The organism is Flavobacterium chuncheonense (genome assembly GCF_042686145.1).
In the GTDB taxonomy this organism is placed as follows: Bacteria; Bacteroidota; Bacteroidia; order Flavobacteriales; family Flavobacteriaceae; genus Flavobacterium; species Flavobacterium chuncheonense.
This window is the reverse complement of sequence record NZ_JBHUPC010000012.1, coordinates 691,524-749,194: the sequence shown is the minus strand read 5'-3', so window position 1 is coordinate 749,194 and position 57,671 is coordinate 691,524. Positions and strand designations below refer to the sequence as shown.

49 protein-coding genes and 2 tRNA genes (2 of these 51 cut by a window edge) are annotated in these 57,671 nt (G+C 33.7%); 22 read left to right on the top strand and 29 right to left on the bottom strand.

The annotated features are described in order from the left end of the window. Positions 1-676, bottom strand: partial view of a GH3 auxin-responsive promoter family protein gene (locus ACFS5J_RS07465; RefSeq protein WP_379811450.1) — the beginning only. It extends 848 nt beyond the left edge of the window; only the first 676 of its 1,524 coding nucleotides appear in the window; the start codon lies at positions 674-676; the stop codon falls past the left edge of the window. Between the two features lie 100 nt (positions 677-776). Between ACFS5J_RS07465 and ACFS5J_RS07460 the strand changes: the two genes are divergently transcribed. Next, a complete protein-coding gene (locus ACFS5J_RS07460) occupies positions 777-1,568 on the top strand; it encodes a DUF2797 domain-containing protein (RefSeq protein ID WP_379811449.1) in 792 nt (263 codons plus the stop codon). A gap of 47 nt (positions 1,569-1,615) precedes the next feature. Here ACFS5J_RS07460 and ACFS5J_RS07455 read toward each other — a convergent pair whose 3' ends face one another. The 3 genes from ACFS5J_RS07455 to sppA all read right to left on the bottom strand — a co-directional run bounded on the left by ACFS5J_RS07455 (position 1,616) and on the right by sppA (position 6,869). Further along, a complete protein-coding gene (locus tag ACFS5J_RS07455; protein WP_379811448.1) occupies positions 1,616-4,210 on the bottom strand; it encodes an AsmA-like C-terminal region-containing protein in 2,595 nt (864 codons plus the stop codon). Between the two features lie 87 nt (positions 4,211-4,297). Then, positions 4,298-5,005: a queuosine precursor transporter gene (locus tag ACFS5J_RS07450; protein ID WP_379811447.1), complete on the bottom strand. Its 708-nt coding sequence runs from the start codon at positions 5,003-5,005 to the stop codon at positions 4,298-4,300. 97 nt (positions 5,006-5,102) lie between these two features. After that, positions 5,103-6,869, bottom strand: a complete 1,767-nt coding sequence (gene sppA, locus ACFS5J_RS07445; protein WP_379811446.1) for a signal peptide peptidase SppA — start codon at positions 6,867-6,869, stop codon at positions 5,103-5,105. 116 nt (positions 6,870-6,985) lie between these two features. Here sppA and folK point away from each other — a divergent pair, with 116 nt between their 5' ends. Continuing rightward, positions 6,986-8,116, top strand: coding sequence for a 2-amino-4-hydroxy-6-hydroxymethyldihydropteridine diphosphokinase (gene folK / locus ACFS5J_RS07440; RefSeq protein WP_379811445.1), 1,131 nt, complete (start codon positions 6,986-6,988; stop codon positions 8,114-8,116). On the opposite strand, the gene ACFS5J_RS07435 is transcribed toward folK, so the two are convergent. Continuing rightward, positions 8,113-8,286 (bottom strand): hypothetical protein, encoded by a 174-nt coding sequence (locus tag ACFS5J_RS07435; protein ID WP_379811444.1) that lies wholly within the window; start codon positions 8,284-8,286, stop codon positions 8,113-8,115. The two genes, folK and ACFS5J_RS07435, sit on opposite strands and share 4 nt — an antisense overlap. Continuing rightward, on the bottom strand, positions 8,287-8,814 hold the full coding sequence (locus ACFS5J_RS07430; RefSeq protein ID WP_379811443.1) for an RNA methyltransferase: 528 nt from the start codon (positions 8,812-8,814) through the stop codon (positions 8,287-8,289). A 159-nt stretch (positions 8,815-8,973) separates the two neighbouring features. Between ACFS5J_RS07430 and mutS the strand changes: the two genes are divergently transcribed. The 4 genes from mutS (at position 8,974) to ACFS5J_RS07410 (ending at position 12,375) form a co-directional block, all read left to right on the top strand. Beyond that, positions 8,974-11,541: a DNA mismatch repair protein MutS gene (gene mutS, locus ACFS5J_RS07425; protein WP_379811478.1), complete on the top strand. Its 2,568-nt coding sequence runs from the start codon at positions 8,974-8,976 to the stop codon at positions 11,539-11,541. 156 nt (positions 11,542-11,697) lie between these two features. Beyond that, positions 11,698-11,770, top strand: a tRNA-Gly gene (locus tag ACFS5J_RS07420). A gap of 21 nt (positions 11,771-11,791) precedes the next feature. After that, positions 11,792-11,877, top strand: a tRNA-Leu gene (locus ACFS5J_RS07415). 126 nt (positions 11,878-12,003) lie between these two features. After that, positions 12,004-12,375: a DUF1508 domain-containing protein gene (locus ACFS5J_RS07410; RefSeq protein WP_379811442.1), complete on the top strand. Its 372-nt coding sequence runs from the start codon at positions 12,004-12,006 to the stop codon at positions 12,373-12,375. Between the two features lie 70 nt (positions 12,376-12,445). On the opposite strand, the gene ACFS5J_RS07405 is transcribed toward ACFS5J_RS07410, so the two are convergent. The 3 genes from ACFS5J_RS07405 to ACFS5J_RS07395 form a co-directional block, all read right to left on the bottom strand. Continuing rightward, positions 12,446-12,667: a hypothetical protein gene (locus ACFS5J_RS07405; protein WP_379811441.1), complete on the bottom strand. Its 222-nt coding sequence runs from the start codon at positions 12,665-12,667 to the stop codon at positions 12,446-12,448. A gap of 152 nt (positions 12,668-12,819) precedes the next feature. Then, entirely contained in the window at positions 12,820-14,952 is a 2,133-nt protein-coding gene (locus ACFS5J_RS07400; protein ID WP_379811440.1) for a S46 family peptidase, read from the bottom strand. Between the two features lie 58 nt (positions 14,953-15,010). Continuing rightward, positions 15,011-16,246: a 3-deoxy-D-manno-octulosonic acid transferase gene (locus tag ACFS5J_RS07395; RefSeq protein ID WP_379811439.1), complete on the bottom strand. Its 1,236-nt coding sequence runs from the start codon at positions 16,244-16,246 to the stop codon at positions 15,011-15,013. 96 nt (positions 16,247-16,342) lie between these two features. Between ACFS5J_RS07395 and ACFS5J_RS07390 the strand changes: the two genes are divergently transcribed. Both ACFS5J_RS07390 and galE read left to right on the top strand, forming a co-directional pair. Next, a complete protein-coding gene (locus ACFS5J_RS07390; protein WP_379811438.1) occupies positions 16,343-17,470 on the top strand; it encodes a DegT/DnrJ/EryC1/StrS family aminotransferase in 1,128 nt (375 codons plus the stop codon). Positions 17,471-17,480: 10 nt separating this feature from the next. Then, complete coding sequence (gene galE / locus ACFS5J_RS07385) at positions 17,481-18,500, top strand: UDP-glucose 4-epimerase GalE (RefSeq protein ID WP_379811437.1); 1,020 nt, start codon at positions 17,481-17,483, stop codon at positions 18,498-18,500. Positions 18,501-18,511: 11 nt separating this feature from the next. Here galE and ACFS5J_RS07380 read toward each other — a convergent pair whose 3' ends face one another. The 6 genes from ACFS5J_RS07380 to ACFS5J_RS07355 form a co-directional block, all read right to left on the bottom strand. Further along, a complete protein-coding gene (locus tag ACFS5J_RS07380) occupies positions 18,512-18,892 on the bottom strand; it encodes a DUF3037 domain-containing protein (protein WP_379811436.1) in 381 nt (126 codons plus the stop codon). Continuing rightward, positions 18,870-19,658, bottom strand: a complete 789-nt coding sequence (locus ACFS5J_RS07375) for a HipA family kinase (protein ID WP_379811435.1) — start codon at positions 19,656-19,658, stop codon at positions 18,870-18,872. The genes ACFS5J_RS07380 and ACFS5J_RS07375 overlap by 23 nt, the downstream gene beginning before the upstream one ends. Before the next feature lie 74 nt (positions 19,659-19,732). Next, positions 19,733-20,605: an ACP S-malonyltransferase gene (gene fabD / locus ACFS5J_RS07370; protein WP_379811434.1), complete on the bottom strand. Its 873-nt coding sequence runs from the start codon at positions 20,603-20,605 to the stop codon at positions 19,733-19,735. Positions 20,606-21,427: 822 nt separating this feature from the next. Beyond that, the gene (gene purT, locus ACFS5J_RS07365; protein WP_379811433.1) at positions 21,428-22,591 is read right to left on the bottom strand and encodes a formate-dependent phosphoribosylglycinamide formyltransferase; all 1,164 of its coding nucleotides are present in this window, start codon (positions 22,589-22,591) and stop codon (positions 21,428-21,430) included. A gap of 118 nt (positions 22,592-22,709) precedes the next feature. After that, positions 22,710-23,894, bottom strand: a complete 1,185-nt coding sequence (locus ACFS5J_RS07360) for a pyridoxal phosphate-dependent aminotransferase (RefSeq protein ID WP_379811432.1) — start codon at positions 23,892-23,894, stop codon at positions 22,710-22,712. A 23-nt stretch (positions 23,895-23,917) separates the two neighbouring features. After that, positions 23,918-25,012 carry a fatty acid desaturase family protein gene (locus tag ACFS5J_RS07355; RefSeq protein WP_379811431.1) on the bottom strand — a complete coding sequence of 365 codons (1,095 nt, stop codon included), beginning with the start codon at positions 25,010-25,012 and terminating at the stop codon, positions 23,918-23,920. Positions 25,013-25,121: 109 nt separating this feature from the next. Between ACFS5J_RS07355 and rsmG the strand changes: the two genes are divergently transcribed. Then, a complete protein-coding gene (rsmG, locus tag ACFS5J_RS07350) occupies positions 25,122-25,751 on the top strand; it encodes a 16S rRNA (guanine(527)-N(7))-methyltransferase RsmG (RefSeq protein ID WP_379811430.1) in 630 nt (209 codons plus the stop codon). Between the two features lie 41 nt (positions 25,752-25,792). On the opposite strand, the gene pruA is transcribed toward rsmG, so the two are convergent. The 4 genes from pruA to ACFS5J_RS07330 form a co-directional block, all read right to left on the bottom strand. Next, positions 25,793-27,418 carry an L-glutamate gamma-semialdehyde dehydrogenase gene (gene pruA, locus ACFS5J_RS07345; protein WP_379811429.1) on the bottom strand — a complete coding sequence of 542 codons (1,626 nt, stop codon included), beginning with the start codon at positions 27,416-27,418 and terminating at the stop codon, positions 25,793-25,795. Positions 27,419-27,518: 100 nt separating this feature from the next. Beyond that, positions 27,519-27,905 (bottom strand): Co2+/Mg2+ efflux protein ApaG, encoded by a 387-nt coding sequence (gene apaG / locus ACFS5J_RS07340; RefSeq protein ID WP_379811428.1) that lies wholly within the window; start codon positions 27,903-27,905, stop codon positions 27,519-27,521. Next, a complete protein-coding gene (locus ACFS5J_RS07335) occupies positions 27,905-28,900 on the bottom strand; it encodes a DUF3667 domain-containing protein (protein ID WP_379811427.1) in 996 nt (331 codons plus the stop codon). Before ACFS5J_RS07335 ends, apaG begins: the two co-directional genes overlap by 1 nt. Positions 28,901-28,902: 2 nt before the next feature. Continuing rightward, positions 28,903-30,150, bottom strand: coding sequence for a type IX secretion system plug protein (locus ACFS5J_RS07330; protein WP_379811426.1), 1,248 nt, complete (start codon positions 30,148-30,150; stop codon positions 28,903-28,905). A gap of 198 nt (positions 30,151-30,348) precedes the next feature. Between ACFS5J_RS07330 and ACFS5J_RS07325 the strand changes: the two genes are divergently transcribed. The 10 genes from ACFS5J_RS07325 (at position 30,349) to ACFS5J_RS07280 (ending at position 41,652) form a co-directional block, all read left to right on the top strand. Continuing rightward, positions 30,349-31,695: a Na(+)-translocating NADH-quinone reductase subunit A gene (locus tag ACFS5J_RS07325; RefSeq protein ID WP_379811425.1), complete on the top strand. Its 1,347-nt coding sequence runs from the start codon at positions 30,349-30,351 to the stop codon at positions 31,693-31,695. Between the two features lie 28 nt (positions 31,696-31,723). Continuing rightward, positions 31,724-32,938, top strand: a complete 1,215-nt coding sequence (locus ACFS5J_RS07320) for an NADH:ubiquinone reductase (Na(+)-transporting) subunit B (RefSeq protein ID WP_379811424.1) — start codon at positions 31,724-31,726, stop codon at positions 32,936-32,938. A 2-nt stretch (positions 32,939-32,940) separates the two neighbouring features. After that, a complete protein-coding gene (gene nqrC, locus ACFS5J_RS07315) occupies positions 32,941-33,666 on the top strand; it encodes an NADH:ubiquinone reductase (Na(+)-transporting) subunit C (protein ID WP_379811423.1) in 726 nt (241 codons plus the stop codon). Positions 33,667-33,670: 4 nt separating this feature from the next. Next, positions 33,671-34,342: an NADH:ubiquinone reductase (Na(+)-transporting) subunit D gene (locus tag ACFS5J_RS07310; RefSeq protein ID WP_379811422.1), complete on the top strand. Its 672-nt coding sequence runs from the start codon at positions 33,671-33,673 to the stop codon at positions 34,340-34,342. Between the two features lie 3 nt (positions 34,343-34,345). Next, on the top strand, positions 34,346-35,104 hold the full coding sequence (nqrE, locus tag ACFS5J_RS07305; protein WP_379811421.1) for an NADH:ubiquinone reductase (Na(+)-transporting) subunit E: 759 nt from the start codon (positions 34,346-34,348) through the stop codon (positions 35,102-35,104). A 2-nt stretch (positions 35,105-35,106) separates the two neighbouring features. Beyond that, the gene (gene nqrF, locus ACFS5J_RS07300; protein WP_379811420.1) at positions 35,107-36,420 is read left to right on the top strand and encodes an NADH:ubiquinone reductase (Na(+)-transporting) subunit F; all 1,314 of its coding nucleotides are present in this window, start codon (positions 35,107-35,109) and stop codon (positions 36,418-36,420) included. 87 nt (positions 36,421-36,507) lie between these two features. Beyond that, the gene (locus tag ACFS5J_RS07295) at positions 36,508-37,380 is read left to right on the top strand and encodes a hypothetical protein (RefSeq protein ID WP_379811419.1); all 873 of its coding nucleotides are present in this window, start codon (positions 36,508-36,510) and stop codon (positions 37,378-37,380) included. A 34-nt stretch (positions 37,381-37,414) separates the two neighbouring features. Further along, complete coding sequence (locus tag ACFS5J_RS07290; RefSeq protein ID WP_379811418.1) at positions 37,415-37,777, top strand: Na(+)-translocating NADH-quinone reductase subunit F; 363 nt, start codon at positions 37,415-37,417, stop codon at positions 37,775-37,777. A gap of 40 nt (positions 37,778-37,817) precedes the next feature. After that, the gene (locus ACFS5J_RS07285; RefSeq protein ID WP_379811417.1) at positions 37,818-38,771 is read left to right on the top strand and encodes an FAD:protein FMN transferase; all 954 of its coding nucleotides are present in this window, start codon (positions 37,818-37,820) and stop codon (positions 38,769-38,771) included. 73 nt (positions 38,772-38,844) lie between these two features. Then, a complete protein-coding gene (locus ACFS5J_RS07280) occupies positions 38,845-41,652 on the top strand; it encodes a M16 family metallopeptidase (RefSeq protein ID WP_379811416.1) in 2,808 nt (935 codons plus the stop codon). A gap of 28 nt (positions 41,653-41,680) precedes the next feature. On the opposite strand, the gene ACFS5J_RS07275 is transcribed toward ACFS5J_RS07280, so the two are convergent. Further along, positions 41,681-42,454 (bottom strand): class I SAM-dependent methyltransferase, encoded by a 774-nt coding sequence (locus tag ACFS5J_RS07275; RefSeq protein ID WP_379811415.1) that lies wholly within the window; start codon positions 42,452-42,454, stop codon positions 41,681-41,683. Then, a complete protein-coding gene (gene map, locus ACFS5J_RS07270) occupies positions 42,454-43,272 on the bottom strand; it encodes a type I methionyl aminopeptidase (RefSeq protein ID WP_379811414.1) in 819 nt (272 codons plus the stop codon). Before map ends, ACFS5J_RS07275 begins: the two co-directional genes overlap by 1 nt. Positions 43,273-43,406: 134 nt before the next feature. Between map and ACFS5J_RS07265 the strand changes: the two genes are divergently transcribed. After that, on the top strand, positions 43,407-44,666 hold the full coding sequence (locus ACFS5J_RS07265; RefSeq protein ID WP_379811413.1) for an acetyl-CoA hydrolase/transferase family protein: 1,260 nt from the start codon (positions 43,407-43,409) through the stop codon (positions 44,664-44,666). Positions 44,667-44,795: 129 nt separating this feature from the next. Further along, entirely contained in the window at positions 44,796-45,131 is a 336-nt protein-coding gene (locus ACFS5J_RS07260) for an RNA recognition motif domain-containing protein (protein ID WP_379811412.1), read from the top strand. Between the two features lie 48 nt (positions 45,132-45,179). On the opposite strand, the gene ACFS5J_RS07255 is transcribed toward ACFS5J_RS07260, so the two are convergent. The 7 genes from ACFS5J_RS07255 to ACFS5J_RS07225 all read right to left on the bottom strand — a co-directional run bounded on the left by ACFS5J_RS07255 (position 45,180) and on the right by ACFS5J_RS07225 (position 56,551). Then, a complete protein-coding gene (locus ACFS5J_RS07255) occupies positions 45,180-46,559 on the bottom strand; it encodes a TolC family protein (protein ID WP_379811411.1) in 1,380 nt (459 codons plus the stop codon). A gap of 5 nt (positions 46,560-46,564) precedes the next feature. Continuing rightward, positions 46,565-47,917, bottom strand: a complete 1,353-nt coding sequence (locus tag ACFS5J_RS07250; protein WP_379811410.1) for an HlyD family secretion protein — start codon at positions 47,915-47,917, stop codon at positions 46,565-46,567. A gap of 2 nt (positions 47,918-47,919) precedes the next feature. Next, on the bottom strand, positions 47,920-49,581 hold the full coding sequence (locus tag ACFS5J_RS07245) for a peptidase domain-containing ABC transporter (RefSeq protein ID WP_379811409.1): 1,662 nt from the start codon (positions 49,579-49,581) through the stop codon (positions 47,920-47,922). Next, positions 49,578-50,249, bottom strand: coding sequence for a TetR/AcrR family transcriptional regulator (locus ACFS5J_RS07240; RefSeq protein WP_379811408.1), 672 nt, complete (start codon positions 50,247-50,249; stop codon positions 49,578-49,580). The genes ACFS5J_RS07245 and ACFS5J_RS07240 overlap by 4 nt, the downstream gene beginning before the upstream one ends. A 112-nt stretch (positions 50,250-50,361) precedes the next feature. Then, the gene (locus tag ACFS5J_RS07235) at positions 50,362-52,551 is read right to left on the bottom strand and encodes a T9SS type B sorting domain-containing protein (RefSeq protein WP_379811407.1); all 2,190 of its coding nucleotides are present in this window, start codon (positions 52,549-52,551) and stop codon (positions 50,362-50,364) included. Between the two features lie 11 nt (positions 52,552-52,562). Next, positions 52,563-54,080, bottom strand: a complete 1,518-nt coding sequence (gpmI, locus tag ACFS5J_RS07230) for a 2,3-bisphosphoglycerate-independent phosphoglycerate mutase (RefSeq protein WP_379811406.1) — start codon at positions 54,078-54,080, stop codon at positions 52,563-52,565. 53 nt (positions 54,081-54,133) lie between these two features. Then, positions 54,134-56,551 (bottom strand): DUF5916 domain-containing protein, encoded by a 2,418-nt coding sequence (locus ACFS5J_RS07225; protein WP_379811405.1) that lies wholly within the window; start codon positions 56,549-56,551, stop codon positions 54,134-54,136. 197 nt (positions 56,552-56,748) lie between these two features. Between ACFS5J_RS07225 and ACFS5J_RS07220 the strand changes: the two genes are divergently transcribed. Further along, on the top strand, positions 56,749-57,486 hold the full coding sequence (locus ACFS5J_RS07220) for a murein L,D-transpeptidase catalytic domain family protein (RefSeq protein WP_379811404.1): 738 nt from the start codon (positions 56,749-56,751) through the stop codon (positions 57,484-57,486). Here ACFS5J_RS07220 and ACFS5J_RS07215 read toward each other — a convergent pair. Beyond that, positions 57,475-57,671, bottom strand: partial view of a L,D-transpeptidase family protein gene (locus ACFS5J_RS07215; protein ID WP_379811403.1) — the end only. It continues 1,396 nt past the right edge of the window; 197 of the gene's 1,593 nt are visible here — the last part of the coding sequence; its start codon lies beyond the right edge, outside the window; its stop codon occupies positions 57,475-57,477. The two genes, ACFS5J_RS07220 and ACFS5J_RS07215, sit on opposite strands and share 12 nt — an antisense overlap.

The following is a 57,671-nucleotide window of genomic DNA, read 5'->3' as shown; positions in this document are numbered from 1 at the left end:
AAAGTACCATCATCCAACTTGGTACTCCAGCCAAACTTGTAACGTTTTCGTGTATTGTTTCGTTTATGATAGCTGGGAGTTTTGTTTCCCAATCACTCATAAGTGATATTTTATTACTAGGTGTTGAACTAAACTCTGCCCATATAGGCATGTTGTCAATCAGGATGGCAGATAAATCGCCAAAAAAAGTGTTGTTGTTTTCGTAAAGTTGTTTGCTACCACCCAAACGTAAACTTTTACCAGTGAACAATTGTGAATTTTCATTGTTGTTCAAATACAAGCAAAGCAAGTCCTTACTCGCTTTGTAATGGCAGTTTTCTAAAGCATCATTACTTACCGGTATAAATTTACTTTTCGCATTGGTTGTACCACTTGATTTTGCAAACCATTTGATTGGGGTATTCCAAAACACATTTTGAATACCCTGGCGCGTTTTCATAAGCATAGGTTCCAATTCCTCATAGGTTGAAATAGGAACACGCTCTGAAAAAGTAGCGTAATTTTTAATGTCTGAAAAACCATATTTTTTGCCTATGTCAGTATTTTCAGCTGCTTTTAATAAGTTGAAAAGTAGCTCTTCCTGAACTTCATGAGGATATTTTAAAAACAGCTCCATTTGATGAATGCGTTTTTTTAAAATCCAAGAGGCAATTGAGTTTAATATTGGTAAAGCCATTTTTTAGAATAGTAAATTATGAATTCCAAATAAGGAATGATAACTTTACCAAAAATAACATTTTTTTTAAATTTTTACTTATAAAAATTACATTTAGTATATGACGTATCAAGGTGTACTCCAAAAGATGCAGACAGAGTTTTTGAGTCCTATTCAATATTATCTCGTTTTTAAAGATAGCTTTTTGAATGTTAATCAATTGCTTGGGAAACAAGTTGAAATTTCATTCCAAGGATATGAATGTTTGAATTGCGAGAAGCAAAAGAAAATTTTCAGACAAGGCTTTTGTTACGATTGTTTTATGAGTAGTCCAGCTGTTGGTGATTGGATTATGAAGCCAGAGTTAAGTACGGCACATTTGGATATTGAAGATAGGGATTTAGCCTATGAAAAGCGAGTACAATTGCAACCACACGTCGTATATTTGGCACTTTCTAGTGAGGTTAAAGTGGGAGTAACGCGAAAGACACAAGTACCGACTAGGTGGATTGACCAAGGAGCAGTTCAAGCAATTCCTATTGTAGAAGTTCCAAATCGTTATTTAGCAGGTATTACTGAAGTTGCATTGAAATCACATTATACGGATAAAACAAGTTGGCAAAAAATGTTGAAGAACGAGGTTTTACAAGCCGATTTAGTTGCTGAACGTTCGAAGACGTATGATTGGTTACCAGATGAAGTGAAACAACATTATGCTTCAGATTCAACTTTATATAATTTAGACTTTCCTGTTTTGAATTATCCTAAAAAAGTTAGTAGTTTAAATTTGGATAAAACACCAAATTATAGTGGTACTGTTACTGGTATAAAAGGGCAGTATTTGATTTTTGAAGACGGTACTGTTTTTAATATTCGAACCTATGAAGGTTATGTTGTTAAAATAAGTTTATAAAAAAATCCCAATTCATTGAATTGGGATTTTTTTGTGTTTAGAAATGATTAATTCTTTTTACCAAAAATATTTTTGATTGTACTCTTAACACCTTCTTCTACTTGTTCTTTTGTAGATTGCTGTGTTGTTTTTGTACTGTCTTTTGGTGTACTAGAAGTAGTATTACCACTAATCATGTTGGTGATAGAACTAGTACCTTGATTAATCAAATTGTTTTTTTGCATTTGAACAATTTGGTTTGTCAAGTTTGTTGTAGTTTGCTTCATGTCTGTCTTAACAGTCGGGCTTGTAAAACTCCCAGTCAAATTAGCGGTAACTGGCACACTCTTAATTTTTTGTTGATCTGCTGGGGATAATTTAGCAATCAATGAATTTACTTCATTTCCTAAATATTTAACAGGAACATCAAATTTCACATTGTAATCCATTTTTTGGTCAAAACCATGCGTTCCGCCAATTTCAATTCCGATATCTTGATATTTTAAAGTAGTTGGTTTTAAAGCTACTTTTCCATCTTTGAATGATAAAGCAGCTTTCACATCATTCAAGTTTAATTTACTAGCGTCAAAAAAGGCAACATTTGAAGATAGACTTGACAATAGTTTTGAGTTTTGGGTATTAACCGAAGGTGATAATAATTGTCCAATTAAATCTCCTGAAATAGTGGCTAAGTCAGGGGTCATGTCATTGGTTAAATCACCCGATAATTTGATAGTTGAGTTAAGTTTTCCGTTAATAGTATTTGCAATAGGTGCGATACTTTGTAACATTTCAAGTTGTGTAAACGATTCTGCAATATTTACAGCATTTAAACCTAAATCCATATCAAATGTAGGTTGCTTCCCTTTTGTAGAAACAGTACCCGTTAATCCGATACTTCCGCCAAAAACATCCATTTTTAAATTGCTTAAAGTAACAGCTTCATCTTTGATTACTAAGTTTCCTGTTACGTTTTTAAGATTTAAATTGTCGTATACTACAGTATTAGCGCGCGCTGTTAAGCTACAATCTAAGAAAGAAGGAATTTTTACTGCTTCAGTAGTAGTTGTTTTGTTTTCTTCAGTAGTCGTTGTAGTGGTTGGTTCCATAAAATCAGAAACTACTAACCTATTTGAAGTTAAATTAAAGCTTCCTTTCAATACCTGATTTTTAAACATAAAACCATAAAAATTATCCAATGCACCGTTAATGTTAATATCACTACTACCTGTTTTGGCATCAAATTCGTTCAAGCGAATTTGGTTTGGATTAAATGTAATCGAAGTTTGATTGATTTGGAAAGGTTTTGCCATTTCAGGACCTTCATATTTGAAACCGCTCAAACTTACAGTTCCGGCATTTTGAATGTTTTGATATTGACTTTTCTCAACCGAATTCATGTCAAATTTAGTGCTAACATCTGCTTTCAAAATTCCAGAAAGTGGTTTGTCTAGTTGTACAGGATATGCTTTTGTAACATTGGCTAAATTAATTATACCTTTTAATTCAGCAGCAACAATAGGGTTTTGCGTTAAATTTCTAATATTCGCTTTTGCGCTAAATACATCTTGATCGATAGCAAATGATAATTGATCTAAATTTACATAAGTATCATTCATCAAACCAGTTTCATTTACAATATGCGTGTCAATCACAATATTTTTAACCGATTTTGGTAAATCTGGATATTGGAAAGAGGCATTGTTTGAAGCCAATTCAATATTGAATTTTGGAACCGTATTATCAGAAAGTTTACCATCAACTTTACCCGATACTTTAAATTCTCCTGTAGTTTTTACTTGGTTGATATTTCCAGCGTAGGCTTCTGGAATTAAACCTAAGAAGTTTTTAAAGTCCGATGTAGGTGTTTTAAAGTCTAGTTTATACAATTGTCCGTCTTCAACAATTTGAATGAAACCGTCAAATTCTAAAGGTAACTGATTGATTAAAGCTTTGTTTTCTTTAAACTCGTATTTGCTGTTTTCTAAATCAATTCCTAATACAGCATCAAGTGAAAGTGCAACATTTTTCATATAATTGTTGCCTTCCATTTCAAAAGATAATTTTGTAGTGGTTTTGGTGTCTAAGTCAAGTTTTTGAGCAGCAAAATCACCTTTTCCAACGTGGTTTAAACTGTCTAAAACCATTTTCATATTAGAAGCTTGATCCCAATATACCAATCTGAAATTTTCTAGTTCGTAATTTTGAATGCTTAAGTTAAAAGGAGCACTTTCCGATTCTTCTTCTGGTTTGTCATCTTTCAAAGCAATATCAAAATTTCCAATACCATCTTTGTTGAAAATAATATTAGCCACAGTGTTTTTACTACTGAAGCTTTTTAAGACCATTGCTTCATTTTCACCTTTGAAAAGTTCCTTGATACTCATTTGAACATTCAATTCGCCTGAATAAAAAAGCGTATCTCCTTCAAAAGGAGCTTTGTTAATGATGCCAAGTTGGTCAATGGTTACACTTGCATTTGGGAAGTTTTTTAAAAGACTTAAATCCACATCTGCAAACGAAGCAGTTGCATCAATATTTTCATTGATTGATTTTAAGACCAATGCTTTGATTTTGTCTTTAAACAAAAAAGGCACTGCTGCAAGAGCTATAACAGTAAGAAGTAAAAAAATACCGAGGCCTTTTAGAACTTTTTTTAACATAAATTTTATAGTTTTAGGGTGAGTTACTAATAACAAAAATAAAGCCAATTATTTTAAAAATAATTAACTATACGTTAAACTTTTTTATTAATCAATAATTAATTCATCATTTAGTTTTAGATTAAACTTTCTTCTGAAAAAGTACACAAACAAATAGAGTAAAGGAGTATCCAATAAAGCAATTAATAATTTAAAGGCAAATCCACTTATAAATAGTTTTCCAAATAGAGCCCAAGGCAATATGTTGAACGAACAAAGTAAAAATAAAACGGAAAAAGTATCTACAGCTTGAGACGTTATCGTTGAAAAGTTGTTGCGTAGCCATAGCATTTTACCTTTTGTAAGTTTCTTCCAGAAATGATAAACTTGAATATCGATATATTGTGCTGCTAAATAAGCAATCATTGAAGCCAGTACTGCCAGTGCTGTTTGACCAAATACTTTGGTAAATAAAGCATCGTCCACAGGCGAATGTTCAATAGCGGGTAAATGATTTGCAATATAAATAATAGCTAATGAAAATACGGAAGCAAATATTCCAGTTGTAACCACTTGATTGGCCTTTTTCTTGCCATATATTTCCGAAATGATATCGGTAATTAAAAAGGTAATAGGGTAAGGGATTATACCGACTGAAATTTCAAATAACTTAGCGCCAAATAATTCAAAATCGCCAAATGGATACCAATAGAAAAATTTTTGAAAAATTAAATTGGAAACGACTAATGAGCAGATAAAAAGTCCGCTAAGAGTAAAATAGATGCGCTGTGCTAAGAGTTTGTCTTTTATATTCATTCTGTATGAAATAGAATACAAAGATATTGAAACAAAGTGTTTAAAAATAAAAGGCTACTTTAAATTAAGTAGCCTTTTTTTAGGGGTTGTATTCTGATTATTTGATTTTTAATTCAAATGGCATTAACGCTTGAACGCCTCGAAGCTGGTTTGCTCTTTTAATTTGTTCCAATAATTGATAGTTTTCTTCGCCTATTTGTTCTTTCAATAAAGCTTCTTTAGTTTGGAACATTGCAAAGCCTGTAAATTGTGCAATTAAATCTTCAAAGCTCTTTTCATACTCAGGATAATTTTCCGTTCTATAAGAGTCTGTTTTGCCTAATTTAGCAGCATAAGCAATAGCATCATTTAAACCGCCAATTTCATCCACTAAACCGTTTTGTAAAGCATCAGTTCCAGTCCATACACGGCCTTGTGCAATAGCATCTACTTGTTCCGTTGTCATTTTTCTACCGTCAGCAACTCTTTTCAAGAAAACAGTATAAATGTTTTCAATTCCTTCTAACGTGACGTTTTTGAAGTTTTCATCTAATGGTTCAAAAAGGCTGTACCCAGAAGCATTTTCATGTGTCTTTACTTGTTCTGCATTGATACCAATATTTTGTGCCAATTGTGTCATGTTTGGAAGCATTCCAAAAACACCAATCGAACCTGTAATTGTACTTGGTTCTGCGAAAATTTTATTAGCATTACATGCAATATAATATCCGCCAGAAGCGGCATAATTACCCATAGAAACCACAACAGGCTTTACTTTTTTAGTGATTTCGATTTCACGCCAGATTAATTCTGAAGTTAAGGCACTACCTCCAGGACTGTTCACACGTAAAACAATTGCTTTCACATCGTCATCATTACGAGCTTCTTCTAATGAACGTTTTATTGAACCTTCTCCGATAGTGTTGATGTCGCCTTCACCGCCTTGAATTTCACCCTGAGCGTAAATCACAGCAATAATATCTTTTTTGTCAAAATTAAATGCAGTAGTCGCTACATTTTTAGCATAATCTAAAATGCTGATTTTATTGTAATCTTTCTTTGAATCTACATTTAGCTTTTTCTTAATACTATTGTGGTATTCGTCTTCATACGCGACGCGATCTACCAAGTTTTTAGCCAAAGCTAATTCAGGAGTTCTTGCGCCTAAAGAATTTGCAATTGAGTTTAAACTGTCTACTGAAATTTTTCTGCTTTGTGAAATATCAGTTACAATTGTATTCCACATCGAATTTAATAATACCGTCATTTGCTCTCTATTAGCCTCACTCATTTCTTGTGCTAAGAAAGGTTCAACAGCGCTTTTGTATTTACCATGACGTAATACTTCCATCTTAACCCCTGTTTTTTCTTGTAACTCCTTCATGTAAATAATTTCAGAAGCCAAACCTTTGAAGTCTAATTCTCCAACAGGATTAAGGTAAACCGTGTCGGCAACAGAGTTTAAGTAGTAGTCTTTTTGTGTTAGATAGTTGGAATATGCCACTACAAATTTTCCTGATTTTTTAAAGCTTTCCAATTCGTCACGCAAAGCTTTGCTTTGCGCTAAACCTAAATTTGAAAAATTGTTTAAAATGGATATTCCTTTTATTTTATCGTCTGTTTTTGCGGCATCGATAGCATTTAAAACATCAACTAAACCATTATGGTTGGTTTCAAAATAATTGAATTCTTTAAAGTTAACTTTTCCTGCATAATCAAGGTTTACTTTGGATAAATCCAACTCTATTACCGCATTTTCTTTTACTTTTACATGGTCTCCATCACCACCTGCTATTACGCCAATAATAAGAATCCCAAAAAAAGAAATCATGCAAAAAATAAAGATTCCCACAATAGTGGCTAATACGTTTCCTAAAAATTTCATTTTGTATCATTTTTTATGTCTTGATATGTCTTGCTAAATGTTAAAATGTTACATGTTTGTAAAAAAATAAAATTCCGTAAACGAATGTTTAAAATAGTTCGTTAATTTGTTTGCGTATGAAGGTTCAAAACAAAATTATAGTTTCAATAGGAAGCAATCAAGGCAATCGATTAACAAACTTGCAGAGGTCAGTTAATTTGATTCACGAGCGAATAGGTACTGTTATTCAAGTTTCATCGGTTTATGAAACGGCAGCTTGGGGTTTTGACAGTAGTCCTTTTTTGAACGGAGCGTTAGAACTGCATTCATTCAATAATGCAGAAGATGTACTTACACAATTATTGACTATTGAAGTGGAATTGGGCAGAGTACGTTCTGAAGGAGCTGGTTATCAAGCTCGGATTATTGATTTGGACATTGTAGCTTTTAATGAAACGATAGTTGATACGGAAAGTTTGAAAATACCGCATCCGCAAATTCAAAACCGCAAGTTTGTATTAGAACCTCTTCAAGAAATTAAGCCCGAGTGGATGCATCCTGTTTTAAAGCAATCCGTTTCAGATTTATTAGCTTCTACGGCTGATGACAGCAATTGCGTTGTAGTAGGGCAATTGGAGAATCCATTAGAAAGTTTTGGTTTAAAGCAGTTTAATTATATTGCCATTGAAGGGAATATAGGAGTAGGTAAGACTACGCTGGCAAAAAGAATCGCGGAAGACTTTAATGCGAAATTGGTATTAGAGCGTTTTGCAGATAATCCATTTTTGCCGAAATTTTACAAAGATCAAAATCGTTATGCTTTCCCGCTTGAGATGTCTTTTTTAGCGGAACGTTACCAACAGTTATCGGATGATTTGGCACAATACGATTTGTTTAAAGATTTTATTGTTACGGATTATCACGCTTTCAAATCGTTGGTTTTTGCAAAGATTACTTTGAACGAAGAGGAATATCAATTGTATAAAACGATGTTTGATATCGTACACAAGGAAATGCCGAAACCTGATTTGTATGTGTACTTGTATCAGAATACAGACCGACTGCTTGAGAATATAAAAACGAGAGGAAGAAGTTACGAGCAAGAAATTCAAGCAACGTATTTGGATAAAATCAACAGCGGTTATTTGGAGTTCATTAAAAATAGAACTGATTTAAACGTTTTAATTGTTGATGTTTCGGAATTGGATTTTGTAAACAAACAATCCGATTATATTCACTTGTTACGAACAATCAATGGTGAACTTTAATTTTTGTTATTGTCTCTTCTTACAATTAAGCGTGATAAAATGATAAATTGCAAAGCAGCAATAATTTTATAATCTTGAAGTGGATTGTTTGGAATCCAATCCAGAATGGTTACCAACATTATTCCAAATGAAATAAGTAATAGTAGTATGGCAAGCGGTCCGATTTTCATTTATTGCATTTTTTGAAATAAATCCCAAATTACAATACCAGCACTTACCGAAATGTTTAATGAGTGTTTGCTTCCTAATTGTGGAATCTCAATAACGCCATCGCTTAAGTTGATTGCTTGTTGTTGTACGCCTTTCACTTCGTTGCCGAAAATTAAAGCGTATTTTTCATTAGTGTTTACTTGGAAGTCATTCAACATGGTAGCGTTTTCGGTTTGTTCTACCGAGAAAACTTTGATGTTGTCTTCTTTTAATTTTTGAATAACTTCAATAACATCTTTTACGTATTCCCAAGTAACCGTTTCCGTAGCGCCTAAAGCAGTTTTGTGGATTTCTTTATTAGGTGGAACAGCTGTTATTCCGCACAAATAGATTTTTTCAATCAAGAAAGCATCGGCAGTTCTGAAAACAGATCCAATATTGTGTAAACTTCTGATGTCGTCCAAAACAACAATAATGGGTGTTTTTTCGGCATCTTTGAATTCTTCAATGTTTTTACGGTCTAGTTCGGCGTTTGCTAATTTTCTCATACTGCAAAGATATTTTTTTGTTACGAAGTTTCAAAGGATTGTTTTAAACACAATTATTGCTATTGCCACCGATTTTACTACCTTCGCAAATAGTACTTAAAATTTAAAATTGTGGCGAAGAAAGCAGCAGCAACCAAAGAGAAGAAAGAGACTCCTTTAATGAAACAATACAACGAGATTAAGAATAAATATCCCGATGCGTGTTTGTTGTTTCGAGTAGGTGATTTTTATGAAACTTTTGGAGAAGATGCTGTTCGTGCCGCAGGGATTTTAGGAATTACACTTACTAAAAGAGGTGCGGGTTCTGACAGCGAAACGGCTTTGGCTGGTTTTCCACATCATTCGTTGAATACGTATTTACCAAAGTTGGTGAAGGCGGGTCTTCGCGTTGCTATTTGTGACCAATTGGAAGATCCAAAAATGACTAAAACCATTGTGAAGCGTGGTGTTACCGAATTGGTTACTCCAGGGCTTTCCATGAATGATGAGGTGTTGCATTCCAAATCGAATAATTTTTTGGCTTCGGTTCATTTTGGAAAGAAAACATTGGGTGTAGCCTTTCTTGATGTTTCTACGGGAGAGTTTTTGACAGCTCAAGGTAATGAAGAGTATATTGATAAATTATTACAGAATTTTAGTCCAAGCGAGGTGTTGGTTCCGAAACAAAATAAAAATCAGTTTCGTGAAATTTTTGGTGATGATTTTCATACGTTTTACTTGGAAGATTGGGTTTATAAAGATGATTATGCTATTGAAACCCTAACCAAACATTTTCAAACAAATTCGCTAAAAGGTTTTGGAATTGAAGAATTACAAGAAGGGATAGTCGCTTCGGGGGCAGTTTTATATTATTTATCAGAAACACAGCATAACAAAATCCAGCATATTACCAATATTCAGCGCATAGCAGAAGACGCTTATGTGTGGATGGATCGATTTACGATTCGCAATTTGGAGTTGTATCATTCAACAAATTTGAATGCTGTTACTTTACTCGATGTTATTGACAAAACGCTTTCGCCAATGGGAGCGCGTTTGCTAAAACGTTGGTTGGCACTTCCACTTAAAGATGCTGAAAAAATTAAGAGTCGCCATGAAGTAGTGGCTTATTTTAAAGAAAATCAAGAAGTGCTTCATGCGATTCAGTATCAAATCAGACAGATTTCGGACTTAGAACGCTTGATTTCTAAAGTTGCTACGGGTAAAGTGTCGCCACGTGAAGTAATTTATTTGAATGATTCATTAAATGCTATAATTCCAATTAAAGAATTGGCGTTAAAAAGTAAGAATGAAGCTTTAAAAGTTATCGGAGATAGTTTACATGCTTGTGAATTGCTTCGTGAGAAAATACAGGCTACTTTGAATCAAGATGCGCCAGTACATGTAAATAAAGGAAATGCTATCGCTACTGGGGTAAATGAGGAATTGGATGAGTTACGTGCTATTTCTTCAAAAGGAAAAGGATATCTAGAAGACTTAGAGAAAAGAGAAAGTGATAGAACGGGAATACCATCTTTAAAAGTTTCTTTCAATAATGTTTTCGGTTATTATATCGAAGTTCGTAACACACATAAAGATAAAGTTCCTGCTGAGTGGATTCGTAAGCAAACATTGGTGAGTGCAGAACGCTATATTACGGAAGAATTAAAAGAATATGAGGCGAAAATATTAGGAGCTGAAGATAAAATTCAGCAATTGGAAAGTCAATTGTTTGAGCAATTGGTGAATTGGATGGCGACTTATATTAAGCCGGTACAGCACAATGCAAATTTAATTGCACAGTTGGATTGTTTGAATTCGTTTACGCAATTGGCTATTGAAAATAATTACACGCAACCAATACTTGATGATAGTTTTGATTTAGAGATTAAAGAAGGACGTCACCCTGTAATTGAAAAGCAATTGCCAATAGGAGTTCCTTATATTTCAAATGATGTTTTTTTAGATCGTGAAAACCAGCAAATCATAATGATCACTGGTCCTAATATGTCGGGTAAGTCGGCTATATTGCGACAAACCGCTTTAATAGTATTATTGGCTCAAATGGGGAGTTTTGTGCCAGCCGAAAGTGTTAGAATGGGTGTAGTTGATAAAATATTTACTAGAGTAGGGGCAAGTGATAATATTTCGATGGGTGAATCTACTTTTATGGTGGAGATGAATGAAACGGCTTCTATTTTGAATAATATATCCGAAAGGAGTTTAGTATTGTTGGATGAAATTGGGAGAGGGACGTCAACCTATGATGGAATTTCAATTGCTTGGGCAATATCGGAGTATTTGCACGAACATCCTAACAAGCCAAAAACGCTTTTTGCAACACATTATCATGAGTTGAATGAAATGGAAGTGTTGTTTGAACGCATTCAAAACTTTAATGTTTCAGTAAAAGAGCTGAAGGATACTGTTTTGTTTATTCGTAAATTAGTAAAAGGTGGAAGCGCGCACAGTTTTGGTATTCATGTTGCCAAAATGGCTGGGATGCCACAAACTGTAATTCAAAAGGCGCAAAAAATATTAAAGAAATTAGAAAAAGATCATTCGAGTGAAGAGTTGAGCGGTATTAAGGCGGTCGATGATGAAATGCAATTGAGTTTTTTCAATCTCGACGATCCTTTATTGGAGGAAATTAAAGAAGAAATTGTTAATATTGACATCAATACTTTAACTCCTGTTGAGGCTCTAATGAAGCTTAATGAGATAAAAAGAATGTTGGTAAAAAAATAATTTTACTTTTTTTAAAATAAATTATTCGTTATCAAATGGTTATAAAAAAGTTTGATTTTTTTTAAAAAAAGTACTTGCGGAGAATAAAATATGTTTTATATTTGCACCGCAATCAACAAGAATGAGGGTTGCGATGTTCTTAAAAAAGACACGAATGCGAAAATAGCTCAGTTGGTAGAGCGCAACCTTGCCAAGGTTGAGGTCGCGGGTTCGAACCCCGTTTTTCGCTCAAACTACCATAAAAATATTTGCTCGAGTGGTGGAATTGGTAGACACGCTGGACTTAAAATCCAGTGGGCAGTAATGTCCGTGCGGGTTCAAGTCCCGCCTTGAGTACAAGAAGCTTCAAACTTTAGTTTGGAGCTTTTTTTGTTTAGTCAGGTAACTGAACTTCTTGTAAGTTTTATTTTTAAAACTTTTTGCAAAATCTTAATTTGCAAATTAAATTCTAGAATCTATAGCATGGCAACTTTTGTAATTAGCAAACGCTTAAGCGGGGTTTATAAATACGAATTGACTTCTCGTAAAGGAAAAACAATTTTTACCAGTAACAACTTTGAGTTAAGGTTTGAGTGTGAAGAGCACATTGAATATTTGAAAAAAGGTTTGGACCGAATGATTTTTATGCGATTCAAGTCGGGTAATGGTAAGTTTTTCTTCAGAATGGTGCTTGATGAAAAAGAAGTGGCTGTGAGTAGACGCTATACCACTCAATTGTTACTTCAGAAAGGAATAGATGAAATTATGCGATCTGCTGCTGAGGCAGAGGTGCTTGATTTTTCATCTGGCTCAGATATTTTTCCAGATATTTTTGGTGAGGAAGCAGAAAGTTAATTGTTCTTTAATGTATAGATATAAAAAAAGCTCCACTTAGTGGAGCTTTGTTTTTTCTGTCAGCTAAATATTAGTGAGCAGCTTCAACAGTTTCAGTAACTTCAGTAGCAGCAGCTTCAGTAGCAGCAGCAGCAGAGTCAGCAGCAACTTCTACGTTCTCGATAACTTCTTCTGTAGTAGCTTCAACAGCTTCAACAGTTTCTTCAGTTACAGCTTCTGTATTTTCAGCAGCTTCTTTACAAGATACGAACATCATAGCAACTAATGCTAAGCTTAAAACAACTTTTTTCATCTTACTAAATTATAAAAGGTTAATTATTAATTCGTAGCAAAGATATAAATTTTTTGACTTGACAAAATAAATTTAGATTTTTTTTTCAATTTTTTTTTCTAGAGATTTTTCCTTCAAAATCAGCGTGTTAAATTGATGTGAAATAAGTAAAATTATTTTTTTGGATGAACCAGTTTCATTTCGTCAATTAAATGTGACGCGTCCGCGTATTTATCGATTACAAATAATACATATCGGATGTCAACCATAATATTTCTACAGATTTCTGGATCATAATGTATGTCACTCATTGTACCTTCCCAAACACGGTCAAAGTTCAATCCGATTAGGTTTCCATGCGCGTCAATTGCAGGGCTTCCAGAATTTCCTCCTGTTGTGTGATTAGTAGCAATAAAACAAACTGGCATTTTTCCGTTTTCAGCATATTGACCATAATCTTTATTCTTAATAAGGTCTAATAATTTACTTGGAACATCAAATTCGTAATCCCCTGGAATGTATTTTTCCATTACACCTTCTAAGTGTGTTACGGGTTGGTAATACACTGCGTCATTAGGACTGTATCCTTTTACTTGGCCATAAGTAATACGTAAAGTGCTGTTTGCATCTGGGAAGAAGCGACCGTCAGGGAATAAATCCAATTGCGCTTTCATATAATTACGTTGTAATGCGCCAATTTCTAAATTGATTCTATCGTAAGTAGGTGCAATGTTGTTGAAATAGTTTTCTGCTAATTTCTTTACCAATACATATCCTTTGTCTTTGTTTAGTGCTTTAAAGTTAGCTGCTGCATCTCCTTTGAATAATGATTTTACACCTTCGTAAGAAGTAAGCTTTGATGATTTGTAAATGTCAGCAGTTGTTTTCTCATAATTCATAGTTTTAAACTCCTCTGGAATAAGTGGAGACTTTTGGCCATAAAGTGTGATAAGTTTTTCAAAAACTTTTTCATCAACATTAACGTTAAAATCTTTGTAGAATCCTTGAAGACTATTAATTGTATTTGTTTTTCTATCGTCAAAAGCTTGTTCTCCTTTTGTTTTGTAAACTTGTTCCAATTGATACAATTTGAAACCAACACTTAATAACTCTGTATTTCGTAAAACAACTTCAATAAAATAATCACGAGCTAAAGTATATTCATTGATAGCTTTGTAATTCTTTTCGAAATCAGCAAGTATGTTTCCATATTCTGCAGACTTTCCTTTTTGAGCAATACGTTTTTGGAATTCCGCTTCAAAATCTTTTTTCAACTGAATAGCGTTGGATTTTTTTAAACCTTGGCTTTCGCCAATCCATTTCTTCCAGTAATTTGCAACACTAGCATATTTTGAAGCATATTGAATTTTAATTGCTTGGTCTTTACGCATGAAACCATCTTGTACTTTTAAAGCATTGTCTCTGATTTCAATTTTTGCTGGATTTAAAGTGTTTACAATTTGCTCTACAGCAAATGATGGTAAGTATTCTTGTGTTCTTCCAGGGAAACCAAAAACCATAGTGAAGTCACCTTCGCTAATACCGTCTAAAGAAACTGGTAAAAAGTGTTTTGGTGTGTAAGGAACGTTATCTTTTGAATATTCCGCTGGTTTGTTGTCTTTACCTGCATAAATACGGAACATTGAAAAGTCTCCTGTATGACGTGGCCAAACCCAGTTGTCTGTGTCTGAACCGAATTTTCCTATTGAACTTGGTGGCGCACCAACTAAACGGATGTCTTTGTATGTTTCAGTAACAAATAAAATGTACTGATTACCTTCGTAAAAAGTTTTGATTTTATTTTCTTGCCATGTTTCTTTTGGGAAAGTAGTTTGAACACGGTTGATGTTCTCTTGAATTCTTTTTTGTTTATCAGCTTCTGTGTTCAATGATGCAACACCCTCTAAAACGGTATTGGTAACATCGTGTATGCTTACGATGAATGTTACAACCATTCCAGGATTTGGTAATTCTGAAGCCATGTCTTTTGCCCAAAATCCATCCTGAAGGTAATCGTGTTCAACTGTTGAGTGACTTTGAATTTCACCATATCCACAGTGGTGATTGGTTAATAACAATCCTTTTGGTGAAATTACTTCTGCAGTACAGCCTCCGTCAAAATGAACGATGGCATCTTTTAAGCTTGATTTGTTGACATCATAAATGTCTTCAGCTGTCATTTTCATTCCTAAACTTTGCATTTCACTTTCGTTCATGCCTTTTAACATACTTGGAATCCACATTCCTCCTTGCTGTGCAAAGATTGGGAACGTAACCAATACAAGTAATAATCTTAAAAACTTCATAATTAATTAATTTTACGCGTGCAATTTACGGAAATTAAAATTTCCGATTTGGGTTATTTTATTTATTGTTGATGTACTGTAGAATAGTGTTGGTTGCGCCTTTGTTCATTTGAACAAAAGTTTCACAAATATGTCCTTTTTCATGGCGTTCGTCTTCATTGTTGAGCAATAAGTCGAATGCTTCGTATAGTTCAATTTGATTTTGAATGGTAATACATCCTTCAGCATGGACTAGAGCTGTTGCTTCTGCAAAATGACTGAAATTTGGTCCGATAATAATTGGAATGCCAAAAGTTGCAGGCTCTAAAATGTTATGCACCCCAGGATTTCCAAAACCACCACCTACATAAGCTATGTCAGCATAACTGTAAATTTTAGTTAGGATGCCAATAGTGTCAATGATAAAAACTTGAAAATCGGCAAGGTTTTTATTTTCTTTTTCTGAAAATAAAACGGTAGATTTTTGAACACTATATTTTAAACTCTCAATTTGTTCCTTTTTGATATTATGTGGAGCAATGATAAATTTTACATCAGAACTTGAATTGTTGATGTAATTAATTAGTAAATCTTCATCTTTTGGCCATGAACTTCCAATAACAATGGTTGTTTTGTTTGCTTTGAACTCTTCAATAAAATCCAATTGGTTGTTACGGTCTAAAATGGTTACGACTCTATCAAAGCGGGTGTCTCCAGAAACGGTTATATTATTGAATCCTAGCTTTTGTATCAGTTTTTTTGAAGAATCGTTTTGTACAAAAAAGTGATTAAAAGTATTCAAAGCATTTCTGTAAAAACCTCCATACCATTTGAAAAAAGCTTGCTGTTCTCTGAAAATTCCTGAAATTAAATAGGTAGGGATTTTTCTAGCTTTTAATTCGTTTAAATAATTCGGCCAGAATTCATATTTAATAAAAAACACCATTTCTGGTTGTGCTGCTTCTATGAATTTTGTAGCATTACTTTTAGTGTCCAACAGTAAATAAACAGTTGCATCTGCTACAGTGTTGTTTTTTCGTACTTCGTAACCCGAAGGAGAAAAGAAACTAACTACTATTTTGTGATTAGGATAACTTGTTTTTACTTTTTCGATTACTGGAAGTCCTTGTTCGTATTCGCCAAGTGATGCTGCATGGAACCAAATGGTTTTATCACTTGCGTTAATCTTTGAGTTAAGCGTCTCAATTACAGTTTTTCTTCCTGCTACAAAGAGCTTTAATTTTGGGCTAAAAAGAGCGAGCAATTTTAAAAAAATGCCAGCAATATGAACTACTATATTGTACAGAAATAGCATACTATTTTTTTGATTCGCTAAAATACGTTTCTTTTTGGTTATCTTAAAAACGTAGCTTAGAATTTCTTACTTTTGTGACACTTAATTTTATTTCAGATGAAAAAATTACAAATGGTTGACTTGAAAAGTCAATATGAAAAAATAAAAGAAGAAGTCAATAATTCAATACAAGAAGTTCTAGAAACTAACACTTATATTAATGGACCTTTGGTACATCAATTTCAAGCAGATTTGGAACAATATTTAGGTGTAAAACACGTAATTCCATGTGCAAATGGTACGGATGCTTTACAAATAGCAATGATGGGATTGGGATTACAGCCTGGTGATGAAGTAATTACTGCCGATTTTACGTTTGCTGCGACAGTAGAAGTGATTGCTTTATTACAATTAACGCCAGTTTTAGTAGATGTGAACATGGATGATATGAACATTTCTATTGAAGCGATTAAAAAAGCAATTACTCCAAAAACTAAGGCAATTGTACCGGTACATTTGTTTGGACGTGCTGCCAATATGGATGCTATTATGGAAATTGCAGCAGCGCATAATTTATATGTAATTGAAGATAATGCTCAGGCAATTGGTGCAAATTATACTTGGAAGAGTGGGGCTAGTGAAAAAGTAGGTGGAATTGGACATGTAGGGGCTACTTCATTTTTCCCTTCAAAAAATTTAGGCTGTTATGGTGATGGTGGTGCAATTTTTACAAATGATGATGCTTTAGCACATACTTTGAGAGGAATTGTTAACCATGGTATGTATGAGCGTTACCACCACGACGTAGTAGGTGTAAATTCTCGTTTAGACAGTATTCAAGCGGGTGTTTTGAAAGCAAAATTACCACACTTGGACAGTTACAATCAAGCTAGAAGAACTGCTGCTAAAAAATACAATGAAATTTTATCGCAAAATGAAAATATAGTTGTTCCACAATTCGATTGGAATGGAAATGATCACGTTTTCCATCAATATGTTTTTAGAGTTACTAATGGTAAACGCGATGGATTATTAGCACATTTACAAGGGAAAGGTATCCCATGTGCCATTTATTATCCAATTCCATTACACAGTCAAAAGGCGTATGCGGACACTCGATATAATGAAGCAGATTTTGTGGTTACCAACCAATTGTGTAAAGAAGTAATTGCTTTGCCAATGCATACTGAATTAGAAGACGATCAAGTTAAGTTTATTACAGACGCTGTGTTAGAGTTTGTATAAAAAAAATGGGATGAGAATATTAGTTACTGGAGGATTAGGATTTATAGGTTCGCATACTGTAGTAGAATTGCAAAATGAGGGGTTGGATGTTGTCATTATTGATAATTTATCAAATTCTTCAATTGAAGTATTGGATGGAATTGAGCGTATAACGAATAAAAGACCTGTTTTTGAAAATATTGACTTACGAGATAAAAATGCAGTTCAAGATTTTTTTAACCGTTACTCAGATGTTCAAGGTGTAATACATTTTGCAGCAAGTAAAGCGGTTGGAGAAAGTGTTGAGAATCCGTTATTGTATTATGAAAACAACATTAATTCTTTAGTGTATTTGTTACAGCAACTTCAGGCAAAACCTGAGGCGCATTTTATTTTCAGTTCTTCTTGTACAGTTTATGGGCAAGCGGAACAAATGCCTATTACAGAAGAAGCTCCAGTACAACAAGCAATGTCACCTTATGGAAATACCAAGCAAATTGGAGAAGAAATTATTCAAGATGTTGCTAAAGTATCCAATATTAATGCCGTTTTATTACGCTATTTTAATCCTATTGGAGCTCATCCTTCAATAGAAATAGGGGAGTTGCCATTAGGAGTCCCTCAGAATTTGGTGCCGTTTATTACCCAAACAGCGGCAGGTTTACGAAAGGAACTTTCTGTTTTTGGAGAAGATTATCCTACTCCAGATGGAACAGCCATTCGTGATTATATTCATGTGGTAGATTTAGCAAAAGCTCATGTAGTAGCGTTACAGCGATTGATAGCGAAGACAAATAGGGAGAAAGTAGAAACGTTTAATATTGGTACAGGAAAAGGTAGTTCGGTATTAGAGGTAATACAAGCTTTTGAAAAAGTTGCCAACCAAAAATTACCGTATAAAATAGTTGGGCGTAGAGAAGGTGATATTACAGAAGCTTATGCCAATACTGACAAAGTTAACAATGAATTGGGCTGGAAGGCACACTTGAGTTTAGAACAAGCTCTTGATAGTGCTTGGAAATGGGAAAAAAAGATAAGAGGTAGCTTTTAAAGCTACCTTTTTTATAGGACTAATTCTATATATAATTTTTCAAAAGTAACATCTAAATCAGAAGTTAGACCTGTGTGTGGTCTTGAGGTTTGAATACTTGAGCTTTTTACGGCAGTAATCCATCGGAAGCGTTCAGCTAATTCAAAATGAGCAATGGGACCTCCATTTTTACCCTGACATATTTTAGAAAACGATTCTAAATTATGACGTAATTGTTCTACATCAAAATCTGGGCAAAACAAACTGATTTTCGTTTCTGGAATTTGATATTGTATGCGTAAATATTTTTGGCGTTTGCAAAACAGCATCAAGCCAATATTAATAAATTCTTCGCGTTCAACCCTAGGTACAACACGAATTACAGCATACTCATATAAGTGTTTTTCGTGCATCTTCGGCTTGTTTTAAAAATAATTCAGCATTTGCTAAACGTGAAGTTAAAAACTGTGTATACACCGACTTAATTTCTTCAGGTGTAATGTCTTGTTCTTCCCATTGTAACCAATCTTCTGGAATTTGATCTACAATTTTATGAAGAATATCATTATTTAATTTGGCTGTAAATTCTTGATGCGCTTTATCAAGTTTTGAAGCCTTTGGTAGTAAAACGTGGTCTTTTATTAATGCAAAAGGCGTTAATGCTGTGGTTTCCCAATTGTTCCAAGAATGATGGAAATAAAAGGCAGCTCCATGGTCTATTAACCAAAGTTCCTTTTTCCAAATCAAAAGATTGGTGTTTTTAAATGTTCGGTCCACATTTGTAATGTAAGCATCAAGCCAAACTATTTTTGAGGCTAGTAAAGCTTCACAATCGTTTGCTGCAGCATCATAAGTTATAGCCCCTGACAAATAATGTAAACCTAAATTCAAACCTTGACTAAATTTGAGTAAGTCTTGAATTTCCTCATCGCCCTCTGTTCTTCCAAAAGCTTCGTCAAGGGTTGCAAATACCAATTCGGGTACAGGTAATCCTAAATATTTGGCTATTTGGCCACCTAAAAATTCTGCAATTAAAGCTTTCACACCATGTCCTGCTCCTCTAAACTTTAATACATATTTAAAGTCATCATCGGCATCAGCCAAAGCAGGTAGAGAACCGCCTTCGCGAAGAGGGGTTATATAACGCGTAACATTTACCGTTCGCAAATCAAAATTCATAAAAAAGAGAATGTTTAAAACAAAGATAGCTAAAAAAAAACTCCGATTAATTTATCGGAGTTTTGAGTTATTATTTAAGCTGAAATTGTTTCGACTTCGTTGTTGATTTTTTTAACTAATCCAACGAGTACTTTACCTGGTCCAACTTCTGTGAAGCTAGTTGCTCCATCATGAATCATTTGGTTGACAGATTGCGTCCATTTAACAGCTCCTGTTAATTGCGCAATTAAGTTCTTTTTGATTTCTGCAGGATCTGAAATTGCACTTGCTGTTACGTTTTGATAAACGGGACAACTTGGAGTACTGAAAGTCGTTGCTTCAATAGCTGCCGCTAATTCTTCACGTGCAGGTTCCATCATTGGCGAGTGGAATGCACCTCCTACTGGTAAAATTAAAGCACGTTTTGCACCTGCTTCTTTCATTTTTTCACAAGCCGCTTCAACCGCTTTATACTCTCCTGAAATCACTAATTGTCCTGGGCAATTGTAATTTGCAGCAACAACTACACCATCAATAGAAGCACAGATGTCTTCCACAACTTTATCCTCTAGGTTTAAAACAGCAGCCATAGTTGAAGGTGTAATTTCACATGCTTTTTGCATCGCTAAAGCTCTTTTTGAAACTAATTTTAATCCATCTTCAAATGATAAAGCACCATTTGCGACTAAGGCCGAAAATTCACCTAATGAATGTCCTGCAACCATTTCTGGATTAAAATTTTCTAAGGTTTTGGCTAAAATTACAGAATGTAAGAAAACAGCTGGTTGTGTAACTTTCGTTTCTTTTAATTCATCTGCTGTACCTTCAAACATGATGTCGGTAATTCTAAACCCTAATATCTCGTTTGCTTTTTCGAATAATTCTTTTGCTAACGAAGAATTCTCATATAAGTCTTTTCCCATTCCAGTGAATTGGGCACCTTGACCTGGAAATACGTATGCTTTCATTTCAATTGGTTTTATTTGTGAGCGCAAAAATACGTTTTTTTTTAAAATACACTTTTTTTGAATGCGAATAGCTTATGTTAGCTTAAGTTTTGGTATATTAAGCATATGAAAATTTATACTTTTAAAATGTTGAGAAATGGGGGATTTTTGGTTAGTATTTGGAATTAGTTTCTTCGGTTTGTTTTTTTTAGTCTATAATGCGCTTAGAAGTGTTTCTTTTCGTAAAAAAATAGACTTAAACTCGTTTAAGTTTTTTTCGGTATACCTGGTAACAATGGCTATTATTGAAATAGGTTGTCATATTTTAGGAGTTTTAGAACCGGGATCAAATTTTTTTATTTCTCATTTTCAGTTTAATTTTCAATTTATAATCATTACCCTTTTTTTTCTGCAACTGTTTAAAGGCAATGGAAAGATACAAAGTGTTGTAGCCGTGTTTTCTAGTATTGTTTTACTTTTGATATTAATGTCGTATGTTATAAAACCCTCACTATTTTGGGAGTTTAATCTATTTGAAATTGGAATTACGTCTTCGACAATTTTAGTTTATGTGATTTTTTATTTCTATACTACTTTTGATAAAGTTAGAGTTGATTATCACTACTTTTTTGGAGGATTAAGTATTTATTTACTGAGTAGCAGCTTAATTTTTTTGACGGGAAATGTGGAGTGGGTCTTGTGGGATAGACCGTTTATTGATATCTGGGTTTTCAACTCTTTGTTTTATATATTGTTTCAGTTTTTTGTTATGAAAGAATTACAATTTTTAAAGAAGAAATACCTAATTAAAAAAGCCTTAGTTTAAACTAAGGCTTTTTTAATTTATTTGACATTAATTTTTTTGGCTGTTTCTTTCGCACGCTCTACAATTTCTTCAATAGGGGTAGTAGTTGTATCATATGATAAAACAACGCCCATTCTTCTGTAAGGTCTTGACGTTGGTTTCCCAAATAATCTGAAATCTGTTTTAGGTAAACCAGCAATATTTTCAACTCCTTCAAATGAAGGATTTGTTGAATTTTCTGAAGCTAAAATTACTGCACTAGCTCCAGCTCTCTCAAAGGTAATTTCGGCAATTGGTAAACTTAAGATGGCGCGTAAGTGTAACTCAAACTCGTTGAAATTTTGAGTACCTGCAAGCGTAACCATTCCTGTATCGTGTGGACGAGGTGATAATTCTGAAAAATAAACACCTTCATCTGTTAGGAAAAATTCAACACCGAAAATGCCAGCACCACCTAGAGCTTCGGTTACTTTTTTAGCCATGTCTTGCGCTTCAGCTAAATCTTTGTCTGTAACTCTTGCTGGTTGCCAACTTTCTTGATAATCGCCACGTTCTTGACGGTGTCCGATAGGAGAACAAAATAGCGTAGGGTTGTTGTTTTGGGTAACCGTCAGAAGAGTGATTTCCGAATGGAAATTAACAAATGCTTCTACAATGACCTCGATAACATCTCCACGAGAACCTTCAACGGCATAGTTCCAAGCCTTTGCGATGTCTTCTTGTGTTTTGATAGTCGATTGTCCTTTTCCAGAAGAACTCATCAGGGGTTTAACTACACAAGGCATTCCAACCGCTTCAACCGCTTTTTCCAATTCTTCAGCAGTAGTAGCGTAACGGTAGTTAGCAGTGCGTAAGCCCAAATCTTTAGCTGCTAAATCGCGAATTGCTTTACGATTCATGGTGAAGTTTGCAGCTTTAGCAGATGGTACTACAGTTATCCCTTGTTTTTCGTATTCGTAAAAACGTTCAGTACGAATAGCTTCAATTTCAGGGACAATAAAATCAGGTTGGTGTTTTGCAACAATACGATCCAATTCGGCACCGTCTAACATATTGATTACTTCAAATTCATGAGCAACTTGCATAGCAGGAGCATTTTCATAACTATCAACTGCAATTACGTGTTGTCCGATGCGTTGCGCTGCAATTACGAATTCTTTTCCTAATTCTCCCGAACCTAATAAAAGTATTTTTTTCTTCATTGTATAAAGTGTGATTGAGCGAGTAAGGGAGTTACTATAATTATAGATGCTCCCTTAGGTATTTCGCGTGATGTGATTTAATAAAAAAACCTCAAGAAATCTTGAGGCATTATAATGTTTAAGCTAATGCTTCTTTGATTCTGCGTAATGCTTCAATTAGAAGTTCTTCGCTAGTAGCGTAAGAGAATCTGATGCAGTTTGGATTTCCAAATGCTTCACCTGTCACAGTGGCAACATTAGCCTCTGATAGCAAGTACATAGAGAAATCACTTGCATTTTCAATTTTAGTTCCTTTTAATGTTTTTCCGAAAAAATCAGAAACATCAGGGAATACGTAGAAAGCTCCTTCTGGTACGTTAATTTTTAATCCTGGAATATCTTGGATTAATCCAACTACCAAATCACGTCTTTTGTGGAATGCTTCAACCATGTAGTTCAATACTTTTGGGTCTGCTTCAACTGCTGCTATAGTAGCACGTTGCGCAATAGAGTTTGCACCACTAGTTACTTGACCTTGAATTTTTGTACATGCTTTAGCGATGAATTCTGGAGCACCAATATAACCAATTCTCCAGCCTGTCATTGCAAATGCTTTTGCAACACCATTAACGGTAATGGTTTTTTCCAACATTCCTGGAATAGATCCGATACTGCAAAAAGTACCTGAAAAATTAATATGTTCGTAGATCTCATCTGAAACTACGTAAATATTTGGATATTTTTCTAAAACTTTAGCTAAAGCTGTTAGTTCATCTCTGCTGTAAACAGATCCACTTGGATTACAAGGAGAACTATACCAAATCATTTTAGTTTTTGGTGTAATAGCTTTTTCCAGTTGTTCTGGTGTGATTTTGAAATCGTTCTCGATAGAAGTTTCTACTTCAACCGGTACTCCACCTGAAAGTTTTACAATTTCGAAATAGCTTACCCAATAAGGAGCGGGAAGAATAACTTCGTCACCTTCGTTCAACATTACCTGTGCAATATTGTATAAGGACTGTTTTGCTCCAGTAGAAACAACAATGTTTGCGGGTTTATAATCTAAATCGTTATCTCTTTTGAATTTTTTACAAATAGCCTCCTTCAATTCAGCATAACCATCAACCGGAGTGTAGGTGCTGTAATTTTCGTCAATGGCTTTTTTTGCAGCTTCTTTGATAAAATCGGGAGTGTTAAAGTCAGGTTCTCCTAAACTTAAACTAATAATGTCTTTTCCTTGTGCTTTTAACTCTCTTGCAAGAGCTGCCATAGCAAGCGTTTGAGACGTAGATAAATTATTAATTCTATCTGATAACGGATTCATGATATATATGCTGATGTTAGTTATTATGCTAATTGCGGTTTTTTTCCTAATTCTTTAAGGTGTTTGAAGTGAGAAGCAATAGCTGCTCTAGTCGTTTCAAATTCGTAATAGGGTAAGTTACATTCTTTAGCAGTTTGCTTAACAATTTCAGCAATTTTACCATAGTGAATATGACTAATATTAGGGAAAATGTGATGTTCGATTTGATGATTCAATCCACCTGTATAATAGTTAACAATCCAGTTTTTAGGTGCAAAATTCGCTGTTGTAAACAATTGGTGTACTGCCCAAGTGTTCTCAATTTCTCCATTTTCGTTTGGCATTGGGTTGATGGTATCTTCAACAACGTGTGCCAATTGGAATACGACACTTAAAATTAAACCTGCGGTATAGTGCATTACTACAAATCCTAAAAGTACTTTCCACCAAATTACACCCACCATAATTGGTAGCACAATCCAAATAGAGAAGTATATGGCTTTAGTGATAATAAGTGTTGTCCATTGAAATGCAGGACTTTTAGCTTCTCCATATGATAATTGACGCTTCAAATAGCGTTTCATTTGAAGGAAGTCTGTTGTAATAGCCCAGTTAAAAGTTAATAATCCATATAAAAACACAGAGTAGTAGTGTTGGAATTTGTGGAAACTGTACCATTTTGCTGTTTTTGAAAAGCGTAAAATACGGCCCGCTTCTAAATCTTCATCATGACCTAAAATATTGGTGTACGTGTGGTGTAAAACATTATGCTGTACTTGCCAATTGTAAACATTTCCAGCTAAAATGTAAATACTTCCTCCCATTAATTTATTTACCCATGATTTGGTAGAATAAGCACCATGATTACCATCGTGCATTACGTTCATCCCTACACCCGCCATTCCTATACCGATTACTACATTAAGTAATAAGTATACCCAGAAAGGCATGTTCATAGCTAAAAGGAAAAAATAAGGAGTAAGAAAAAGAGCAAACATTACAATTGTTTTAAGGTGTAATTTCCAATTTCCAGTTTTGCTTAAATTTTTCTCTTTGAAGTATTCGTTAACTCTTTTGTTTAAAGTTCTAAAGAATTTAGTATCGTCGGTTTTTGAAAAAACAGGGGCATTTGTATTCATATTCATGTGTTTCAATATTGTTTTCAAAGGTAATAATTATCTTTTGTAAACGAAGATATTAAAAATAAATTGTTACTTTATTTCCGTATTTTTGCTCAAAATTAGTGAAATGGAAGTCTTGTTGAAATATTTTCCAAATTTGTCTGAGACGCAAATCAAGCAGTTTTCAATGCTAAAAGATTTGTATGAAGATTGGAATGCCAAAATAAATGTTGTCTCTCGAAAAGATATCGACGAATTGTACACGCGTCATGTTTTACATTCTTTAGGAATTGTAAAAGTATTAGAATTTAAACCAGGAAGTCAAATTATGGATGTTGGTACTGGTGGTGGTTTTCCAGGAATCCCGTTGGCGATTATGCATCCTGAAGTTGATTTTTATTTGATAGATGTAATTGCAAAAAAAATAAAAGTAGTTAACGAGGTGGCTTCTGCTATTGGATTGAAAAATTTAAAAGCAGAGCAAAAACGTGCAGAGTTGGTTAAAAATAGTTTTGATTTTATTGTGAGTCGAGCAGTTACCAATATGCCTGATTTTGTAAATTGGGTTGATGGTAAAATCAAAAAAGATTCCAAGCACGATTTGAAAAATGGAATTTTATATTTAAAAGGTGGTGATTTGACAGAAGAGTTGGCGAGTTTTCCAGCGGCAACATTATACGATTTGTCTAGTTTCTTTGATGAAGAATTTTTTGAAACTAAAAAAGTAGTACACTTGCCATTAAAATTTAAGAAATAAAAAAGTCCCGAATTTTTTCGGGACTTTTTGTTTTTATTGGATTATCCTAAAAATGGATAGCTATAATGTTCTGGAGTAACAAATGTTTCTTTTATTGTTCTTGGAGAAACCCAACGTAATAAGTTTAACATCGAACCTGCTTTATCATTTGTTCCTGAAGCTCTAGCGCCACCAAATGGTTGGTTGCCAACTACAGCTCCTGTTGGTTTGTCGTTGATGTAGAAGTTACCTGCAGCATTTTGTAAAGCAATAACTGCTTCTTCAACTGCATAACGGCATTGGCTGAATACAGCTCCTGTTAAAGCATATTCTGAAGTAGCGTCCACTAATTCTAAAGTTTCAGACCATTTTGCATCTTCGTAAACGTAAATCGTTACAACTGGACCGAATAATTCAGTTTCCATTGTAGTGTATTTAGGATTTGTAGTAACGATAACGGTTGGCTCAATAAAGTATCCCTTTGATTTATCGTAGTTACCACCTAAGATGATTTCTGCATCAGCATCTTTTTTAGCTTGGTCGATATATGATGCTAATTTGTCAAATGAGCCTTCATGAATCACAGCTGTGATGAAGTTTGACATATCTTCTGGAGATCCCATTTTCATTGAATTTACATCAATTTCCAATTGGTTTTTAACAGCAGGCCATAAACTTTGAGGAATGTAAACACGAGAAGCAGCACTACATTTTTGCCCTTGGAATTCAAAAGCGCCACGAGTAATTCCGGTTACTACTTGTTTAACATTTGCAGATGGGTGAGCAATAATGAAATCTTTACCACCAGTTTCTCCTACAATTCTTGGGTATGTTTTATAAGAATGAATGTTTGCACCAATCTTAGCCCAAATATCTTTGAATACATGAGTTGAACCTGTGAAGTGTACTCCAGCAAAATCAGGACTCGCTAAAACAGTTTCAGTAATCATGATAGGGTCACCGTATACTACGTTGATTACGCCGTCTGGCACACCTGCTTCTTTGAAAATGTCAATGATAACTTTTGCAGAGAAAATTTGACTGTCACTTGGTTTCCAAACGACTACATTACCCATCATAGCAGCACTTGCAGGCAAGTTTGCTGCGATAGCTGTAAAGTTAAATGGAGTAATAGCATATACAAAACCTTCTAATGGACGGTGTTCAACACGGTTCCAAGTTGAAGAGTCTGATTGTGGTTGTTCTTTATAAATTTGAGCCATGTATTCTACGTTAAAACGTAAGAAGTCAATCAATTCACAAGAAGCGTCAATTTCTGCTTGGTGAATAGTTTTAGATTGTGCAATCATAGTTGCAGCATTGATTTTTGCACGGTAAGGACCTGCAATTAATTCAGCAGCTTTTAAAAAGATTGCAGCACGGTTTTCCCATGACATTGCAGCCCATTTTTTTCTTGCTTCTAATGCTGTAGCGATAGCTTGATCAATATGTTTTTTTTCAGCTAAGTGATAAGTACCTACAATGTGTTGGTGATCGTGAGGAGCAGACATCGTTCTAGTGTTGCCTGTTCTTATTTCTTCAGCACCTATATATAAAGGAACATCAATTTGAGTATTCCACATTTCTTTATATGCTGCTAAAACGCGCTCTCTTTCCACAGATCCAGGAGCATACGCTTTAACTGGCTCATTTACTGCTTTCGGAACATTAAAGAATCCTTTAGTCATGATATTGTTTTTTAAGTAATTATAAATTTGAAAGCACAAATTTAGTAAAAAATAACCGAAAGAAGTGTTACTTTAATTACACAAAAAAGGAGAGTGGTTTTTAGTTTAATGCAAATGGAGCACTAAATTTGAAAGTAGGTATGATGACTTTAAAGCTTTTAGTTGAAGTAAAGTTAATCATATTGTAATGTCCTTTCATTGCACCTATTGGAGAAGAAAGTAAACACCCTGAAGTATAGGTGTGTTTCTCACCTGGTTTTAATACTGGTTTTTTGCCAACTACACCTTCGCCATCAACAATTTCTTTGTTGTTTAAAGCATCGTAAATTTCCCAATGACGAGAATTAAGTTGTACTGAATCTTTACTGTGGTTTTCAATAGTGATTTGGTAACTAAAGGCAAAGTTTATCTTGTAGTTTTTAAAGTAGGTGCCTTCAAAACTAGTAGAAACAGAAATTTTTATGCCTTTTGTTATTTGTGTTACCATCAGATACACATGAAAATGAAAAACGTTATAAAAAATAAAGTTGGTAGAGCAACGATTATAGTTACAATATTCAAAAGTACAAATTTATAAATTGTTTTCCATCTACTAAAATTATAAAATTTTCTTAAAGACTTGTATAAGTACAACATAAAGACAATTGCTGTTATAAAAGCGATGTCGAGTGTAGTTGTTTTTAGAACAATTAAATCAAGAAAAAGACTTAGGAAATAGACAGAAGCTAGAGTGTATACAAAAATCAAATTGTCAGTATAAGTATATACTTTATTCCTGAAAATCAAAAAAAAACAAAATGCAATTGAAGGAAGTAGTAAAAAGATTATAAAAGGCATTTTTTTTACTAATTCTGTCCAAAGTTTGCTTTTGAATCCTAGTTTAGAAGCTTCCCAGAGTAACCATACTCTTTTATATAAAAAGTGATTTTCCTTGGTGTCTTTGTAGTTTAGGTCTTGTAATGTTTTTTCTTGATCATATTCGGGATGTAAAGGAATGTAATCACTAAATGTATCTGCTTTTTTAGACCATCTTATTAGAAAAATTTCTTTTTCTAATTCCTTTTCCGAGTAAAACTTTTTTTCTTCTTTTTTTATGGAGTCTTTTTGGGGAATCGTTATGGTTTCGGGGGTTATTTTAGATTCGTATAAATCGTCTTCATTTTCTAAAAAGCTTTGTGCTAAGAAGAATAGAATTACGATACTTAAAAATAAACGAAAAGGATTTGCAAACGACTGTCTTTTGCCGTTTATAATTTGTTTAGCTACAAATGCAGGTTTAGTGAATAGATAAGTAAAGGTGTTTCTAACTTTGGAGTCATAAGCGTAAAAATTGGCGAAAAACTCCTCAATGAAATCACTTAGTGTAACTTTTTTGGTAGAGTTTAATTGTCCGCAAAAATGACAATATCGTTCGCTAATGTCAAGTGGAGTATGACAATTAAGGCATTCGGTGCCTCGGTAAATTGCGTCTTTTCTGCCCATGTTTAGTTGCGAATTGATTCACTATTTGCGTTAGCAATACCAATGACTTTGTCGTAACGCGCATTGTTGCCTCTATAGTACACTATAGCCGGATAATTGTTTTCCGTTTGGTAATAATTGCCATCAACGGCATCTTTGTAATTGATTTTGTTGTTGTTGTCTGCCACAGTATACTGATAATTGGTGTATCCTTGTTTGATAAGAATTGCTTTTTCGTACAAACCATTTTTCTTATTGTAAACCAGTTTGTTTTCTTCTGACATTGCGTAGTTGTTGAACATTCCGGTAATGTAAATGTTGTTTCTGTCAAAAAAATCAGGTGCTTCCAATGTGAAATATACCCAAGAATAATCCGATTCGATTTCTTGATTTTCTGAATTTAAACTTTGGATAACGAAATTTCCATTAAAGTCAGGGAAGTATGTGTAGGGGTTGTTTTTACGAGCGTAGTTTATGTATAAGTGTGAGTTGTAAATATCGCCTGCGCTTACTTTTGCCACACTATTATTAGAAGTTCTTAAATTGGAAGTGTCAATAGTGTAACATTCGTTGCCTCCCCAAAACTGTGTTTCAGTATTGTACTTGTATATAAGTTGAGTACCCAAAGTATATTGTGGTTTCACATTGTAGATAGCGTTTTTCCAATTGCCGTTTTGGAAAAAAGTAACTTTAACATTTTGTGTTGGGTTTTGTAAAATACGATCGCCATAATCAATCGCCAATTCCATGTTTTGTTTTTCTTGGATGGCATCAAAATTTCGTGCTCTACGAATGTCTAAAGCAACAGATACTTGTTCTTCATACAATACAAAGCGTCTTGAAAAGACTAATTCTTGTTCGTCGTTGAATATTTTTATAATATAATTACCGCTTTTGATAATGGTGTTGAACTTGTTTGGGAATGCTTGTTTGTAGTGCGAATATTGCTGAAGTGTATTGTAAGAATTTTGATAGTTCATGATTCTTTGGTTGTCAATACCGTTCAAATATTCATTTTTGGTTAAACCAGTTGGAGTCCAGTCATACGAGCACTGTGTTAATGTGTAATAGTAATCGGCCTCGTTTCCGTATAAATCGTCAAATTGAATTTCAAAAACTTCTCCTAGTCTGAAAAAAGGGAGCACGTTTTTTTGATTTTGGACAAAGGATACGGTTTTGATATTGAATGGAGGGTCTATTTCGTATTCAACTTGTCCAAAACAAATAGAAACGAGTAAAAGAAATGGTAGTAAAAATGTTGATCTGGTCATTTTCAGAATGATTGTAAATGTAAATGTAGTAATTCTATTTCATCAAGTACAAATTTTGTGCACGAAACCTTATGTTTGTTAATTTAGAATTGGTATAAATAATAAAAAAGCCTGAGCATAATTTTGCGTTAGTGTATTCTAATTAATTAAATTTGCACGTTTTATAGTAAATTAGTACTAACCATATCTTCAATAAACATGTCAAAAGACATTCGAATTAAAAAAGGTTTAGACCTTAAGTTAAAGGGTGAAGCGGAAAAAACAGTTTCTGAGGTTACCCGCTCGAAAGTCTATGCTATCAAACCTTCCGATTTTCACGGAGTAACACCAAAAATGGTTGTTAAGGAAGGAGCAAAAGTTAAAGCTGGTGAAGTTATTTTTTATTCAAAAAATGATGAGGCTGTAAAGTTTGTTTCTCCTGTTAGCGGAACGATTCAAGAGATAAAAAGAGGTGAGAAAAGAGTTATTTTAGAAATTCTTATTATTGCTGATTCTCAAGATGATTTCGTAGAGCATAGCAAAAAAAATCCAAAAGATTTATCTGGAAAAGAAGTAAAAGAGCATTTGTTGGCATCGGGAAGTTGGCCGTTTATCACGCAACGTCCTTATGATGTAATGGCAAATTCTGCAGATACTCCTAAAGCAATTTTTGTTTCAGGAATCAATTCTGCGCCATTAGCGGCTGACTTAAATGTGACTTTAAAAGGTAGACAAGATGCTTTGGCTGCTGGTTTTACTGCTTTGACAAAATTGACTTCTGGTAAAGTTCACGTTACAGTATCACCAAGCGCAGATTTTATGCCAAAAGTTGACGGTGTAACAGTTCACAAAGGTCAAGGTGTGCATCCAGTAGGTTTGGTTTCAACTCAAATTGCAAAAATTGATCCTATTAACAAAGGAGAAAAAGTTTGGGTGGTTCAAATCGAAGATGTTGCTACTATTGGAGACTTGTTTTTGACAGGTAAACTTAATCAAGAAAAAGTTATTGCTTTAGCAGGAACTGGTTTTGCAAAACCTTCTTATGTGAAAGTAAAGGCTGGAGCTCAAATTAGTGATATTGTTGCTGGAAACTTGAAAGAGGGTGGTTATAGAATTATCAGTGGTGATGTACTAACTGGAGATCAAAAATCAAAAGATGGATTTTTAGGTTTTTACCATGACATGGTAACTGCTATTCCAGAGGGTGATGATTATGATTTCTTTGGGTGGAATATTCCAAGACCAAATAAATTCAGTGTTTACAGAGCAAATATGTTCTCATTCTTAACACCGAATAAGAAATATGATTTGAATACTAATACAAATGGTGAGCACAGAGCATTCGTGTTAACAGGTGAGTATGAGAAAGTATTTCCATTAGATATCTATCCAATGCAATTGATGAAAGCAATTTTGGTGAAAGATATTGATCAAATGGAAGCTTTAGGTATTTACGAAGTTGCGCCAGAAGATTTTGCGCTTACTGAGTATGTTTGTGTTTCAAAACAAGATCACCAAAGGATTATCAGACAAGGTTTGGACGTAATGATCAAAGAAGTAGGTTAGTCCTCATAGCAATCTAAAAATCACAAAAATGGGATTAAAACAAAATTTACATAATTTAAAAGAAAAATACCGCGGTACGAAATTTGAACAAGGTTTCAACGCGTTGCATACTTTTCTTTATTTGCCTAATATGACTACGCATGGCGGAACTCATATTAAAGATGCAACTGACCTAAAACGTGTAATGAACACGGTTATTATGGCAATGGTTCCGGTTTTATTATTCGGAATGTTCAATGCAGGTTTTCAATATCATGGACAAATAAATGGTTTTCCAGAAGGAATGCCATTTTTATCTGGTGATTTTTGGAATCTTGACAACTTATTAATTGGAGCTGAAAAAATTCTTCCTTTATTAATCGTTTCTTACGGTGTAGGTTTAGGTATCGAATTTATTTTTGCAACAGTTAAAAAACACGAAGTAGAAGAAGGATACTTGGTAACAGGTATGCTTGTGCCACTTATTGTTCCTATTGATTTACCTTTATGGATGCTTGCTGTTGCTGTGGCATTTGGTGTAGTTATCGGAAAAGAGTTATTCGGTGGAACAGGTATGAATGTGTTAAACCCAGCTTTAACAATTCGTGCTTTCTTATTCTTTAACTGGGCAGCTTGGATGTCTGGAGATAAAGTATGGGTTCACGGAGCAGTTAATGGTGTAACAAAAGCAAACGGTGTAGATGCTATTTCTGGAGAGACTATCTTAGGAGCTTTAGCAGCAAATCATACGCCTACTCATTCAGTAGCAGATATGTTCTTCGGATTTATTCCTGGATCTGTTGGAGAAACATCAACTTTCTTAATTTTATTAGGAGCAGCTTGGTTAATTTTCACAGGAATTGGAAGTGCAAGAATTATGATTTCTGCTGTTGTAGGTGCTGTTGTTATGGGATTAATCTTCAACGGTATTGTAGATGCTGGTGTTATCACGGAATCTAGTAAATTCTATGGATTAATGTCATTCCCATTCTGGCAACATTTATTAATTGGAGGTATTGCATTCGGTATTGTATTTATGGCTACAGACCCAGTTTCTGCGGCACAAACTAATGCAGGTAAAATCATCTACGGATTCTTAATTGGTTTATTCAGTATTTTAATCCGTGTGTTCAACCCAGCTTACCCAGAAGGAGTAATGATGGCTATTTTATTGTTGAATGTATTTGCTCCAACAATTGACCACTATGTGGTACAAGGTAATGTGAAGAGAAGAATGAAACGTTTAAAAACTCAAACTGCTTAATTATGTCAACAAAACGTACAGACTCAAACTCGTATACTATTATATTCTCAGTAATATTAGTAGTAGTAGTAGGATCTTTGTTGGCTTTTTTCGCAAGTGCAACAAAAGAAATGCGTGTTAATAACGATAAAGTTAAAACACAAATGGATATTTTAAGTTCAATGGGTATTGAGTCGGATAGAAGCAATGCTACTGAAACTTTTAACCAATACATTAAGCAACAATATGTAATTGAAGGTACTACAGCTACTGAAAATTCTGAGGCTTATTTAATTGATGTTAAGAAAGAACAAGATGCTGCAAAGCAAGGAAAAGTTCAAAGATTGCCTTTATTCATTGGAGAAAAAGATGGTGAAAAAATCTACATTTTCCCAGTTAGAGGTAACGGACTTTGGGATGCAATTTGGGGCTACATTGCTTTAAATGATGACTTGAAAAGTATCAACGGAGTTTTCTTTGATCACAAAGGAGAAACACCTGGTTTAGGAGCAAACATTACGGAATCTTTCTTTAAAGACGATTTCAAAGGAGAAATGATTTTTGACGCAAGCGGAAATTACAAATCAGTTGAAATTTCTAAATCAAACGGAGATCCTAATAACACAGATAAGACAGACAATCAAGTTGATGCTATTTCGGGTGCAACTATTACTGGAAACGGTGTAGCTGCAATGTTGAAATCAGGTATTAAATTGTACTTGCCTTATTTTGAAACATTAAAAAAATAAAACCATGGCAGAAAAAAACACAGAAAAAGAGCCATTGTTCTCAAAAAAGAATATCGGTTTAATTAAAGATCCACTAACAGATAGTAACCCTATTACGGTTCAAGTGTTAGGTATTTGTTCGGCATTGGCAATTACAGCAGAATTGAAAGCTTCTATCATTATGGCATTGTCTGTAATGTTTGTATTAGCTGCAGGTAACGTTGTAATTTCATTAATGCGTAATGTTATTCCATCTGCAATTCGTATTATCGCTCAATTAGTAGTAGTTGCAGCTTTGGTTATTATTGTAGACTTAACATTAAAAGCTTACGTTCCAGATTTAGCTAAAAAATTATCAGTATTCGTAGGTTTGATTATTACAAACTGTATTATCATGGGACGTTTCGAAGCTTTTGCTTTGGGTAACGGACCTTGGAAAGCATTCTTAGACGGTATTGGAAATGCTGCTGGATATGGTTTAATATTAGTAGTAGTAGGTTTCTTCAGGGAGTTATTAGGTTCTGGTAAATTATTAGGTTTCCCAGTATTCGGTGACCCAGTTGAAAAAACAGGATTGTATGCAATTGGTTACGAAAATAATGGATTTATGTTGTTGGCTCCTATGGCGTTAATTACTTTAGGTCTAATTATTGGTTTCCAACGTTCAAGAAATAAAAGTTTAATAGAAACACACTAAGAAATGGAATTATTACAATTATTTTTAAAATCAATTTTTATTGATAATATGGTATTCGCTACCTTCTTAGGTATGTGTTCATATTTAGCTGTTTCTAAAAAAGTATCAACAGCAGTTGGACTTGGTGCAGCGGTTATTTTCGTAATGTTAGTAACAGTACCAATGAATTACTTATTGGATCAATATATTTTACGTCCAGGTGCTTTAGTTTGGATGGGTGAAGAATTTGCAGATTACGACTTAAGTTTCTTAACGTTCATTTTATTTATTGCTACTATTGCAACAATGGTACAGTTGGTAGAGATGATTGTTGAAAAATTTGCTCCAGCACTTTATAACTCTTTGGGTATTTTCTTACCACTTATTGCGGTAAACTGTGCTATCTTAGGAGGTTCGTTATTTATGCAACAAAAAGAATTCAACAATATTACAGAGGCAACGGTTTACGGTGTCGGATCAGGTATTGGATGGTTTTTAGCAATCTTAGCTATTGCAGCTATTAGAGAAAAAATCAGATATTCAAATGTACCACCTGCATTTAGAGGTTTAGGTATGACGTTTATTTTAACAGGTTTAATGGCTATTGGATTTATGTCTTTTGGAGGTATGCTTTCAGGAGGTGATAGTGAAGAAGCGCCTAAAAAAGATATTGTTGAAAATGTAGCGCCAGTTGAAACTACAGAAGTTGTTGAAACAGTTGTTGTGGACTCAACAGTAGTAGAAACAGTAAATGATTCATTAACCGAAATAGTACAAGAATAATTATGATAGCTTTAGAAGTAAGTACTACTGGTTTAATCAGTACAACAGTTATAGCCTTTTTAATTTTATTATTGCTTTTGGTAGCGGTTATTTTGTTTGCCAAAGCAAAATTGGTTCCATCTGGACCGGTTAAAATTAAAATTAATGGTGAAAATGAAATTGAAGTAGGTTCAGGGAATACCTTATTGTCTACTCTAGGATCAAGTAAAATTTTCTTGCCATCAGCTTGTGGTGGTGGAGGTACTTGTATCCAATGTAAATGTAAAGTTCTTGATGGTGGTGGTGAAGCATTACCAACAGAGGTGCCTCACTTTAGTAGAAAAGAATTAGCTGAAGGATGGCGTTTAGGATGTCAGGTGAAAGTAAAAAGTAACATGGTAATTGAAGTTCCAGAAGAAGTTTTTGGTATCAAGAAATTCCAAGCTAAAGTTTACTCAAACTACAATGTGGCTTCCTTCATTAAAGAGTTTATCGTTGAATTGCCTGAGGATATGCACTATGAGCCAGGAGGGTATATTCAAATTGAAATACCTAAATGTGAGATTAAATATTCGGATATCGATATTACAGCACACCCAGTGGAGCACCCAGGTGAACCTGAAAAATTCAAAGCAGAGTGGGATAAATTTAATTTATGGCCATTAGTGATGAAAAATGATGACTTGGTGGAAAGAGCCTACTCTATGGCTTCTTATCCAGCTGAGGGGCGTAAAATTATGTTAAACGTTCGTGTTGCTACTCCGCCATGGGATCGTAACATTAACGGATGGGCAAAAGTAAATCCAGGTATTGCATCATCTTATATCTTCTCTAGAAAAGCTGGTGACCCAGTTGTGGTTTCAGGACCTTACGGAGAGTTCTTCATTAATGAAACAGATGCTGAGATGTTGTATGTAGGTGGAGGGGCTGGTATGGCACCAATGCGTTCTCACTTGTATCACTTATTCCGTACTGTTAAAACAGGACGTAAAGTTACGTATTGGTATGGAGGACGTTCAAAACGAGAGTTGTTTTATACTGATCACTTTAGAGCTTTAGAGAAAGATTTCCCTAACTTCAAATTCTACTTAGCATTGTCTGAGCCTTTACCAGAAGATAACTGGAAAGTGAAAGATGGTGTTGATGGAGAAGGAGATGGATTTGTTGGATTTATCCACAATGTGGTTATTGATAACTATTTATCGAAACACGAAAATCCAGAAGATATTGAATTGTATTTCTGTGGTCCGCCAATGATGAACAAAGCCGTTCAAAAAATGGGTGAAGACTTCGGATTAGATCCAGAAAATATTCGTTTTGACGACTTTGGAGGATAATACATTCTATCATAAAAACACAAAAAACCGGTTCAGAAATGAACCGGTTTTTTTATATTTGGCCCTTTTTATAACGAAACTTAAACAATGAAATTTTCAACTTTTTTAGCAATTACTTTTTTGGCTCTTAGCAATACAATCTATTCTCAAACCTATAATCAATCTCATGTTACTTTTTATTTTGGAGATAAAACGTTTAAAAATGCCACTGTTTTATTGAATAACGGTAAAACTTTACTAGGTGAAATTCATGATTTTGAGAGTCCTAATGTAATAGAGATATACAGCCTTCAAGTTAATGTGGCGAATTTGGAGTCTGACTTACATTTCGATCGTAAGGAAATTAAATTTAGGGAGAGTGGCTCCGATGAATATATTAAATTGGATTCCGATAGTATAAATGAAATTACATACTATGATAAACAATTAAAAGAAGAGCAGTCTTTTAAGCGGTTAAGAGTGGTAAAAAGCAGTAACGGTGAAATATTGGAAAGGTCACGTAATGTATTTTTACCTTTGATAAAGAAGGATTCTATTAATTTGTATGGTTATCATTTGTATATGAATGAACCATATCAAAATAAGGAAAAGTATATGACTACTATAGTATATTTGAATAACAATAATAGTAATGAAGCCATTACTCCATTTGATGCTAATTTAATGGAAATGATAATGAATAAGAATATCATGTATTCTAAGTTTATAGATTCATATCGTTTTGTATCTAATGATTGTGAAGATTTTATGAGTTGGTTAAATTCTGAAATTGTAGCTGAAATCCTTAATAAGGATCAAGGTTATGATAAATATAAAGAATTACAAAAAGTGATTAAAGAGGGGAAAAAGCAATTCAAATCAAAAGAAGATAAAAAGGATTTTGAAATGAAAAAATATTCAGAGTATTATGTAATTCCATTCGATAAAATCAATCAAGAATACAAACAGCGTTGTAATTAATTTGATTTTCCAAGTAATGGCTTAACTTTGCATTATGGAAGAACTTACAGAACAAGAATTGCATCAAATTGCAATGAATCACGTAGGAAAAGACCTTGAGAAAAAGGGTTTTGAATTCATTGCAATAAACAGTCAGTTAAAAAAGCACCCTCAATTTGTGTGTGTTGATACGCAAAACAGACTGCATTTTGTTATGGTGCAAGCTGTTCCTTATCCAATTAATCCTGATGAACCCAATATTTTATTTGTGGAAACGTTTATCAATCATGCCAAAGCTAAAAACGCTAAAGTTCTTTTTGCAGGAGTTGGTATCGCTAATGCTGTTGATTTTGAAAAACCAGTTTACAGAAACTCTGATTATATCATCAATTACAATGGTTACAAAGTACTTTTATAGTTGTGTTCTCTTAGTTTTTCTTTTGGTTTCTTGTCAGGAAATGAAAGAAAATCAATTTTTTATTATTCAAGGTGAGGCGCAAGGCAGTACGTATACTATTAAGTATATTGCCAATGAAGAACTCGTTACGAAAACGCAAATTGATTCTTTATTAGAAGCTTTCGATTTATCACTTTCGACTTATAGGCCTGATTCAAAAATTTCAAAAATTAACGCAGGGGACAGTACTGTAGTAGTTGATGAATTGTTTTTGGAAACATTCAACGCTTCCCGACAAATTTTTAACGAAACGAACGGGCTTTTTGATCCTACTATAGGTGTTTTGGTTAATGTATATGGTTTCGGACCTAATCATTCAAGAAAAAGCTTAAATCAATCTGAAATTGATAGTTTGTTGCAGTTCGTAGGTTTTAATAAAGTAAAAGTAAATAGTAATCATACTATCAAAAAGCAATATCCTGAAACCTATTTTGATTTTAATGCTATTGCACAAGGGTATTCTGTTGATGTAGCAATTGATTTTTTGAAAGCCAAAGGTATTGAGAATGCTATTGTAGAAATTGGTGGTGAATTGTATGCATTGGGTAAAAATACCATTGATAATAAAAATTGGGTAGTTGGGATTGATGATCCGTTGCAAACCCCTGAAGCGCGTAAATTGATTGCTACGGTTAATCTTGAAAATTTAGGTATGGCAACTTCAGGAAATTATCGAAAGGTAATTACCGATTCAATTACCGGTGAGAAGTTTGTACATACCATTAATCCAAAAACGGGTAAAGCACAAAAAGGTAATGTTTTAAGTACAACTGTTCTAGCACCTACTTGTATTATGGCCGATGGTTACGCAACTGCATTAATGGTTATGGATGTTGAACAAGGGAAAAAATTTGTTGCTGAGCATCCGGAACTTTATGTGATGATTATGTATGCCAATGAGGCGAATTCTTTGGAACGTTTTGAAACAGAAAACTTTAAAAAAATCAGAAAGTAATAAAATTTAACTTTTTTATAATATTTTAGTTTTTTAGTAGTTATATATTTACAAAAACCACAAACGTTATATAATGAAAAAAACTAAATTTCTCCTTATTGGATTGATTTCGGTTTCTTTTGGATTGCACGCACAAGAATTTGACTTGAATGCGGCAATACCAACGGATCCTAATGTCAAAATCGGACAATTAAAAAACGGATTAAAGTATTACATCCGGAAAAATGAAAAACCGGAAGATAAAGTCGATTTACGACTTGTTATTAATGCAGGATCTATTTTAGAAAATGATCAGCAACAGGGTTTAGCACACTTCATGGAGCACATGTGTTTCAATGGGACAAAACGTTTTCCTAAAAATCAATTGGTTGATTATCTGCAAAGTATAGGTGTGAAATTTGGTCAGCATTTGAATGCTTATACCGGTTTTGATGAAACGGTTTACTTTTTACCAATACCTTCTGATGATAAGGAAAAGGTAGAAAAAGGTTTCCAAATTATCGAAGATTGGGCATTTAATACTACCCTGACACCTGAAGAAATTGATAAAGAGCGTGGTGTAGTACTTGAAGAATACCGTTTAGGATTAGGAGCTGATAAACGTATGATGGGTAGATTTATGCCTAAGATAATGCACAATTCGTTATACGCAAAGCGTTTGCCTATAGGACAAAAGGAGATTTTAGAAAACTTTACGTATGATAAACTGACATCTTTTTACAAAGATTGGTATAGGCCTGATTTAATGGCTGTTATTGTGGTTGGTGATATTGATGTAAATGAAATGGAACAAAAAATTATAGACCATTTTAACGGCTATAAAAATCCAAAGAAAGAAAAACCTAGAAAATTATACGAGGTTCCAAATCATAAAGAAACGTTTGTAGCAATTGAAACGGATAAGGAGGCTTCAATGTCACAAGTACAATTAATGTACAAAGATTATGATGCTCCAGAAGTTGTAAAAACTGTAGGTGACTTTAAAAATTACCTTTCAAAAGCTTTATTTGCTACCATGTTGAACAATCGTTTGGAAGAGTTGCGTAATGGAACAAATCCTCCTTTTACTTATGGGTATTCGTATCACGGAGGTACTTGGGCGCGTACTAAAAATGCATTCCAATCGGTTGCAATGGTTTCGGAAGATAAACAAGTGGAAGCATTATCAATATTGGTAGCTGAAAATGAAAGAGTAAAGAAATTTGGTTTTACCGATGGTGAATTTGACAGAGCAAAGAATCAACTTTTGGTACAATTTGAGCGTCAATATAATGAGCGTGATAAAAGTGAATCCGCAAACTATGTGTGGGAATATCAAAGTAATTTCTTAGATAAAGAACCTATTCCTAGTATTGAATGGACTTTTAGTTCTATTAAAAGAATGTTGCCATTTATCTCTATTGAAGATGTAAATAAAATGATTACAAAGTATCTGAAAGAAGATAATAGAGTGGTGGTATTAACGGGTCCTGAAAAAAGTGGTGTTAAACCGGTTACAGAAGCAGAAGTATTGAAAGCTTTAAAAGTAGATGTCACTAAATTGACACCTTATCAAGATACAAAAGTTTCAGAAAGTTTACTTCGTAATGCGGTGAAACCTGGAAAAATTGTTTCAAGAGAAGTAAATCAAGAATTAGGAATAACTTCTTTGGTATTGTCAAATGGAGCAAAAGTAAGTTATAAAAAAACAGACTTTAAGAATGATGAAGTTTTATTTGAAGCATTGAGTTTTGGTGGATCTAGTCTTATTAATAATGAGGAGTATTTAAAAGTTAATTTAGCTCTAAGCGGATTATCAGAAGCTGGATTCTCTGGTTTAAATAAGAATGATATCAATAAATTCATGACGGGTAAAATTGCACGCGTTTACCCTTACATCACGGGTATGTATGAAGGCTTCAGGGGTAATTCAATACCAAAAGACTTGGAGTATTTAATGCAAATGACGTATGCTTATTTTACGGATTTGAATCTAGACAAAGATGCTTTTGAAAGTTTCGTAACCAAACAAAAAGGCTTCATGGCTAATTTCTTATCTGATCCATCGATGTATTTTTCTAATGAATTGTACACTTATTTGAATGAAGGTAATCCACGTTATACAGGTTTTCCAACAGCAGAGGATTATGATAAAGCGGATTATGAATTGGCCTATAAAAAGTATAAAGAGCGTTTTGCAAATGCAGCCGATTTTAATTTCTACTTTGTAGGTAATTTTGATGAAAGGGAATTAGAGAAGCATATTGAACTTTATTTGGCTTCACTTCCTGCAACTACTGACAAACATGAAACGGCAGTTGATTTAGGTTACAGAATGCGTAAAGGAAATATTGAAAAGATAATCAATAAAGGGAAAGATCCTAAGAGTTCAGTTAGAATATTGATTTACGGGGATACCAAATATGATAAAGAGGAAGCGGTATTGATGAAAGTTTTGGGTGAGGCATTAACGATTAAATTGGTTGAAGAATTAAGAGAAAACGAAAGTGGTGTGTATGGTGTTTCGGCAAGCGGATCTATTCGTAAGCTGCCGGCAGGTTCTTATAATTTTTCAATTAGCTTCCCATGTGGACCAGAAAATGCACAAAAGTTAACACAATCAGCATTAAATGAATTGGATAAAATGATTAAAAATGGTCCAACTCAAAAAGATTTAGATAAAGTTAAAGAGGCAGCACGCTTGGAACATAAAAAGAATTTAAAAGAGAACAGATTCTGGATGACCCAATTGAAAAAGGAATATACAGATGATGCCGACCTAGATAATTTGAATGATTTTGAAGAAAATCTTAATAAAATCACGGTTGAAAAATTAAAGGCTGTGGCCAATAAGTATTTAACGAAGGATAAAGTTATTGCGACTTTAATGCCAGAAGAATAAAAATAAAAACCCGCTTTAAGCGGGTTTTTTAATTTTTAAAACAAACGGGAATTATTTCTCCCTTTGCCAAACAATATTTTTCCACTAATTCGGATGTTAGTGTTTGCGTATAATCGACTTCATTAACTTTAAAACCAATGCTTCTCAGTTTGTCAAAATAATCACGACCGTAAACCCTTACATGGTCATATTGCCCAAATATTTTAGCGCGTTCTTTTGGATCGGTAATCGAATCATCAGCGAAAGTGGTTACCCTTGATAAATCTTGTGGGATTTGGAAAATTCCCATTCCACCAGGTTTTAATACACGGTATAATTCCTGCATAGCTTTAGTGTCATCAGGAATGTGTTCTAAAACATGATTGCACAAAATAATATCGTATTGATTGTCCTCAAATGGAAGATTACAAATATCAGCTTTTACATCTGCCAATGGTGAAAACAAATCAGTAGTGGTATAGTCTAAGTTTTTTTGGTTACGAAAGCGTTTATAAAAAGCTTGTTCTGGAGCAAAATGTAAAACTTTTAATTTCTTTTCGCTAGTAAAAAAATCGGTTTCATTTTGCAAATACAACCATAACAAACGATGACGTTCTAGTGAAAGCGTACTTGGCGACAGTACGTTGTTGCGCTGGTTGCCATAGCCGTAAGGTAAAAACATACGAAAACTTTTTCCATCAATAGGATCAGTGTAAGTACTTCCTTTTAAGAAGAAAGTTAAAATAGGCCGCACGATATAACTTAATCGTATAAGTAACGGCCTAGGTATAGTATTTAAAATGAATTTGAATAGTTTTTTCATTATAAAACTAGTGGAGCCTGACGTAAACCTTCTTCTTCGTTACTTGTAATGCCTAAAGCCTCATAGATATAAGCAAAAGTTGACAATAATTCTGGTTTACCGTCAATAATGGCTACATCGTGTTCAAAATGCGCACTAGGTTTTCCATCAGCAGTAGTAATGGTCCAACCGTCTCGGTGTTGTACAATGCTTTTAGTACCTTGATTAATCATCGGTTCAATAGCGATAACCATACCGTTCACTAATTTTTTCCCGCGACCACGTTTTCCATAGTTAGGAACTTCTGGATCTTCGTGCATTTTTCTACCCAATCCGTGTCCACACAATTCACGAACTACTCCATAGCCGTGTTTTTCACAATATTGTTGAATCGCATAACCAATATCTTCAACACGGTTTCCAACTTTTGTTTCACGAATTCCAACGTATAATGATTCTTTAGTAACCTGAAGTAATTTTTTGGTATCTGGGTGTACTTCTCCTACTTCAAAAGTGTAAGCATGGTCACCATAAAAACCATTTTTTAAAGCACCACAGTCAACCGAAATGATATCGCCTTCTACAAGTGGTGTATTATTTGGGATACCATGAACCACTTGGGTGTTTGGACTCATACATAATGAGTTTGGGAAACCATACATGCCTAAAAATGCTGGTTCTGCACCATGATCTCTTATAAATTCTTCAGCTAGTTTATCTAAATGTAAAGTAGTAACGCCTGGTTTGATTTCCTTGGCAATCATACCTAAGGTTTTGGAAACAATTAAAGCACTCTCGCGCATTAATTCAATTTCTTCTCTTGTTTTTATTACAATCATAATATGAATTTCGAAGGGCAAAAATACAACTTTATGACGAAAAAGGCATAATTTTATAGAGCTAAACAATTTAACATGAGCAATGTCATGTTTTAGCAGATTTATGAATTCTAATTTTGTAAAAAAAATAAGGTATGAATAAATATGTGACAGCTGAAGAAGCTGTAAAAGTAGTTAAAAGTGGTGATCGCGTTTACGTCCAAGCAGCTGCAGCTACGCCAACAATACTTACTAAAGCATTAACAAAGCGAGCTTCAGAATTGCGAAACGTCGAAATTTGTCACTTGCATACAGAAGGAGAAGCACCCTACGCAAATCCTGAGTTAATAGAAAGTTTTCATGTGAATTCTTTTTTTATAGGGAGTAACGTAAGGCATACTATACAGGCGGGTAATGGTTCTTATACACCAGTTTTTTTGAGTGAGTTACCTTTATTGTTTCGTAAGAATGTATTAACTCTTGATGTGGTTTTTATACAGGTTTCCCCACCAGATATTCATGGTTATTGTTCTTTAGGTGTATCGGTGGAAGCATCAATAGCAGCTATTGAAAATGCTAAAGTGGTAATAGCACAAGTAAATCAAAACATGCCGAGGACTTTTGGTGACGGAATTTTGCATATAAAAGAAATCAATTATTTAGTAGAAGTGGATGTACCAATTCATGCTCATGATGTTGCTCCATTTACTAAAGAAGAAGAAAAAATAGGTAAATATATTGCCTCTTTGATTGAAGATAAAAGCACTTTGCAAATGGGAATTGGCTCTATTCCTAATGCTGCGTTGAGTCAATTGGGGAATCATAAAGATTTAGGGCTTCATACCGAAATGTTTTCGGATGGGGTTATTGATTTAATTGAAAAAAATGTTATCAATTGCAATTATAAAGGGACATTCAGAGGGAGAGCGTTGGCTACTTTTTTAATGGGTTCCAAAAGACTGTATGATTTCGTGAACGATAATCCCTTTATCGAAATGAAAGAGTCTTCTATCGTTAATGACTCGGCTCGTATTCGTAAAAACCCACGTATGGTTGCTATTAATTCTGCTATAGAAGTGGATTTAACAGGGCAAGTTTGCGCCGATTCTATAGGTAGAAGGATGTATTCTGGTGTAGGTGGTCAAATGGACTTTATTCGTGGTGCGTCATTAAGTGAAGGCGGAAAGGCCATAATTGCTTTACCTTCAATTACAAAAAGAGGTGAGAGCAGAATTGTTCCATTTTTAAAGCAGGGGGCAGGAGTGGTAACCACCCGTTCACACGTACAATATATCATAACCGAAAATGGTATTGCCGATTTATATGGTAAAAGCTTAAAACAGCGTTTGAATGAAATGGTTAAAATAGCGCATCCTATGCACCAAGAGGCTATTGAAAGGGCTTTTTTTGAATAGAAAATGGCTTGAAAAAAAATAATTTATCCCTTTGAAATATTTTATTTTTCTAAATAACTGAAAATAAATGGAATAAAAATTTTTTGGTAGCAATAAAAGACTACCTTTGGAAAGAATTAAATTTTTATTATGAACATTTTTGTAGGAAGTCTTCCTTTCAGTATTGAGGAAGCAGATTTAAGAGGATTTTTTGAAGATTATGGAACTGTAGATTCAGTTAAAATTATCTCTGATAAATTCACAGGTAGAAGCAAAGGATTTGGTTTCGTAGAGATGCCAAATGATGCTGAAGCACAAAAAGCAATTGAAGAATTAAACGGTGGTACTGTTGAAGGAAGAACAATTGTTGTAAACAAATCTGAGCCAAAACCAGAGGGAGAAAGAAGATCTTTCAACCGTACAGGTGGTAATGGTGGTAGAGGAGGTTTTTCTAACAACAGAGATAACAACAGAGGTCGTTATTAATCACCCTTTTGTTATAAAACATGAAATCCCGCTTTTAGCGGGATTTTTTTATTCTGGGTTGGCCATTGTTTTATATAAATCTAAAGCAGCTTGTAAATAACTATTGGTTAGCAATATATTTGATAGTTGTGTGGTTACTAATGAATTTTCTCTCGAATTGATTAAGAAAAGCGAACTTTCACCCATTTGAAACAAACGTTCCTCAGCATTTAACATTTGATTGTAATTATTGACTAAATCTACTGTAAGTTGTATTTGTCTTTTATATGATTTGATTTCGTTTTTTTGAGCTTCAATTTTATTAATTAACGCTTGTTGTTCAAAATTTAAACTGAATTGTGAATCTGCAGCTTTGACTTTTGCTAGTTTTAAATTAGCTCTTTCTTTACGTAAAAATAAGGGAAAGGCAAAGTTAACGCCAACCTTATAATCCTTCAAGCGATAATTGTCAAATGCGTTTGGCTCCGAAAGGTAATTATAATTGACGTTTAGTTTTGGTAACAAACTATTAGCGAATAAACGTGTTTCCACATTTAAAATATCTAGTTTACTATTCAAGGCTTCCATTTTTGGGTGACTTTCAATGTTGAAATTTTGAAAATCATCTAATTTAAGAGAAAACAATATGGTCTGGTCTATTTTTTCTTCTGGACGCATTGTTTCATTAATTTCAAAAGGAACACCATCTTCTGTCCAAAGATAATTGGAAAGCGTAAGCCTCGCTTTTATTAATTTTAAATTAGCATTTTCTAGATTTAGCTTTCTACTCTTAACTGTAATTCCAGCTTCAACACTATCAATAGCTGGTTTGTCACCTTGTTCAATTAATTTAAGTACACCATTGTATCGTGTTTTGGCATTTTCCAAATATGTCGAGTATAAAGCAACCTCATCAAAACTTCTTTTCCAATTAATATAGCTTTTAGATGCTTCGTAAATGACTTCAGTTAGCATGATTTTGCGTTCCGCTTCGTTTACACGTTGGTAAATTTTAGCTTTTCGTAATTCAGCCATTCTCTCGTTTATCCAAAGCCCTTGGCCTAGAGGAACACTAATGCCTAATGAAGTTAAACCACTATTGGGCAAAGTGTTTTCAGGATTCAAATAAATACCTTCAGCATTGTCAAAAGCTGCTTTAATTTCAACACCAAACCACGTTGGTATTTTAAAACTTCCATTAAAAATGGAGTAATAATTTTTATCGGAATATTCTTTTTCAACATAGTCCGCCTCAAGCTTTGGGTCAAAAGCACCTCGGGCTTTCATTAATTTAGCTTGAGCTTCTGTAATTTTTAAATTCGCTTGCTTAGTAAGTGGATGCGTTGTTTTTATATAGCCCAAAAACTCTTCAAATGATAACACCTCTGTTTGTTGTGCGAAACTAAAATTAACAATAGCTAGAAGGAAAAGTAGCAAAATTCTTTTCATATTGATTATTTTTTTTCTGCTTTTTGATCGACTACTGAAGGAGTATAAAAATTAGGAGGAAATCCGTTTAAAGTTCTCCAAATTTCAAACCAAATAGGCACATCTTCTAATAGCGCTATGGTTTCAGTTCCGGCTCCAATACTTAATTCTGTTGGCCATTCTTTATCATTTTTATCTGGCGCAATCAAAACTCTGTATTTTCCATTTTGACTAATGAAATTTTCTTTGGCAACAATTACACCTCCAAAAGTTCCAAATGAAGCACCAGGCCAACCACTAAATACTATTGATGGCCATCCATCAAACCAGACTCTCACTTTTTCGCCTTTATGAATAAGAGGGAAGTCAACAGGACTGATATAAGTTTCTACTGCAATGTCAAATTTTGCAGGCATGATACTTACTATTGAAGTACCTTCTTTTAATGTTTCACCAATACCTGACTGTAAAGCTCTATTGATATAACCATCTTGAGGTGCCAATATATAATACATACCGTTTCTGATTTGGTAATTGGTGTATTGGTTTTTGAGTTTGTTAACTTGTGCTTCGGTATCAAATTGTGTACTTAACGCTGTTTGTCGATCACTTGTAGCTTTTGCATTTTTTTCAGCATATTCGGCAACAATTCGATTCAATTCCATTGTAGCATTTAATACTTCATTTTGGCTCGCGATGTATTTGTTTTCTTGTGTAACAATTTTAGCCTCTGTTTCTTGAAGTTTTACTTTTTTAGCTTCTACATCAGTTAATGGTTTAAGCCCTTCTTTGTTTAAATTGATTGAACGGTTGTATTGAGTTTGGGCAATCTTTAATTGTGTTTTAGCTGCTTCGAAATCAATGCTATCGCTTTTTACTTTTAAATGAGCTTGTTTCAGTTTGTTTTGTGCTTGTTTGTATTTTAGATTTTTTTCATTTTCAATTGCACTCAATTGCATTTCTAGCGCTTTTACCTTACTTTCATAAGACGCAGCAGCACTTTCTTTGGCTTTAACTTGATTACCGGTATTCTCTACTAAATTAGGATCTAAATAGTCTTCTTTAATTTCTGAAATAAACAAGATAGTATCTCCTTTATTTACATAATCTCCTTCGTTAACATACCATTTTTCTATTCTACCTGCTATGGTTGTATGAATAGTTTGTGGTCGTTGATCTGGTTTTAAAGTAGTCACAGCTCCTGAGCCTGAAACATTTTGCGTCCAAGGTAAAAAGAGTATGGCAAACAATAAGAAACTCAAAACTCCTATCACTCTTTTAATATTTTGATAGCCTTTATTGTCTTCAAAAACTTTGGCTGATTTGTATTTGTCTAAATCAACCCATTTATCAATTCTATTCTTTGTGATATTTAACATGACTATTTAATAGATTTAATGGTGTTGTTTTCTAATTTTAAAATTCGTGTACATTTTTCTTTCCAGTAATTTCCTTTGGCGATAACCACTAATGTCCATGGGTTTTTAGGATCGGTAAGAAAGTCAATAATTTCGCCGGCACTATATTTGTCAAGTTTTTCAACGGGTTCTTCCAAGAATAATAATTTTGGATTTGTAATTAAACAGCGAGCCAATAATATTTTTTGAATGGAAGCCGAGTTTATTCTTTTTCCTTCTGAAATCATCATGGTGTCAAGACCAAGCGGAAGTGATTTGATTAAATCGGTTAATTTTAATTTATCCAAAAGTTGGGCGACCTCCTTCTTTGTCACATTCGGGTTGTTACACGTAATATTTTCGAATATAGTTCCTTCAAAAGGACTATCGTCAATTGTTATTACACCAATATTGTCTCTAAAATCATCAATACAATATTTTTTGATATTAGTGTCATTTAAGAAAATACTTCCAGTTGAAGGCTCTATCAATCGTGCAAGTAGGCGTAATAATGTTGTTTTACCACTACCGTTTTCGCCATGAATTAATAAGCGGTCACCCTTTTTAAGTGTAAGGCTGATATCTTTTAATACAGGAACATCGCTGTCGGGAAATTGAAATGAAATTTCTTTGGCTTCCAGAGAAATTGGTTCGTCATCAAGATAGTAATGTGACGCTGCGTTTTGAGAAGGAGTTTCTAGTTCAAGATCAACAACAGTTCCTAATTTTTCTAAAGAAGTCGTGACATCGTAAAATAACTCTAAGCCATAAAACAATTTTTCAACTGCTGATATAATGGTAATAATAATAATTTCTGCCGCTACAAATTGACCGATATTCATTTGTTGGTTTAATACTAACATCCCTCCAATAATTAGTAATCCAGCTGTAATTAAAATTTTAAAACCAATAAGTTGAATGAACTGTTTTCGAAGGACTTTAAAGTGACTTTCACGATGTGACAAATATTCGTTAACTAAAATATCATTTTTATTTAAAGAAAAATTAAACAAATTATTGTTTTTAAAACTCAAGTGATTGCGTGCTATTTCTTGTAACCAATGTGCAACTTTGTATTTGTATTTTGATTCTTTTAAACTTGTATTTAATCCCGAATTGAAATTTATTTTAAAAATGAAATAGAGTAAAGTCAATAATAAAATTCCAAAAAATATAAAAAAGGAATGATAAAGAGAAAGTAAAAGTATACCAAATAGAATTTGTAAAGCAGCTGTAGAAACTTCCAAAATTAATTTTGAAAATCCCTTTTGAACCGTTAAAGTATCAAAGAAACGATTGGCTAATTCAGGTGGAGATTCGTTGTAAATTTGATTGAATTTAATTTTTGGAAAACGATAAGCAAATTCAAAAGAGGAACGAACAAATATTTTTTGTTGTAAGTTCTCTGTTATTCTGAATTGCATAATTTTTAAAACCCCTACAAAGGCCACCCCAATGACTACTATAAATACCAATACAATCCAAGAAGTGCTGATTTGCCCTGCTTGAATAAAGTTTATAATCGATTGAATACCCAATGGGATGGATAAACTGATAAGACCAGCTAAAACAGCATAAATAAGAAGTTGAGTAACGTCTTTTTTGTCGATTACTATTAAATTTTTAAAGCGCTCTATTGGGTTCATAATAATATTTTTTTAATCATGTTGATATAAAAGTCGGATAAACAATCTTTATCAGAAAGGTTGGTTAAATTTTTGAAATGGTCTTTCAAATAATGTTGGTGTAATGCTCCTTGCACTATCGAAGAGGCCAAACTTTTTGCATAAGGATAATCAGGATTTACCTCAATTATCATTTCAATTAACCTATTGATTACACTTGTGTATACTAAGAAAAAGCCTTCTTTGTTTTCGGTGTCAACGTCTTTAGTTAGCAGTGTTTTGGTAAAATCTGAAATAATTATTCTGTTTAAAACAGATTCATCAATGTAAGGTGTGTTTTTATCATCAACTATATTTTGTGTAATTACTTTAATGCTTTTACAAAGCTTGTCAGTAGGGTCTTTGATATTGTTTGTTGCAAAAACTAAGTTGTATTCCATCCACGACCAATACCAAGTAGAAAGATAAATGAGTAGCTTATGTTTGTTTTCAAAATAGCGATAAATAGAACTTTCATTGGAATGAATTTTTTCTCCCAATTTTTTAAAAGTAAAAGCTTCAAAACCTATTTCGTCAATTAATAGGATGCTGTTTTTTAAGATTTTATGACCTAGTTCGGAGGTCTCAGGATCTTTCAAGTACAGCTTTTCGTTAATTGTTATTCTTAAATTTGACAGTAAGTTTTCCATATTGTAAATACTTAAGCAATACAAATATAATAGTATTACTATCAATAATTAAAAGTTTAACTTTTGTTTTAGAATTGTCATAAAAAAATCCCGAACGAATCGGGATTATGTATTAACGTTTTAAAGTGAAATGATTGCGATATTCGTATTCTACATCATCTATGGTGTAAACCAATCGGAACCAATAGTCTGAAGCCGGCAGCATTTGACCATTAAAAGTGCCGTCCCATTCTGGAGTATTTTTCCGTATTTGTGTAATCAATTTTCCATAACGATCAAATATTGAAACAGTATAGGCGTCAAAAAGGTAAGTGCCTCTAATGTTCCAAACATCATTGAATGTGTCTCCATTTGGTGTGAAAAATTTTGGATAATCCACAATAGTAAATACTGTTTTGGTTTCTCCACATCCATATTTATTAATCACTTTTAAAAAGTGTTTTCCTGGTGGCACATTATAGAAAATATTGCTTTCTTGTTCACCACCATTATCAATTGCATATAAATAATCAGATGAATTTGGGGTAGCAGTTGCTACAACAGTATTATCGGAATCAAAAGCGATTAATTCACTTGGTGATACTGTAACTGTTTGTGGAATTGGAGAAGTTTGTGTTGTGAAATTAAAAGTGGATGCACAAGGTGTAGCTCCTGTAATATCAGTTATTTGTACGGAAAATAATCCAAGATTACTTGTTGTAAACGAACTGCTTGTAGCGCCAGTTATTTCATTACCTGCAACAGCATTAAAACCATTGTACCATATAAATTCATAATCGGTTTCATTCAAGTTGGTTTTAACCTCAACGGGGTAGGCAATGTTGTTTTCAGCGTTGTAACAAATAGTATAAGGGTTATCGGAAAGGACATTTTCAAGATAAGGTTTTACTATTAATTCTTGTTCCAATATAGTATAACATTCGTCATTCGTGTTTGTATTAATAATGCTAGTTAATCGAATGTAAATGGTTTGATTATATGGATTTGTATTCATGAAATTGCTAGGATCGTTTATTTGATTTGTATTAGCAATAGCTTCATTTAAAGAAGTGAAATATTGAAAAGATACTGTTGGGTAAGTTGTTGAAGCAGTAATGGCATTTTCGTTTTCTTGTAAATTGAAAGTCGCAAATTCTGATGTGCTACATGTTACTAATGCATTTGGGTTATTGATAATAACTGGATTTTCAATAATCTGAATTACATTTGAATTTACTGAAGGACATGGACTGTTGGTTACTTTTACAAAATACTCACCAACTTGAGTAGGAGAGTAGTTTTGAGCAGTAGCCCCTGTAATAGGATTGTTATTCAAGTACCATTGGTAAGTAAGATTGTCAACTCCAGTAACCAAAGCGGACGAATTCAATATATTCGTTGTAAGTTGCGGATTTGTATTCACACAACTATAATCGTTTAATGTTATTGCGACATCTGGGGTAGTATGGAAAAATAAATCTACTTCGGCATCACTCACTGCGGGTATTGGGCTATTTTGATTGGGATTATTTACAATGTCATAAGTTGTAGTTTCTACTTTATACGTACCCGAACTCGTTATAGTAATGGTATTGGTAGGGTTACTGTCATTTAAAACAGGAGTTCCTATTTGTACACCATTTTTATACCAAGTATAATTAAAACGTAAATCACTCGCATTTCCAGTAAAAGCATTAACATCAATAGTTGCCATAATTTGTTTTGTATCCGAAAAACACAAATTAGCATCTAAATTACTTATTGGAGTTCCATCTGTATTGTTAATTTTTACAGTTGAAAGGAAATCACAGTTAGTGCTACCAGAACCGCCTATTTGACTCACTGAAATTTGACCAGATTGTCCTGAATAATTATCGATTAACAAAACATACAATTGTCCTGGAGTACTTGATGGAATACTAACGGTTTCTACTGCTGCTGAAGAATAACTACAATCTTTTTCTTTTGATTGGTTCAATTGGCTGCAAACGTTTGTCAAGTTTGTAAAGGGACCCCATAATACAAAATCTACATCGGCTCCATTACCATTAGAATTGGTTTGGCTAATTTGTAAAATTACATTTCCTGGATCTTTAATTTCTATAAAAAACCATGTCGGTCCTACAAAGGCTGTTGGAATACAACTGGTATTAAAGAATTCATTATTCCCTCCTACAGAATTGGAAAAGGGGATTGAAGTAGCACAAGATTGATAATCTTGATAGTTTGCTTCAAGTTGTGCGCAAGAGGAAGCTCCTCCTTGAGCATAGATTTTGAAACAAATAATTTGGAAAAGCAGCAGTAATTTCAGTAGATTATTCATCAAGTTTTGGATTAAAGTAAGGACTTACAGGTCATTACTTCTGGTTGAGGTATTTGCATTAGATCAAGAATGGTTGGAGCAACGTCACCTAATACGCCACTATTGATGTGTTTTAATTCGTTGTCAATTAAAATTAACGGAACAGGGTTTGTGGTGTGTGCTGTATTTGGCGTTCCGTCTGGGTTAATCATGGTTTCACAATTTCCGTGATCGGCAATTAATAATGTAGTGTATCCGTTTTCAAGAGCAGTTTCTACTACTTCTTTAACACAAACATCCACTGCTTCACAAGCTTTGATCGCTGCTTCCATTACACCAGTATGTCCAACCATATCACCATTTGCAAAGTTTAAACAAACAAAGTCAACTTCCCCTTTTTTAAGCTCAGGAACCAATGCATCTTTTAATTCAAATGCGCTCATTTCAGGTTTTAAGTCGTAAGTAGCCACTTTTGGTGAATTTTTTAAAATACGCATTTCACCATTAAACGGTTCCTCTCTTCCACCAGAGAAAAAGAATGTAACGTGAGGGTATTTTTCTGTTTCGGCAATACGAATTTGTTTTTTAGCTGCTTTTTCTAAAACTTCTCCTAGAGTTTCTGTGATATTATCTTTGTCGTAAATTACATGAACATTTTCAAATGTTTCATCATAATTGGTCATGGTAACATAGTACAAATTAAGTTTGTGCATGTTTTGTTCATGAAAATCTTTTTGTGATAAAGCTTCAGTTAATTCACGTCCTCTATCGGTTCTAAAGTTGAAGAAAACCACTACATCCCCATCTTGAATAGTTGCGATTGGATTATCATGACTATCAACCATAGTTATCGGTTTGATGAATTCATCGGTGACATCATTAGCATAACTGTCTAAAATGCTTCCAACGGCATCTTTTGATTTTTCCCCAACTCCATTTACAACTAAGTCATAAGCAAGTTTGACGCGTTCCCATCTTTTATCACGATCCATTGCATAATAACGCCCTATGATTGAAGCAAGCTTTGCATTTGTATTTTGCAAATAGTGATCAAGGTCTTTTATGTATTTTGCACCAGATTTTGGATCTACATCACGACCGTCTGTAAAAGCATGAACATACATGTTTTTTAGGCCATTTTCTTCCGCAACATCAATTAATCCTCTTAAATGTGAAGTGTGAGAGTGTACGCCACCATCGGAAACAAGTCCAAGGAAGTGAACGGGTTTGTTGTTTTTTTTGGCATAATCAAAAGCATCCATTAAAGGCTTTTCTTGATTCATAGTTTTATTGGCTACAGCTAAATTAATTTTAGCTAAATCTTGATAAACAATGCGTCCAGCACCAAGATTCATGTGACCAACTTCTGAATTTCCCATTTGCCCCTCTGGTAAGCCAACATTTAAACCATCGGTACGCAATTGCGCATTTGGGTATTTTGTATATAAACTATCAATAAAAGGAGTGTTAGCATTATCAATTGCAGAAACTTTAGGATCAGGTGATTTTCCCCAACCATCTAAAATCATTAATATAACTTTTTTGTTCATTTTTTGAAAAATTTACACAAAGATAACCATTACGCTAATTAAGTGGGTATGAATTATGTTTTTTTAAGCCAATTCTTAGCTTGATTGTAGTCGATGTAATACCGTACGCTTACAGAGAAGGTGTGATTTAAATTATCATCAAGGAGACTTGAAAAATTACTATTAAAATTGTTGTTGATTTCTCGGTTGAAGTTTGAGGCGTTATTTCGGTATAATACGGAAATTTGACTCCCAGGTGCAAACCACCATGAATACGATAAATCCATATTCCAAGTGCCGAAATTAGAATCTTTGTTTGTGTTGTATTCCAAGTTTTCTGCTAAAGTGCCATCATCATTCAATGTGAAAATATTTTGATTTTCTGCTAATGACCAATAGTGGCGTACTAGTAGATTAAAATTCATATTACTATTGATGGAAAACTTACTAGATAAACTATTGGTATAGGTACTGCGATTTCTTTTTGCAAAGTAAATATTGGTAGAATCATTATCAATATAGCCAACATTATTCAGCTGTTTACTCAGATTAAAACTGTAGATCATGGAAAGCTTATCACTGAAACGGTATCTTGGACTAATATTAATGCCATAATTATACCTGCCTTTTTCGTAAGTGGTATAAAAAGAAGGTGAAATGTCTAAAGCAAGTGGGTTGTTGTAATTTGAAGATAAATATACATTACCACCATAACTTTCTGGATAAATAACATATCGGCCTTCTTGTCGAGGCTCATAATAATCGTAATTTTTAAAAGGGTTGTAATCAAAATTGGCTCCTATGTAATGATTGGATTTATTGTTTCCGCCAAAATTGATATTATAATTGCTCGATTGTATCTTTCCTGTTGTATTGTTGTATTCCATATAGGAATTTAAATTCAAACGGAAAGTATTGAAATACTTGGTAGGATTTAAAATTCTGTAATTAACATTACCAGAGATCGAAGCATAGTTGGTTTGAAAAATGATACCTAAATCATTGTTGTCATAATCTTTTGAAATATAATTACCACCTACTTGATATCGAATTTTACCGCTGGTTTCTGCAAAATATAAAGAAGTGCTATATCCGTTATAATTCTTTATATCGTAAACGCTGCTCATTTTAACATCACCATTAAGGTTGTAGGTGTTTTTTTTAGTATTAAGGTCGAATAGCATTCCAGTAACATTGGCATCTCTAAAAGAACCATTTCGGGTAACATTGGTGTTAATTAAAGTTACTGAAGAGTTTTGGTTAAAACGTTGGTCAAGTACAGTTACATTATAGTTGGTTAATGGAGCAACTACGGTTTCCCTGTCATTCCCTGTCACAGTATTTTTTACTGCTGCAGTTGTTCGTTCTGTAATGGCATTTAAAAAACCGACACCTAAACCGCTTTTGTCTCTACCTGATATTTTTAAAGCATTTACCAAATTGATATTAGCAGGAATTTCAGCTATTTCCTCGCTTTCTTCTAATGTGATGTTTAAGTTTGGAAGGGCGCCAATACGTCTGGAATACACCAAATTTCCTTTGGTAAACAAATCGGTTCCTTCTGTGAAAAAGGGACGATTTTCATTGAACTGCTGTTCAAATGGTCCTAGATTCAATACTACATTATCGAATTTGGTTTGACCAAAATCAGGTATTAAAATAGCATCTAAAGTAAAGGCATCGTTTATGCCATACTTTATATCCAAACCACCTTTGAATTCTGTTGAAGTTTCATCTTGAGTTTTGCTAACGTAACTGGATGCATACGGAATTAAAAAAAGACGTGTAGGTGTTTTAATGTTTTGGATGCCTTTTAAAATACCCGCTTGTTGCGAAAAAGCACCTATTTGATTGTCTACAGGAGACCAAGTGAATTTTTGTCTTTTTCGTCGTACTTCTCTAAAAAAGTTAATGCCCCAAACTTGCTCATTTTGTTTAGGAAAACGTAGTGCCGCATAAGGTATTTTCATTTCAACAACCCAGCCATAATCTGTGATTTGCGCTTTGCTTTCCCATATAGCATTCCAAGAGTAATCTTCTCCAGTTTGTGAAGTAAAATTGCAATCCGCTTGACCATTGGCAGCTGTTACATAAAATTGAAAATCTTGTTGTCCATCATTGTAACCGTTCAGATATACACCGAAACTATCACTTACTCCAAAGTTGTCTCGCTCTGTAATTTCTTTCATAATTAAATGAGGTTCGCTATCATATAGAATAGCGCCAATGTAAATAGCATCGTTATTGTAGAGTACTTTTATTTCACTTTTAAGTTCATTTGGTGCGGGTTTTCCGTTGTCCGGATCAAACATTGTAAAATTGGTAGCAGACTCTGCTTGTTGCCATTCGGGTTCATCTAAATTGGCATCTATAGAAATGTTTCTATTAATTTTAAATGTCTGTAAGGTCTTTTTGGTGTTTTCCTCGTTTTGAGAAAATATATAGGATGAAAAGAGTAGGTTTAAAATACAGATTGTAAGTGTTTTATGCATAAAAAAAGTTTTGCAAAACAATTGGGGTTGTTTAGTTTTAAAATTAATTTTTCAAAATAGAGGTATTTTGTTGTAAATATAACAGAAAGCCGATAAAATGCTTTTTTTTACGATAAAATGCAAATTAAAATTTGTTTAGTAAAAATAAATAAATATATTTGAAACCTTTAAAAAACAAACCAACTATAAGATTTACAATGATTTACAGATTTTTGCCTCTTGTGCTTTTGAGTTTAATGTCGTTTGATTCTATAAAAGAGACTAAAGTTAAACAAAATGATAATATAGTAATTGCTACAGACCCTAAAGATATTGCTGCAAATAAAAAAGTAGCATTTGAAGCGAGTTGTAAATCGTTTTATCAATCAATAGAAGCAAATAATTATTCGTTACCTCAATATGAGAGTTTTTTCAAAGCTTTTGAGGGATATTCGCAATTGCAGCAACAAGGATTGATAGAAAATGAGTATTTAACCATTGTTGATTTCAGTCTTTCTTCAAAGGAAGAGCGTTTGTGGGTTATTGATATGAACACCAAAATGGTTGTATTACAATCGTTAGTGGCACATGGTAAAAATTCGGGAATGGAATTTGCAAATCAATTTTCAAATAAATCAGAATCGTATCAAAGTAGTTTAGGGTTTTATCTTACAGGTGAAACTTATACCGGGAAACACGGACTTTCGTTAAAAATTGACGGTTTAGAATATGGAATAAATAACAATGCGCGTCAAAGAGCTGTTGTTATTCATGGTGCTGATTACGCTTCTGAAAAGTTTGTAAAAGCAAATGGACGTTTGGGAAGAAGTCAAGGTTGTCCTGCAGTTCCGTATACTGTACATAAAACTTTAATTGAAACAATTAAAGGGAAATCTTGTCTTTTTATTTATCATCCTTCTAGATCTTATGTTGAAAAATCAAAGTTAGTTTCGTAATTGTTGAAACAAATCTTTGTCGAGATTATACACATCTTCTCTGAATTGTAGTTTGTTGTTTTTATCCAGCCAACTTGTCCAATAGAATAAGTACACATTAATTTTGCTATTTTTTAACGGAACAACTTTTGTCTTTTTTCTAACGATTAGGCTGTCTATTTCTGCAGTTGTCCATTTTTCATCCT

Bases quoted from the DNA above. Each gene is read 5' to 3' on its own strand.
- ACFS5J_RS07460 (WP_379811449.1), top strand. From the start codon at position 777: ATGACGTATCAAGGTGTACTCCAAAAGATGCAGACAGAGTTTTTGAGT.
- ACFS5J_RS07455 (WP_379811448.1), bottom strand. From the start codon at position 4,210: ATGTTAAAAAAAGTTCTAAAAGGCCTCGGTATTTTTTTACTTCTTACT.
- ACFS5J_RS07450 (WP_379811447.1), bottom strand. From the start codon at position 5,005: ATGAATATAAAAGACAAACTCTTAGCACAGCGCATCTATTTTACTCTT.
- sppA (WP_379811446.1), bottom strand. From the start codon at position 6,869: ATGAAATTTTTAGGAAACGTATTAGCCACTATTGTGGGAATCTTTATT.
- folK (WP_379811445.1), top strand. From the start codon at position 6,986: ATGAAGGTTCAAAACAAAATTATAGTTTCAATAGGAAGCAATCAAGGC.
- ACFS5J_RS07435 (WP_379811444.1), bottom strand. From the start codon at position 8,286: ATGAAAATCGGACCGCTTGCCATACTACTATTACTTATTTCATTTGGA.
- ACFS5J_RS07430 (WP_379811443.1), bottom strand. From the start codon at position 8,814: ATGAGAAAATTAGCAAACGCCGAACTAGACCGTAAAAACATTGAAGAA.
- mutS (WP_379811478.1), top strand. From the start codon at position 8,974: ATGAAACAATACAACGAGATTAAGAATAAATATCCCGATGCGTGTTTG.
- ACFS5J_RS07410 (WP_379811442.1), top strand. From the start codon at position 12,004: ATGGCAACTTTTGTAATTAGCAAACGCTTAAGCGGGGTTTATAAATAC.
- ACFS5J_RS07405 (WP_379811441.1), bottom strand. From the start codon at position 12,667: ATGAAAAAAGTTGTTTTAAGCTTAGCATTAGTTGCTATGATGTTCGTA.
- ACFS5J_RS07400 (WP_379811440.1), bottom strand. From the start codon at position 14,952: ATGAAGTTTTTAAGATTATTACTTGTATTGGTTACGTTCCCAATCTTT.
- ACFS5J_RS07395 (WP_379811439.1), bottom strand. From the start codon at position 16,246: ATGCTATTTCTGTACAATATAGTAGTTCATATTGCTGGCATTTTTTTA.
- ACFS5J_RS07390 (WP_379811438.1), top strand. From the start codon at position 16,343: ATGAAAAAATTACAAATGGTTGACTTGAAAAGTCAATATGAAAAAATA.
- galE (WP_379811437.1), top strand. From the start codon at position 17,481: ATGAGAATATTAGTTACTGGAGGATTAGGATTTATAGGTTCGCATACT.
- ACFS5J_RS07380 (WP_379811436.1), bottom strand. From the start codon at position 18,892: ATGCACGAAAAACACTTATATGAGTATGCTGTAATTCGTGTTGTACCT.
- ACFS5J_RS07375 (WP_379811435.1), bottom strand. From the start codon at position 19,658: ATGAATTTTGATTTGCGAACGGTAAATGTTACGCGTTATATAACCCCT.
- fabD (WP_379811434.1), bottom strand. From the start codon at position 20,605: ATGAAAGCATACGTATTTCCAGGTCAAGGTGCCCAATTCACTGGAATG.
- purT (WP_379811433.1), bottom strand. From the start codon at position 22,591: ATGAAGAAAAAAATACTTTTATTAGGTTCGGGAGAATTAGGAAAAGAA.
- ACFS5J_RS07360 (WP_379811432.1), bottom strand. From the start codon at position 23,894: ATGAATCCGTTATCAGATAGAATTAATAATTTATCTACGTCTCAAACG.
- ACFS5J_RS07355 (WP_379811431.1), bottom strand. From the start codon at position 25,012: ATGAATACAAATGCCCCTGTTTTTTCAAAAACCGACGATACTAAATTC.
- rsmG (WP_379811430.1), top strand. From the start codon at position 25,122: ATGGAAGTCTTGTTGAAATATTTTCCAAATTTGTCTGAGACGCAAATC.
- pruA (WP_379811429.1), bottom strand. From the start codon at position 27,418: ATGACTAAAGGATTCTTTAATGTTCCGAAAGCAGTAAATGAGCCAGTT.
- apaG (WP_379811428.1), bottom strand. From the start codon at position 27,905: ATGGTAACACAAATAACAAAAGGCATAAAAATTTCTGTTTCTACTAGT.
- ACFS5J_RS07335 (WP_379811427.1), bottom strand. From the start codon at position 28,900: ATGGGCAGAAAAGACGCAATTTACCGAGGCACCGAATGCCTTAATTGT.
- ACFS5J_RS07330 (WP_379811426.1), bottom strand. From the start codon at position 30,150: ATGACCAGATCAACATTTTTACTACCATTTCTTTTACTCGTTTCTATT.
- ACFS5J_RS07325 (WP_379811425.1), top strand. From the start codon at position 30,349: ATGTCAAAAGACATTCGAATTAAAAAAGGTTTAGACCTTAAGTTAAAG.
- ACFS5J_RS07320 (WP_379811424.1), top strand. From the start codon at position 31,724: ATGGGATTAAAACAAAATTTACATAATTTAAAAGAAAAATACCGCGGT.
- nqrC (WP_379811423.1), top strand. From the start codon at position 32,941: ATGTCAACAAAACGTACAGACTCAAACTCGTATACTATTATATTCTCA.
- ACFS5J_RS07310 (WP_379811422.1), top strand. From the start codon at position 33,671: ATGGCAGAAAAAAACACAGAAAAAGAGCCATTGTTCTCAAAAAAGAAT.
- nqrE (WP_379811421.1), top strand. From the start codon at position 34,346: ATGGAATTATTACAATTATTTTTAAAATCAATTTTTATTGATAATATG.
- nqrF (WP_379811420.1), top strand. From the start codon at position 35,107: ATGATAGCTTTAGAAGTAAGTACTACTGGTTTAATCAGTACAACAGTT.
- ACFS5J_RS07295 (WP_379811419.1), top strand. From the start codon at position 36,508: ATGAAATTTTCAACTTTTTTAGCAATTACTTTTTTGGCTCTTAGCAAT.
- ACFS5J_RS07290 (WP_379811418.1), top strand. From the start codon at position 37,415: ATGGAAGAACTTACAGAACAAGAATTGCATCAAATTGCAATGAATCAC.
- ACFS5J_RS07285 (WP_379811417.1), top strand. From the start codon at position 37,818: ATGAAAGAAAATCAATTTTTTATTATTCAAGGTGAGGCGCAAGGCAGT.
- ACFS5J_RS07280 (WP_379811416.1), top strand. From the start codon at position 38,845: ATGAAAAAAACTAAATTTCTCCTTATTGGATTGATTTCGGTTTCTTTT.
- ACFS5J_RS07275 (WP_379811415.1), bottom strand. From the start codon at position 42,454: ATGAAAAAACTATTCAAATTCATTTTAAATACTATACCTAGGCCGTTA.
- map (WP_379811414.1), bottom strand. From the start codon at position 43,272: ATGATTGTAATAAAAACAAGAGAAGAAATTGAATTAATGCGCGAGAGT.
- ACFS5J_RS07265 (WP_379811413.1), top strand. From the start codon at position 43,407: ATGAATAAATATGTGACAGCTGAAGAAGCTGTAAAAGTAGTTAAAAGT.
- ACFS5J_RS07260 (WP_379811412.1), top strand. From the start codon at position 44,796: ATGAACATTTTTGTAGGAAGTCTTCCTTTCAGTATTGAGGAAGCAGAT.
- ACFS5J_RS07255 (WP_379811411.1), bottom strand. From the start codon at position 46,559: ATGAAAAGAATTTTGCTACTTTTCCTTCTAGCTATTGTTAATTTTAGT.
- ACFS5J_RS07250 (WP_379811410.1), bottom strand. From the start codon at position 47,917: ATGTTAAATATCACAAAGAATAGAATTGATAAATGGGTTGATTTAGAC.
- ACFS5J_RS07245 (WP_379811409.1), bottom strand. From the start codon at position 49,581: ATGAACCCAATAGAGCGCTTTAAAAATTTAATAGTAATCGACAAAAAA.
- ACFS5J_RS07240 (WP_379811408.1), bottom strand. From the start codon at position 50,249: ATGGAAAACTTACTGTCAAATTTAAGAATAACAATTAACGAAAAGCTG.
- ACFS5J_RS07235 (WP_379811407.1), bottom strand. From the start codon at position 52,551: ATGAATAATCTACTGAAATTACTGCTGCTTTTCCAAATTATTTGTTTC.
- gpmI (WP_379811406.1), bottom strand. From the start codon at position 54,080: ATGAACAAAAAAGTTATATTAATGATTTTAGATGGTTGGGGAAAATCA.
- ACFS5J_RS07225 (WP_379811405.1), bottom strand. From the start codon at position 56,551: ATGCATAAAACACTTACAATCTGTATTTTAAACCTACTCTTTTCATCC.
- ACFS5J_RS07220 (WP_379811404.1), top strand. From the start codon at position 56,749: ATGATTTACAGATTTTTGCCTCTTGTGCTTTTGAGTTTAATGTCGTTT.